The sequence below is a fragment of the Gordonibacter massiliensis (ex Traore et al. 2017) genome (assembly GCF_019731765.1).
Taxonomy (GTDB): domain Bacteria; phylum Actinomycetota; class Coriobacteriia; order Coriobacteriales; family Eggerthellaceae; genus Gordonibacter; species Gordonibacter massiliensis.
Genome location: NZ_JAASIO010000004.1, coordinates 1 through 55989 on the forward strand (window position 1 = coordinate 1; position 55989 = coordinate 55989).

At 67.6% G+C, this 55989-nt stretch carries 55 protein-coding genes and 1 tRNA gene (1 of these 56 only partly in view); 35 read left to right on the forward strand and 21 right to left on the reverse strand.

Features of this window, described 5'->3' with window-relative positions; translation table 11 throughout:
* Nucleotides 1-377: 377 nt before the first annotated feature.
* The 22 genes from HCH03_RS06075 to HCH03_RS06185 all read left to right on the forward strand — a co-directional run bounded on the left by HCH03_RS06075 (nucleotide 378) and on the right by HCH03_RS06185 (nucleotide 29812).
* Nucleotides 378-1217 (forward strand): J domain-containing protein, encoded by an 840-nt coding sequence (locus HCH03_RS06075; RefSeq protein WP_080143594.1) that lies wholly within the window; start codon nucleotides 378-380, stop codon nucleotides 1215-1217.
* 144 nt (nucleotides 1218-1361) lie between these two features.
* Nucleotides 1362-3095: a lysylphosphatidylglycerol synthase transmembrane domain-containing protein gene (locus HCH03_RS06080; protein ID WP_221688769.1), complete on the forward strand. Its 1734-nt coding sequence runs from the start codon at nucleotides 1362-1364 to the stop codon at nucleotides 3093-3095.
* On the forward strand, nucleotides 3092-4243 hold the full coding sequence (locus tag HCH03_RS06085) for an ATP-grasp domain-containing protein (RefSeq protein WP_221688770.1): 1152 nt from the start codon (nucleotides 3092-3094) through the stop codon (nucleotides 4241-4243). Before HCH03_RS06080 ends, HCH03_RS06085 begins: the two co-directional genes overlap by 4 nt.
* Nucleotides 4244-4290: 47 nt before the next feature.
* The gene (locus tag HCH03_RS06090; protein WP_368042425.1) at nucleotides 4291-5598 is read left to right on the forward strand and encodes a YbhN family protein; all 1308 of its coding nucleotides are present in this window, start codon (nucleotides 4291-4293) and stop codon (nucleotides 5596-5598) included.
* 147 nt (nucleotides 5599-5745) lie between these two features.
* Entirely contained in the window at nucleotides 5746-7224 is a 1479-nt protein-coding gene (locus tag HCH03_RS06095; protein WP_221688771.1) for an ABC transporter substrate-binding protein, read from the forward strand.
* A gap of 48 nt (nucleotides 7225-7272) precedes the next feature.
* Nucleotides 7273-10344: a bifunctional diguanylate cyclase/phosphodiesterase gene (locus HCH03_RS06100; protein ID WP_246599780.1), complete on the forward strand. Its 3072-nt coding sequence runs from the start codon at nucleotides 7273-7275 to the stop codon at nucleotides 10342-10344.
* A 252-nt stretch (nucleotides 10345-10596) separates the two neighbouring features.
* Nucleotides 10597-11034, forward strand: a complete 438-nt coding sequence (locus tag HCH03_RS06105) for a PaaI family thioesterase (RefSeq protein WP_080143590.1) — start codon at nucleotides 10597-10599, stop codon at nucleotides 11032-11034.
* A gap of 122 nt (nucleotides 11035-11156) precedes the next feature.
* Nucleotides 11157-11233, forward strand: a tRNA-Pro gene (locus HCH03_RS06110).
* Nucleotides 11234-11361: 128 nt separating this feature from the next.
* Complete coding sequence (gene tatA / locus HCH03_RS06115) at nucleotides 11362-11634, forward strand: twin-arginine translocase TatA/TatE family subunit (protein ID WP_080143589.1); 273 nt, start codon at nucleotides 11362-11364, stop codon at nucleotides 11632-11634.
* A 174-nt stretch (nucleotides 11635-11808) separates the two neighbouring features.
* Nucleotides 11809-12279 carry a transcription elongation factor GreA gene (greA, locus tag HCH03_RS06120; protein ID WP_080143588.1) on the forward strand — a complete coding sequence of 157 codons (471 nt, stop codon included), beginning with the start codon at nucleotides 11809-11811 and terminating at the stop codon, nucleotides 12277-12279.
* A gap of 366 nt (nucleotides 12280-12645) precedes the next feature.
* The gene (gene lysS, locus HCH03_RS06125) at nucleotides 12646-14628 is read left to right on the forward strand and encodes a lysine--tRNA ligase (RefSeq protein WP_221688772.1); all 1983 of its coding nucleotides are present in this window, start codon (nucleotides 12646-12648) and stop codon (nucleotides 14626-14628) included.
* Nucleotides 14629-14910: 282 nt separating this feature from the next.
* The gene (locus HCH03_RS06130; protein WP_221688773.1) at nucleotides 14911-17478 is read left to right on the forward strand and encodes an ATP-dependent Clp protease ATP-binding subunit; all 2568 of its coding nucleotides are present in this window, start codon (nucleotides 14911-14913) and stop codon (nucleotides 17476-17478) included.
* Nucleotides 17479-17704: 226 nt separating this feature from the next.
* Nucleotides 17705-18649 carry a serine O-acetyltransferase gene (locus HCH03_RS06135; RefSeq protein ID WP_185905836.1) on the forward strand — a complete coding sequence of 315 codons (945 nt, stop codon included), beginning with the start codon at nucleotides 17705-17707 and terminating at the stop codon, nucleotides 18647-18649.
* Nucleotides 18650-18718: 69 nt separating this feature from the next.
* Nucleotides 18719-19561 carry a 2-C-methyl-D-erythritol 4-phosphate cytidylyltransferase gene (gene ispD, locus HCH03_RS06140; RefSeq protein WP_080143584.1) on the forward strand — a complete coding sequence of 281 codons (843 nt, stop codon included), beginning with the start codon at nucleotides 18719-18721 and terminating at the stop codon, nucleotides 19559-19561.
* Between the two features lie 236 nt (nucleotides 19562-19797).
* Entirely contained in the window at nucleotides 19798-20280 is a 483-nt protein-coding gene (gene ispF / locus HCH03_RS06145; protein ID WP_221688980.1) for a 2-C-methyl-D-erythritol 2,4-cyclodiphosphate synthase, read from the forward strand.
* 395 nt (nucleotides 20281-20675) lie between these two features.
* Nucleotides 20676-22187: a cysteine--tRNA ligase gene (gene cysS / locus HCH03_RS06150; RefSeq protein WP_221688774.1), complete on the forward strand. Its 1512-nt coding sequence runs from the start codon at nucleotides 20676-20678 to the stop codon at nucleotides 22185-22187.
* A gap of 331 nt (nucleotides 22188-22518) precedes the next feature.
* Nucleotides 22519-23772, forward strand: coding sequence for a peptidase U32 family protein (locus HCH03_RS06155; RefSeq protein WP_221688775.1), 1254 nt, complete (start codon nucleotides 22519-22521; stop codon nucleotides 23770-23772).
* 236 nt (nucleotides 23773-24008) lie between these two features.
* Nucleotides 24009-24845 carry a tryptophan-rich sensory protein gene (locus HCH03_RS06160; RefSeq protein ID WP_221688776.1) on the forward strand — a complete coding sequence of 279 codons (837 nt, stop codon included), beginning with the start codon at nucleotides 24009-24011 and terminating at the stop codon, nucleotides 24843-24845.
* Nucleotides 24846-24946: 101 nt separating this feature from the next.
* Nucleotides 24947-26011, forward strand: a complete 1065-nt coding sequence (locus tag HCH03_RS06165) for a methylenetetrahydrofolate reductase (protein ID WP_221688777.1) — start codon at nucleotides 24947-24949, stop codon at nucleotides 26009-26011.
* Nucleotides 26008-26709: a vitamin B12 dependent methionine synthase gene (locus tag HCH03_RS06170; RefSeq protein WP_221688778.1), complete on the forward strand. Its 702-nt coding sequence runs from the start codon at nucleotides 26008-26010 to the stop codon at nucleotides 26707-26709. The genes HCH03_RS06165 and HCH03_RS06170 overlap by 4 nt, the downstream gene beginning before the upstream one ends.
* Entirely contained in the window at nucleotides 26702-29416 is a 2715-nt protein-coding gene (locus tag HCH03_RS06175) for a homocysteine S-methyltransferase family protein (RefSeq protein WP_246599786.1), read from the forward strand. Before HCH03_RS06170 ends, HCH03_RS06175 begins: the two co-directional genes overlap by 8 nt.
* A gap of 96 nt (nucleotides 29417-29512) precedes the next feature.
* Nucleotides 29513-29812: a CDP-alcohol phosphatidyltransferase gene (locus HCH03_RS06185; protein ID WP_221688779.1), complete on the forward strand. Its 300-nt coding sequence runs from the start codon at nucleotides 29513-29515 to the stop codon at nucleotides 29810-29812.
* A 108-nt stretch (nucleotides 29813-29920) separates the two neighbouring features.
* Here the strand turns inward: HCH03_RS06185 and HCH03_RS06190 are convergent, their stop codons facing one another.
* Both HCH03_RS06190 and HCH03_RS06195 read right to left on the reverse strand, forming a co-directional pair.
* Nucleotides 29921-30268: a hypothetical protein gene (locus HCH03_RS06190; RefSeq protein ID WP_185905829.1), complete on the reverse strand. Its 348-nt coding sequence runs from the start codon at nucleotides 30266-30268 to the stop codon at nucleotides 29921-29923.
* Nucleotides 30269-30278: 10 nt separating this feature from the next.
* Nucleotides 30279-31058, reverse strand: a complete 780-nt coding sequence (locus HCH03_RS06195) for an SDR family oxidoreductase (RefSeq protein ID WP_080143575.1) — start codon at nucleotides 31056-31058, stop codon at nucleotides 30279-30281.
* A 256-nt stretch (nucleotides 31059-31314) separates the two neighbouring features.
* Here HCH03_RS06195 and HCH03_RS06200 point away from each other — a divergent pair, with 256 nt between their 5' ends.
* The 5 genes from HCH03_RS06200 to HCH03_RS06220 all read left to right on the forward strand — a co-directional run bounded on the left by HCH03_RS06200 (nucleotide 31315) and on the right by HCH03_RS06220 (nucleotide 35893).
* Entirely contained in the window at nucleotides 31315-32058 is a 744-nt protein-coding gene (locus tag HCH03_RS06200; RefSeq protein WP_221688780.1) for a lantibiotic protection ABC transporter ATP-binding protein, read from the forward strand.
* Nucleotides 32055-32864, forward strand: a complete 810-nt coding sequence (locus HCH03_RS06205) for a hypothetical protein (RefSeq protein ID WP_221688781.1) — start codon at nucleotides 32055-32057, stop codon at nucleotides 32862-32864. The genes HCH03_RS06200 and HCH03_RS06205 overlap by 4 nt, the downstream gene beginning before the upstream one ends.
* A complete protein-coding gene (locus HCH03_RS06210) occupies nucleotides 32864-33685 on the forward strand; it encodes an ABC transporter permease (protein WP_221688782.1) in 822 nt (273 codons plus the stop codon). The genes HCH03_RS06205 and HCH03_RS06210 overlap by 1 nt, the downstream gene beginning before the upstream one ends.
* Nucleotides 33686-33755: 70 nt before the next feature.
* A complete protein-coding gene (locus HCH03_RS06215; RefSeq protein ID WP_185905825.1) occupies nucleotides 33756-34418 on the forward strand; it encodes a response regulator transcription factor in 663 nt (220 codons plus the stop codon).
* Nucleotides 34406-35893 carry a HAMP domain-containing sensor histidine kinase gene (locus tag HCH03_RS06220; RefSeq protein ID WP_221688783.1) on the forward strand — a complete coding sequence of 496 codons (1488 nt, stop codon included), beginning with the start codon at nucleotides 34406-34408 and terminating at the stop codon, nucleotides 35891-35893. The genes HCH03_RS06215 and HCH03_RS06220 overlap by 13 nt, the downstream gene beginning before the upstream one ends.
* Nucleotides 35894-35924: 31 nt before the next feature.
* Here the strand turns inward: HCH03_RS06220 and HCH03_RS06225 are convergent, their stop codons facing one another.
* The 9 genes from HCH03_RS06225 to rsxC form a co-directional block, all read right to left on the reverse strand.
* Entirely contained in the window at nucleotides 35925-36491 is a 567-nt protein-coding gene (locus HCH03_RS06225; protein ID WP_221688784.1) for a Gx transporter family protein, read from the reverse strand.
* Entirely contained in the window at nucleotides 36466-36909 is a 444-nt protein-coding gene (locus tag HCH03_RS06230; protein ID WP_221688785.1) for a NusG domain II-containing protein, read from the reverse strand. The genes HCH03_RS06225 and HCH03_RS06230 overlap by 26 nt, the downstream gene beginning before the upstream one ends.
* Nucleotides 36906-38015, reverse strand: a complete 1110-nt coding sequence (locus tag HCH03_RS06235) for an FAD:protein FMN transferase (protein WP_246599787.1) — start codon at nucleotides 38013-38015, stop codon at nucleotides 36906-36908. Before HCH03_RS06235 ends, HCH03_RS06230 begins: the two co-directional genes overlap by 4 nt.
* A 113-nt stretch (nucleotides 38016-38128) precedes the next feature.
* Nucleotides 38129-38932, reverse strand: coding sequence for an RnfABCDGE type electron transport complex subunit B (locus HCH03_RS06240; RefSeq protein ID WP_221688787.1), 804 nt, complete (start codon nucleotides 38930-38932; stop codon nucleotides 38129-38131).
* 18 nt (nucleotides 38933-38950) lie between these two features.
* Nucleotides 38951-39544 carry an electron transport complex protein RnfA gene (locus HCH03_RS06245; protein WP_080143565.1) on the reverse strand — a complete coding sequence of 198 codons (594 nt, stop codon included), beginning with the start codon at nucleotides 39542-39544 and terminating at the stop codon, nucleotides 38951-38953.
* The gene (gene rsxE, locus HCH03_RS06250; RefSeq protein WP_246599788.1) at nucleotides 39544-40254 is read right to left on the reverse strand and encodes an electron transport complex subunit RsxE; all 711 of its coding nucleotides are present in this window, start codon (nucleotides 40252-40254) and stop codon (nucleotides 39544-39546) included. Before rsxE ends, HCH03_RS06245 begins: the two co-directional genes overlap by 1 nt.
* Complete coding sequence (locus HCH03_RS06255) at nucleotides 40251-40862, reverse strand: FMN-binding protein (RefSeq protein WP_221688788.1); 612 nt, start codon at nucleotides 40860-40862, stop codon at nucleotides 40251-40253. Before HCH03_RS06255 ends, rsxE begins: the two co-directional genes overlap by 4 nt.
* A complete protein-coding gene (locus HCH03_RS06260) occupies nucleotides 40859-41863 on the reverse strand; it encodes an RnfABCDGE type electron transport complex subunit D (RefSeq protein WP_221688789.1) in 1005 nt (334 codons plus the stop codon). The genes HCH03_RS06255 and HCH03_RS06260 overlap by 4 nt, the downstream gene beginning before the upstream one ends.
* A complete protein-coding gene (rsxC, locus tag HCH03_RS06265) occupies nucleotides 41864-43186 on the reverse strand; it encodes an electron transport complex subunit RsxC (RefSeq protein WP_221688790.1) in 1323 nt (440 codons plus the stop codon).
* 373 nt (nucleotides 43187-43559) lie between these two features.
* Between rsxC and HCH03_RS06270 the strand changes: the two genes are divergently transcribed.
* The gene (locus HCH03_RS06270; RefSeq protein WP_221688791.1) at nucleotides 43560-43994 is read left to right on the forward strand and encodes a DUF3788 domain-containing protein; all 435 of its coding nucleotides are present in this window, start codon (nucleotides 43560-43562) and stop codon (nucleotides 43992-43994) included.
* Entirely contained in the window at nucleotides 43991-44443 is a 453-nt protein-coding gene (locus HCH03_RS06275) for a pyridoxamine 5'-phosphate oxidase family protein (RefSeq protein WP_221688792.1), read from the forward strand. Before HCH03_RS06270 ends, HCH03_RS06275 begins: the two co-directional genes overlap by 4 nt.
* On the opposite strand, the gene HCH03_RS06280 is transcribed toward HCH03_RS06275, so the two are convergent.
* The 3 genes from HCH03_RS06280 to HCH03_RS06290 are packed head-to-tail and all read right to left on the reverse strand — an operon-like array spanning nucleotide 44374 to nucleotide 45831.
* On the reverse strand, nucleotides 44374-44883 hold the full coding sequence (locus HCH03_RS06280; protein WP_221688793.1) for a hypothetical protein: 510 nt from the start codon (nucleotides 44881-44883) through the stop codon (nucleotides 44374-44376). The two genes, HCH03_RS06275 and HCH03_RS06280, sit on opposite strands and share 70 nt — an antisense overlap.
* A 20-nt stretch (nucleotides 44884-44903) precedes the next feature.
* Entirely contained in the window at nucleotides 44904-45335 is a 432-nt protein-coding gene (locus HCH03_RS06285) for a hypothetical protein (RefSeq protein ID WP_221688794.1), read from the reverse strand.
* A 58-nt stretch (nucleotides 45336-45393) separates the two neighbouring features.
* A complete protein-coding gene (locus HCH03_RS06290; RefSeq protein WP_221688795.1) occupies nucleotides 45394-45831 on the reverse strand; it encodes a LytTR family DNA-binding domain-containing protein in 438 nt (145 codons plus the stop codon).
* A gap of 629 nt (nucleotides 45832-46460) precedes the next feature.
* Here HCH03_RS06290 and HCH03_RS06295 point away from each other — a divergent pair.
* The 3 genes from HCH03_RS06295 to HCH03_RS06305 all read left to right on the forward strand — a co-directional run bounded on the left by HCH03_RS06295 (nucleotide 46461) and on the right by HCH03_RS06305 (nucleotide 48225).
* The gene (locus HCH03_RS06295; protein WP_221688796.1) at nucleotides 46461-47498 is read left to right on the forward strand and encodes a proline racemase family protein; all 1038 of its coding nucleotides are present in this window, start codon (nucleotides 46461-46463) and stop codon (nucleotides 47496-47498) included.
* Between the two features lie 122 nt (nucleotides 47499-47620).
* Complete coding sequence (locus tag HCH03_RS06300) at nucleotides 47621-47899, forward strand: type II toxin-antitoxin system RelE/ParE family toxin (RefSeq protein WP_114600422.1); 279 nt, start codon at nucleotides 47621-47623, stop codon at nucleotides 47897-47899.
* A 14-nt stretch (nucleotides 47900-47913) separates the two neighbouring features.
* Entirely contained in the window at nucleotides 47914-48225 is a 312-nt protein-coding gene (locus HCH03_RS06305) for a HigA family addiction module antitoxin (RefSeq protein ID WP_221688797.1), read from the forward strand.
* A 45-nt stretch (nucleotides 48226-48270) separates the two neighbouring features.
* On the opposite strand, the gene HCH03_RS06310 is transcribed toward HCH03_RS06305, so the two are convergent.
* The 7 genes from HCH03_RS06310 to HCH03_RS06340 all read right to left on the reverse strand — a co-directional run bounded on the left by HCH03_RS06310 (nucleotide 48271) and on the right by HCH03_RS06340 (nucleotide 53850).
* Nucleotides 48271-49185, reverse strand: coding sequence for an SPL family radical SAM protein (locus tag HCH03_RS06310; protein WP_221688798.1), 915 nt, complete (start codon nucleotides 49183-49185; stop codon nucleotides 48271-48273).
* Complete coding sequence (locus tag HCH03_RS06315; protein ID WP_221688799.1) at nucleotides 49182-49886, reverse strand: GyrI-like domain-containing protein; 705 nt, start codon at nucleotides 49884-49886, stop codon at nucleotides 49182-49184. The genes HCH03_RS06310 and HCH03_RS06315 overlap by 4 nt, the downstream gene beginning before the upstream one ends.
* A 247-nt stretch (nucleotides 49887-50133) precedes the next feature.
* Entirely contained in the window at nucleotides 50134-50607 is a 474-nt protein-coding gene (locus HCH03_RS06320) for a zinc ribbon domain-containing protein (protein WP_185905808.1), read from the reverse strand.
* A gap of 173 nt (nucleotides 50608-50780) precedes the next feature.
* Complete coding sequence (locus HCH03_RS06325; protein ID WP_221688800.1) at nucleotides 50781-51248, reverse strand: GyrI-like domain-containing protein; 468 nt, start codon at nucleotides 51246-51248, stop codon at nucleotides 50781-50783.
* A gap of 72 nt (nucleotides 51249-51320) precedes the next feature.
* Nucleotides 51321-52202, reverse strand: coding sequence for a hypothetical protein (locus HCH03_RS06330; RefSeq protein WP_221688801.1), 882 nt, complete (start codon nucleotides 52200-52202; stop codon nucleotides 51321-51323).
* Between the two features lie 91 nt (nucleotides 52203-52293).
* Nucleotides 52294-53214, reverse strand: coding sequence for a helix-turn-helix transcriptional regulator (locus HCH03_RS06335; protein WP_221688802.1), 921 nt, complete (start codon nucleotides 53212-53214; stop codon nucleotides 52294-52296).
* A 9-nt stretch (nucleotides 53215-53223) separates the two neighbouring features.
* Nucleotides 53224-53850 carry a GNAT family N-acetyltransferase gene (locus tag HCH03_RS06340; RefSeq protein ID WP_221688803.1) on the reverse strand — a complete coding sequence of 209 codons (627 nt, stop codon included), beginning with the start codon at nucleotides 53848-53850 and terminating at the stop codon, nucleotides 53224-53226.
* Between the two features lie 186 nt (nucleotides 53851-54036).
* Between HCH03_RS06340 and HCH03_RS06345 the strand changes: the two genes are divergently transcribed.
* The 3 genes from HCH03_RS06345 to HCH03_RS06355 all read left to right on the forward strand — a co-directional run.
* On the forward strand, nucleotides 54037-54315 hold the full coding sequence (locus HCH03_RS06345) for a hypothetical protein (protein ID WP_221688804.1): 279 nt from the start codon (nucleotides 54037-54039) through the stop codon (nucleotides 54313-54315).
* A 210-nt stretch (nucleotides 54316-54525) separates the two neighbouring features.
* Complete coding sequence (locus HCH03_RS16775) at nucleotides 54526-55647, forward strand: serine hydrolase (RefSeq protein ID WP_221688805.1); 1122 nt, start codon at nucleotides 54526-54528, stop codon at nucleotides 55645-55647.
* A gap of 10 nt (nucleotides 55648-55657) precedes the next feature.
* On the forward strand, nucleotides 55658-55989 hold the 5' end (the start) of the coding sequence (locus tag HCH03_RS06355) for a coiled-coil domain-containing protein (RefSeq protein ID WP_246599789.1). Its footprint extends 865 nt past the window's final position; only the first 332 of its 1197 coding nucleotides appear in the window; the start codon lies at nucleotides 55658-55660; its stop codon lies off the right edge, out of view.

Sequence of the window (55989 nt, forward strand, 5' to 3'; positions counted from 1 at the left end):
ATGGAAACGATTGTCGCCCAACCCACGATTTGCATAAAGGAGGCTTCACCGATTCTCATCGGTCATATTCTTTAACAGCGGACTCTTGGATTCGAGAGATTTCTCCATCTCGGCGAGTCCGACAAGGACTGCGCCCCAATGGAGCGATGTGCGGGAACCGTGTTCCCGATGGGCGGTTTGCGGGTGCCGCCTTTTGCGCACCTCCCGCAAAGCGCTTTCCGTTCCCGGTCTGCATCCGCTTCGGGCGTTCAACGCTCCAATCTCGCCATACGGCGGCTTGTTCGCCATACGACCGCTTGTGTTTGTTCCTTGACGGAGGTGCGACGGTGGTGTGGCGGAAGGCGTAGCTGCTGGTGGGCTTCGGTATAGTGGCAGACATGAAGAAATCCGAAGCGTTGAACATACTGGGGTTATCCGACGGAGCCACCGACGACGAGGTCAAGCGGGCCCATCGCAAGCTCGTGGTCGCCCATCACCCGGACAAGTTCGCCTTGGATTCGAAGGAGCGCGCCGAGGCCGAGGAGCTCACGAAGCGCATCAACGAAGCCCGCGACGTGCTGTTGAACCGATCGTGGACGCCCGAGTTCGATCCGCGTCGCGACCCGCGCCCCTATGCGAACAATCCCTACGCGCACCCCGGCTCGTACGGAACGCCCGCAGGTCGACCCGCCCCGGGCGGGGGAGGCGCGCAGGACCCGTTCGCGGGCTGGCCGTTCGGCGTAGGGCAGGAGCCGGGACGTACCACGTACGTGTGGACGTCGTGGGACGGAACCCGGACGGCCGGCGGGCAGGGTGCGCCGTTCGACCCCTTCGACGCGTTCGACCCCTTCGCCCCGTTCCGCGCGGCGGAACCGCGCAAAACGCCGCAGGAGGTGCTGGCCGAGGCGACGCGCGCCCTCAAGAACGAGGCGGTCGTCGTGGCCGTCAAGGCGGCGGTGCTTGCGGTGGCCGCGCTTTTGGGCACGGCGGCCACGGGGCTGTTCTTCTACGTGGTGGTCTCGCTCGTCTACGGCCTTTGGAAGCGGCTCGGCAGCTGCCTCATCGGCCTTATCGTTCCCATCGCGCTCGTGGGAGCGCCTTTCGTGTTCCTCATCGCGCCGAAGCAGGGGGCCGTGACCGTGGTGCTGGCCATCGCGTTCCTTGCGGCCGTGCTGTTCGACGTGACGAACCTGCGCGACCGCGCCCGCGCCTATCGCGCGGCGAAGCGGATCCAGTAAATCGTTGAAACGGGGTCGACTCCGCTCCGCGCATCTCGCGGCCTCCGCAAAGGCGCGCCCCGCCGGCCAAGCCGTCCCCTTCGGGCCTCCACAGGCTCGTGCTATACTAACTATTTTAGATACTGTTAAGCGGGAAGGGTTCGGTTGAAGAAAGCGCTGCTGCTCGTTCTCGGCATCGTCGCGGTGTGCTTTCTCATCGCGAACGCCGACTATCTGGCGAGCTTCCTCGCCACGCTCCAGACCGGCGCGCTCGTGCCGCTTGTCGTGGCTTGCGTGCTCATGCTGGCGCGCCACCTGGTGCAGGCGGCCTCCTACGACGCGGCCTTCGAGGCCGTGGGGCACAAGACCGGCTTCTGGCACAACGTCATCCTCATATTCTCCCTCGTGTTCATCAACACGTTCTGCCTGTTCTCGGGCGCCACGGGCGTGGCGTTCATCATCGACGACGCGCACCGCCGGGGCTGCGACGCCGGCCAGTCCACTTCGGGCGCCATCCTCTCGCAGATCGGCTACTTCGCGGCCATCCTCGTCATCTCGGTCATCGGGTTCCTCACCATGCTCGTTTCCGGCTCCATGAACACGCTCTTCCTCGTGGGCGGGCTGGCGCTGGCGGCCGTGCTGGCCGTGCTGTCCAGCCTGTTCGTGGCGGGCTATCGCAAGCCGCGCATCCTGTTCCGCGTGTTTCTGGGCGTGGAGGCGCTGGCGAACAAGCTGCTCGGCCTGCTGAAGAAGCACCTGAAGGCCGGCTGGGGGCGCAAGATGGCGGCCTCGTTCATCTCGTCGGCCGGCATCCTGGCGAAGAACCCGCAGGGCACGCTCGTCACGGTGGCCTACGCCTCTTTCTCGGCCATCCTCAACATGGCGTGCCTCGTGGCCATCGGCTACGCGTTCGGCTTCGATCACGTGACCGCGCTCGTGGCGGCGTTCGCCGTGGCGGCCATCTCGGTCATCTTGAGCCCCACGCCGCAGGGCGTGGGCGTGGTGGAGGCGGCCATCGCGGCCATCCTCACGGCGCACGGCTGCTCGCTCGCCACGGCCACGGCCATCGCGCTCGTGTACCGCGGCATCATGTTCTGGATCCCGTTCTGCATCGGCGCCGTGCTGCTCTCCCAGTCCGGCTTCTTCGCCGACAAGAAGAATCCTACCGAGGAGCAGCGCCACAAGGACATCGGCTGGATAGCAGGCACGCTCGTGCTCGTGGTGGGCCTGGTGAACTTGGGGCTGGCCCTCATTCCCAAGACGTTCGAGCCGTTCATGGCGCTCACCGAGTGGATCAACATAGGGGGTTTGCTCATAGGTCCGGCGCTCATCGTGGGCAGCGTCGCTTTAATCGTGTTGGCCGTGGGGCTCATCCTGCGCTTTCGCACGGCGTGGGCGCTCACCGTGTGCGCGCTCGTTCTGCTGGCCGGCGCGGAGTTTTTGTACGTGAACACGTGGCAGGTGGCCGTGGCCGCCGTGGTGCTCACGGTTTGGCTGTTCTGGAAGCGCGCGGCGTTCGATCGCCCCGTGGTGCTCAAGGGCGACGCCGCCCGCATCGCGCGCGAGTTCCGCGAGAACGTGGCGCGGTTCGACCGGTGGCGCTCCGCGCGCCGCGCCGCCCGTGACGCGCGGCCGGGCGAAGCCGACGCTGCGGATTCCAGCACCTCTGCGCCCGCGCACGGCGAGGAGCCGGGAGCGCGGGGCGCTTCGGCCAAGAGGCGCTTCGGTATCAGCCTGAGAACCGACCGCCCGCACCGCGTCGCCGCGAAACCGGCGGATCAACCGCGCAAAACAAGTTGGGAACAGCAGGCCGAAAAGGGCGCGCTGCTCATGCGGCAGGTTGAGCGGGAAGGTATACTGGTGGGCGAAACATCTGCTAAGGAGGATCAACCGTCATGATAGTGCTCGACGAGCCGTACGTATCCGAACCCCTGATCGACTGGCTCGAGCAGTCGCAGCATCCCGTGCTGGGCAACGCCGTCGGCCGCGCGCTGGCCGAGGGCGGCCGCCGCCTCAACCTCGTGGACGAGGACGAGGCCACCCGCCGCATCGACGAAGGCGAGCGCGTGTACACGAACTCCGAGAACGCGCTGGCGTGGATCGTGGACAACACGGCCAACGCGCCGCTCGCCCGCGCCATCGACCTGTTCAAGGACAAGGCGGCCATGCGCCGCGCGTTGGCAGGGCTCGATCCCGACCTGTTCTTCAAGACGTGCTCCATCGACGAGCTGTTTAAGCTCGATTTCGGTCGCTTGCCCGTGCCGTTCGTGCTCAAGCCCTCCGTGGGCTTCTGCAGCGTGGGCGTGTACGCCATCCAAGGCCGCGAGGACTGGGAGCGCGCCTTGGCCGACATCCAGAAGAACGCCTCCAGCTGGCACGAGATGTACCCGGAGAGCGTCATCGGCTCCGGCTCGTTCATCCTGGAAGGCTACGTGGACGGCACGGAGTACGCCCTCGACGCCTACTTCGACGAGCAGGGCCGGGCGCATATCCTGAACGTGCTGCGCCACGACTTCGCCTCGGCCGAGGACACGAGCGACCGCATGTACGTGACGAGCGCCGCCATCGTGCGCGACAACGCCCGCACGTTCGTCACCTGGCTCGACCGGGTGAACGCGCTCGTGGGCGCGCGGAACTTCCCCGTGCACGTGGAGGTGCGCGTCGACGACGGGCACGTGTGCCCCATCGAGTTCAACCCGCTGCGCTTCGCGGGCCTGGGCGGCACGGACGTGAGCTACTACGCCTACGGCTACCGCACCTACGAGGCGTTCCTCGAGGAAACCCAGCCCGATTTCGGCGCCGCGTTCTCCGGCAAGGAGGACAAGGTCTATACCATGTCGCTGCTCAACCCGCCGGCGGGCGTCACGGGCGACGAGCGCTTCGACTACGACGCGCTGCGCGCCCGCTTCTCCCATGTGCTCGAGCTGCGTCCCTTCGATGTGAAGCGCATCGGCAACTACGGCTTCCTGTTCTTGGAGACCGACGCCGAAACGGCTGACGAACTGCGCTTCTTGCAGGGCACCGACCTCTGGGAGTTCCTCCGCTAACGGCGGGGGACGCGGGCGCGACCGATGGAACGAAACGGGGTGGGCCGGTGAAGCTCAACGTGCGCAACCTGCTCATCGGGCTCGTCATCGTCATCGTGCTCGCCGTGGTGCTGCTGCGCGGCGACCAGCTGGTCGAGCTCGTGGAGACCATGAAGAAGGGCGCGGCCATCCCGCTCATCGCGGCTTTGTGCACGCAGCTGGGCAAGTACTTCTCGCAAAGCTTCGCCTACTCGTTCGCGTTCGAGGCCGTGGACGAGCGCATGGACCCGCGTTCCACGTTGCCGCTCGTGTTCGGCACGTTCTTCATGAACACCATCGCCCCCTCGCTGAACCTGGCCGGCACCACGCTCGTCGTGGACGACGCGCGGCGCCGGGGCATCGCGCCGGGGCGCGCCACGAGCGCGGCTTTGCTCATGCAGATCACCGTGGACTCGGGCTTCGCCACCATCATGCTCATCGGCTTCGCCATCCTCGCGCTCACCGTGGGGCTGTCGCCGCTGTGGTTCTTGCTGGGGCTGCTGGTCATCGCGCTGGTGAGCGTCATGGTGCTCATCCTGGTGCTGGGACGCAAGCGGCCCGCGCTCGTGCTGCGCGCCCTGCGCCCCATCGAGCGGCTGGTGGACCGCGTCCGCGCGCGCTTCAAGAAGGCCCCGCTCGACCCGTGGGTGGAGCGCGCGGTGGGCTCGTTCTCCGACGCGGCCGGCCTCATCGCGCACAACCCGAAGGCCACGGCCAAGACGTTCGGGTGCTCCATCGTGGCCTCCCTGTGCGAGCTCGCCTGCTTCTCGCTCGTGGGCCTGGGTTTCGGCGTCACGGTGCCCGAGTCCCTCATCTGCGGCTACGTGGTGGCAACCCTGTTCGCCATGATATCCATCACGCCGCAGGGCGTGGGCGTGGTCGAGGCGGCCGTCGTGGTGGCGTTCACGTCGTTCGGCGTGTCCGGCGCGGCGGGCCTGTCCATCGCGCTCGTGTACCGCGGCATCGTGTTCTGGATGCCGTTCCTCATAGGGGCCATCCTCATTCAAACGACGAAGACGTTCAAGCACGAGGCGAAGAAGACCGTGCGGGCCTCCGCCAAGCGCGACCGCATGCGCAACGTCGAGCAGCAGGCGAAGCGCCTGGACGAGGCCAAGGCCCGGGACGCACGGCCGATCGTCGCGGCGGATCTGCGCCCTGTGCCCGCCGGGGAGCCCGTGCACCCGCCCCGCCCCGAGGATGCGCCCGGGCGCGCCGGCGACGCGCAGGGCGGCCCTTCGGCCGAGCCCGTCGAGCCTGTCGCGGGCTCTTCCGCACGCACGTCCCAAGGATCGGTTCCCCGGTCGCCGCACGGTTCGGGAGGCCAGGGCGAGCGCTGAGGGCGCTGCGCCGCGCGGCCCTGCACGTCGGCCTCTAAAACAGCGTCAATCAAGGGTTTATGGCACGGGGAAGGTTATCATGCTATAGAATAGCTGGATGGTAACATCACAACCGGACGCAGGATCCGCTTGCAGAACGGGGGACGTATGAAACGTAGAGGGATGATCGGCGCCGCGATGGCGTTTGCGCTGGCGGGGGTTTTGGCTTGCGCCGGCTGCGCCAGCGGGCAAGGGGCTTCGTCCGGCACGGGCAAGGCTTCCGTGCTCGACCCGTCCGATCCCGTTCAGGTTGAGCTGTGGACCTACTACAACGGCACGCAGCAGCAGGCGTTCGAAGAGCTCGTCAAGGAGTTCAACGCGGGTCGCGGCAAGGACGTGGGCGTCGTGGTCACCAGCTCCAGCCAAGGCGGCGTGAACGACCTCGCCGCCGCCGTGACGGATTCCGCGCAGGAGCTCGTGGGCTCGGCGGCCATGCCCGACGCGTTCCTCTCCTATTCCGACACCGCGTCGGTCATCGACGGGTTCGGTCGCGTGGCCGACCTTTCGGGATACCTGACCGACGAGGAGAAGGCCCAGTACGTGGACGACTTCATGGCCGAGGGCGACATCAACGGCAACGGCGGCCTGAAGGTGTTCCCGGTGGGCAAGTCCACCGAGACGCTGCAGATCAACCTGACCGACTGGCAGAAGTTCGCCGACGCCACGGGCTCGTCGCTCGACGAGCTCTCCACCATCGAGGGCGTCACGGCCGTGGCCCAGCGCTATTACGAGTGGACCGACGCGCAGACGCCGGACGTGGAGGGCGACGGCAGCCCGTTCTTCGGCCGAGACGCCATGGCGAACTACTTCGTCTGCGGCTCGCGGCAGCTGGGGCACGACGTGTTCGACATCGAGAACGGCACGTGCAGCCTCAACCTCGACCGCGCTACCATGAAGACGCTCTGGGACAACTACTACGTGCCCATGGTGCAGGGCTGGTTCTCCGCCGAGGGCAAGTTCCGCTCCGACGCCGTGAAGACGGGCAACCTCGTCTGCTACGTGGGATCGTCCTCGTCGGTGGTGTACTTCCCGAAGACCGTCACGGTCGACGACGCCACGAGCTATCCCATCGAGCTGGCCGCCCTGTCCAACCCCACGTTCAAAAACGGCAAGCCGTGCTCGCCGCAGCAGGGCGCCGGCTTCGTGGTGACGAAGTCCGACGAGCGCAAGGAGACCGCCTGCGTCGAGTTCCTGAAGTGGTTCACCGACAAGGAGCAGAATACGGCCTTCTCCATCAGCGCCGGCTACGTGCCCGTGAAGAAGGACGCGCTCACGCTCGACAACCTGGAGACGGCGGCGAAGGCCGTGGAGGGAACGTCGGAGAACTACCTGGTCAACCTGCCGGCCACGCTCGACACCATCGAGGCGGGCGTGTACGCCAATCCGCCGTTCAAGGGCGGTGTCGAGGCGCGCGCCGTGCTGGAGAAGTCGCTTTCCGACAAGGCCGTGGCCGATCGCGCCGCCGTGGCGGCAGCCGTCGCGGCCGGTGCGAAGCCGGCCGACGCCGTGGCCCCGTACCTCGAGGACGCCGTGTTCGACGCGTGGCTCGCCGATTTCACCGCGCAGCTCGAGGCGGTCATCGCCTAGCGCGCATCGCCTTCGCAGGGAGGGCGGGGAAGGAAGAGCAACGAGGGAATGATTCCGGCGATCGGAAAAACGCGGGGCGTTCGGCGAGGACTGACGTTCAAGGTCCTGGTCGTGGTGCCCTTCTGCATCGCCCTTGCCATCCAGGGCCTGGTGTCGGTGGGCGTGCTGGCGCGCAGCCAGACGCTCGAGCAGATGGAGGTCGACGCCTACGATCTGTTCTCGGAGCGCGTGTCGAGCCGTGCCGGGTACCTGGAAAACGACATGATATTCCGCTGGTCCGATTTCGACGCGGTCGTCGACAGCGTGGGCTCTCGCGTGGCGAACGTGCTCGCGGCGAGCGGCTCCGCGGCGACCGACGCGACTCCCGGCTCCAGCCTGTCGCTGGACGTCCTCGACGCGTCGGCCGACGACCTTCTGTCGTTCACGCGTCGCGCCGAGGTGGACGGCGTGTACCTCGTGCTCGCCAACGCCGAGGGGGACGCAACCGAGGACGGCGGGCATTCGGCCCTTTACATCCGCGACTCGAACCCCAAGGTGGACGTGCCGAATGGGTCGGATTTGCTGCTCGCGGCCTGTCCCATCAGCGTGGCGCGGCGCCTGGGCATCGCGCTCGACAGCCAGTGGTCGGCCACGTTCCCGCTCGCCGCCGAGGGCGAGGACCAAAGCTCGTTCTACTACAAGCCGCTGCGCGCCGCCCAGCAGTATCCCGACGCCGACGTGAACGACCTGGGCTACTGGGGACGCCCCGTGGATCTCGGTTGGACGGGAACGCAGTCCGTCACGTACAGCAAGCCCATCAGGGACGCGGCGGGCGACGTCGTGGGCGTGCTGGGCGTGGAGGTGCGACTCGACCGTATAACCGCCTTCTTCCCCTACAGCGAGCTCAACACGTCGGGGGGCGGCTCCTACCTGCTCGCCATAACGGGCGAGGAAGGCGGTTTCGCACGCGATGAAGGCGCCTCGCCCCTGCCCGGACAGCCGCGCACCTACGACGTGCTCGCGACCACGGGGGCGTCGCAGAGCCTCTACGTGGAGGGAGGCTCGTTCACGGCGGCGCTCGACGACAAGGGCCGCATGACGGTGGACGCGGCCGCCGGCGCGTCCTCGGACGCCCGGGCCGGTGCCAGCGCCGCGGAGATCAAGCTCTACAACAGCACGTCGCCGTTCGCCTCGGAGCATTGGGCCCTCGTCGGGCTCGAGCGCGAGGACGACCTGTTCTCGGCGTCGCGCCTGCTTTCCGACAGCCTGGTGAAAGTGTTCGTCGCCTCCATCGTCATCGGCGTGATCATCGCCGTGTTCACGGCCTGGGTGTCGTCGTCGCGCCTGCGCCACCTTATGAAGGAGGTGCGCGCCGCCAGCCCCGACCAGCCCATATCGTTCACGCCCACCGGCATCGTGGAGGTCGACGAGCTTTCGGACGCCATCGAGCTCATGAACGCCGAGGTGGTTTCGGTGGCGTCGCGCCTGTCGCAGGTCCTCAAGCTGTCCGACCGCTCCATCGCCGCGTTCGAATGCAACTTGGAAACCCGCACGGCTTCGTACACCGACAGCTTCTTCGACACGATGGGCGTCGTGCTTCCGCCGAACGCTCCCGCCGCCCCCCTCGAGGGCGACGGCGGGGCGGGCGGCACCATGCCGCTCGCCGCGTTCAAGGACCTGCTCGAATCGCTCCGGCCCAACTACGAGCAGGAGTCCGAGAACCGCTGGATCGCGTCGGACCGGGACGGCCGCCGCTGGGTGCGCATCGTGTCGGTGTCGAGCTCCGACAGCACGCGGATCTACGGCTTGGTGGAGGACGTGACCGACGAGATAGCCACGCGCCGCCGCATCGAGCACGAGCGCGACCACGACGTGCTGACGGGCCTGCTGAACCGTCGCGCGTTCGAACAGTCCGTCACCGAGCGGCTGGCGTGCGACCCTCCGGCGTTCGGCGCCATGCTCATGCTGGACTTGGACAACCTGAAGTACATCAACGACACCTACGGCCACGACTGGGGCGACCACTACATCAAGGCCGCGGCTGACGTCGTCGAGCGCACGTTCGCGGGCGAGGGCTTCTGCGCCCGCATCTCGGGCGACGAGTTCCTCGTGTTCGTGGATCGCTGCGAGAGCGCCGAGGAGGCGAACCGCCTGTTCGACGCGTTCATGGGCGCGCTCGATTCGAGCATGCTCGAGGCGCCTGACGCCACGGTGCTCAAGGTGCGCGCGTCGGTGGGCGTGGCGTGCTACCCCGACGACGCCGTCGACTTCGCCCACCTGCGCGAATACGCCGACTTCGCCATGTACGAGGCCAAGAGCCACCGCAAGGGCGCGCTCCTGCGCTTCGACCCCAAGAGCCACGAGCAGGGCGCGTTCATCCTCAACAACAAGGAGGACCTCAACCACCTGCTGGACGAGAACCTGGTGGACTACCACTTCCAGCCCATCGTCGACGCGCGCATGGGCGAGGCGGCGGCCTACGAGGCGCTCATGCGGCCGCAGATGCCGTCCATCGCGACGCCGGACCGCGTGCTGCTGCTCGCGCGCTCCCAGTCGAAGCTCTACCGGGTGGAGCATCTCACGTTCTTCGGCGCCCTGGGCGCCTTCGCCCAGCACGATTGCGCCGGCGACGCCGTGCTGTTCGTGAACAGCATAGCCACGCAGCGCCTGTCCTCCGACGACGAGGTGGAGCTGCAGGAGCGGTTCGGCCCCCTGCTCAAGCGCCTGGTCATCGAGATCACGGAAAGCGAGTACAGCCGCGAGATGGCGCTGTACAAGGAGGGCCTCGCGCGGCGCTGGGGCGCGCGGCTCGCCATCGACGACTTCGGCAGCGGCTACAACGGGGAGACCTCGCTTTTGGACTACCACGTGGACTTCGTCAAGCTGGACATGGGCGTCGTGCGCAACATCGACAGTATCAAGGACCATCAAGACATCGCGCGGAACCTCGTGGGCTACGCGCACGACCGAGGCATCAGGGTCATCGCCGAGGGCGTCGAGACGGAAGAGGAGCTGCGCGCCGTCATCGAGCTCAAGGTGGACTACATCCAAGGCTACCTGGTGGGCAAGCCGGCCCCCGTGCCGCCCGTCGTGCCCGAATTCGTGAAGGAGCTCATCCGCACGCTGGCCGGCACGCGCTGACGCACCGAAACGCTCCCTGCCCCAAACGGCGTCAGGCGCCTTGTGGGGCACTTCGGGACGTGCGGGCTCGCTTGCGGACAGGTTCGAATCTCTGACCGTCGCCCGCTCGCGGCAACTGCGTCTATACTATGTAGGGGTCGGGCTGCCGCCCGCCCGGCGCGATAAACCATCCGAACGCTAGCCGTTCGACGCCGCGCGCCGGGCGCGCTGGAGCGCGAACCCCACGATGTTTTTGCAAAGGAGCGATGTGCTATGGCTTTGACGGACTTGCTGGGCATCGAGGTGGTGTCGGAGGGTGCCGAGCGCGCGGAGGCGGCCATGCCCGTCACGCCCGATCTGCACCAGCCCTTCGGCTTCCTGCACGGGGGAGCCACCATAGCGCTTTTGGAGACGGTCGCGAGCGTGGGCGCCGGGTGCCGTGCCGACTTCGACCGCGAGCGCCCCTTCGGCGTGGACGTGCACGTGCGCCATCGCAAAAGCGCCCAAGAGGGAACGCTTCATGCCGTGGCCGAGCTCGACCGCGAGGAGCCCTCGCGCGCGGGCGGACGCAAGCAGTTCTGGAACGTGGTTGCCACCGACGACGCGGGCGACGTGGTGTCCGAGGGCGTGGTGGTCACGAAGATCGTGTCGCTCGAGCGCCTGGCCGAGAAAGAGCGCGAGCGCGCCGCCGCACGGTCGGAACCCGCATAAAGCCTGCCCCGCCGGGCGCGGAAGGCGTCGGGCCGATACAAATCTTCACCATAAGTGGGCATATTTCCTGTTGCAAACGCCGCGGTTGTGCTATCATATCCGTCGCTGCAACAAGCAGCTTACGGGTTGTGGCTCAGCTTGGTAGAGCGCTGCGTTCGGGACGCAGAGGCCGCAGGTTCAAATCCTGTCAACCCGACCAGGAACCAAAGGGATGTAACTTTCAAGGAGCATCCCTTTTTTGCATAGTGTGTGCTACTCTGACGGGGTTAGAGTGGACGGAGCGTGCGTCCTGCGCGGACGCTCCGGACGACAAGCTTGGAGGAACGTATGAAAATCCTGGGTATGGGCATGCCGGAGCTGCTGATCATCCTGGCAGTCATCCTGCTGATCTTCGGGCCGAAGAACCTTCCGAAGCTCGGCGGCGCCATCGGCAAGACCGTCAAGAACCTGCGCGAGGGCATGGGCGGCGGCAAGGCCATCGAGGAAGCCGAGGACGAGGACGAGGAAGTCATCGAAGAGGTCGAGGAAGAGAAGCCGGCCCCCAAGAAGACCACCACGACCGCGAAGAAGACCACGGCGGCCAAGAAGAAGGCCGAATAGCGCGGCGCAAGCGAATCGGTTCGCGGTATGTGCCCACGGTTCGGCCGGGCGCATACCGCTTTTTTGTATATCGTCCGACGCTTCGTCGGAAGCACCCCACGACCCAACCTATGAAAACCGCACGCTTGGCAATCGAGCGTGCCTGTTGTATGTAATCGGACAGGTGAGACAGCAATGGCGAACGAAAACTTCATCCTCACGCAAGAGGGCAAGGAAAAGCTCGAGGAGGAACTGCACTACCTCGAGACGGAGAAGCGCGCCGAGATCGGCGAGCGCATCAAGGTGGCGCGCGAGTTCGGCGACATCTCCGAGAACTCCGAGTACGACGACGCGAAGAACGAGCAGGGCATGATGGAGGCGCGCATCGCCGAGATCAGCCGCATCCTCTCCGAGGCCACCGTGGTGAACACGCCGAAGCGTTCGAGCAAGGTGAACATCGGCTCCACCGTCACGGTCGACATGGGCGGCAAAGAGCGCGTGTTCACGATCGTCGGCGGCGCCGAAAGCGACGCGGCGGCCGGCAAGATCAGCAACGAGTCGCCGGTGGGCGCGGCGCTGCTGGGCCACAAGAAGGGCGACAAGGTGGAGACCACGGGCCCGACCGGCCGCGACATCTCCATGACCATCATCAAAATCGAACATTAAGGTTCCGCCGGCCTGCCGGCCAGCGGAACCTGCCGACGCTGCGGTTCGAGTTCCGCCGGCCTGCCGGCCAGCGGAACCTGCCGACGCTGCGGGCCTCTGTAGCACCCCGCCTTGGCGCGCTGACGAAAGCTCACGTACCCAAGGTACGCTTCGCTTTCGCCATCACGCCAATTCGGGGCACCACAGAGGCCCTCGCTGATTTACTACGCCAACCTGCGCGGCAGTTTTCGCGCTTCGCGCGAACGGGCGATCAGGAGATCGCCCCTACGGTCTACCTGGGCGGCGATTTTCGCGCAAGGCGCGAAGGGTTCGGCCCTGACGGGCGAACCCGAATATGCGGGCTGTACGAGATTGAGGGGCACTTACATGAGCGACACCACGAACACCAACCCTGACGCGAACCCCGAGGCGCAGGTCGTCGAAGACGACCCCATTGCGGTGCGTCTGGCCAAGCGCGAGGCGCTGATGGCGGCGGGCAAGGACCCGTACGGCCACGCTTATCGCTACTCGCACCATTTGGCCGACCTGGTCGAGCAGTACGCCCACCTCGAGGACGGCGCGTCCACCGAGGACGAGGTGCAGGTGGCCGGCCGCGTCATGGCGAAGCGCGACCAGGGCAAGCTCGCCTTCCTCGAGCTGCGCGACTCCACGGGCGACATGCAGCTGTTCTGCCGCATCAACGCGCTGGGCGAGGACGCGTTCGCTGAGCTCAAGGACCTCGACGTGGGCGACTGGATCGGCGTGCGCGGCACGATGATGCGCACGAAGCGCGGGCAGCTGTCCGTGGCCGTGGCGTCGTTCGAGCTGCTCAGCAAGTCGCTGCGCCCGCTTCCCGAGAAGTTCCACGGCCTGGCCGACAAGGAGACGCGCTACCGCCAGCGCTACGTGGATCTGGTCATGAATCCCGAGGTCAAGGGCACGTTCGAGAAGCGCTTCAAGGTCATCTCCGCCATCCGCCGCTACATGGAGGACCACGGCTACTACGAGGTGGAGACGCCCATCCTGCACCCCATCCTCGGCGGCGCGAACGCGCGTCCCTTCGTCACGCACCACAACGCGCTCGACAAGGACTTCTACCTGCGCATCGCCACTGAGCTGCACCTCAAGCGCCTGCTGGTGGGCGGCTTCGAGAAGGTGTTCGAGATCGGGCGCCAGTTCCGCAACGAGGGCATGGACCCGTACCATAACCCCGAGTTCACCACGATGGAGTTCTACCAGGCGTTCAGCGACCTGGAGGGCATGATGGAGCTCACGCAGGGCGTCATCCAGGCGGCGGCGCTCGCGGCGTGCGGCACGATGCAGGTGGAGTACCAAGGCGCGCAGGTCGACCTGGGCGGCACGTGGTGCCGCGCCACCATGATCGAGCTGGCCAGCGAGGGCGCGGGCGAGGACGTGAGCTTCGCGCGCACCCGCGACGAGCTCGTGGCCATCCTCGAGCGCAACGGCGGCCACGCCGAGGACGCATGGGGCAAGGGCAAGCTCATCGCCGAGATCTTCGAGGCCGTGGCCGAGGAGAAGCTCATCCAGCCCACGTTCGTGACGGAGCACCCCCTCGAGGTGTCGCCGCTGGCCAAGAAGAAGGCGGGCGACCCCAACCTCACCGAGCGCTTCGAGCTGTTCATCTGCGGCCACGAGTACGCCAACGCCTTCGGCGAGCTGAACGACCCGGTCGACCAGGCCGAGCGCTTCCGCAAGCAGGTGGAGGCGAAGGACCTGGGCGACGACGAGGCCATGGGCTACGACGACGACTACGTGCGCGCGCTGGAGTACGGCATGCCCCCGGCGGGCGGCTGCGGCATCGGCATCGACCGCCTGGTCATGCTGCTCACCGACGCCCCGTCCATCCGCGACGTGCTGCTGTTTCCCCACATGCGCGACGAGGCCCCGGCGGGCGGACGTCCGCGCGCTGCCGCGCCGGTCGCAGCCGAGGCGGCTCCCGCTTCGGCAGCCGCGCCCATCGATTTCTCGAAGGTGGTTATCGAGCCGCTGTTCGAGGACGAGGTGGACTTCGACACGTTCAGCAAGTCGGACTTCCGCGCCGTGAAGGTGAAGGAGTGCGTCGCCGTTCCCAAGAGCAAGAAGCTGCTGCAGTTCACGCTCGACGACGGCACGGGCGCCGACCGCGTCATCCTGTCCGGCATCCACGCGTACTACGAGCCGGAGGAGCTGACGGGCCGCACGCTCATCGCCATCACGAACCTGCCGCCCCGCAAGATGATGGGCGTCGACTCGTGCGGTATGCTGCTCTCGGCCATTCACGAGGAGCCGGGCGAGAACGGCGAGCCTGAGGAGCGTCTGAACCTGCTGATGGTGGACGACCGCATCCCCGCCGGCGCCAAGCTGTACTAAGGCATCTGCGACAAACGACTTCGAACAAGGCCGCCCGGGCGCAACGTCGCCCGGGCGGCCTTTTCCCGTACGTTTCAAACACGCGTCAAACGTGAGCACTTTTGGAGGCATCGAGCGGTACGGAGGCGCGCCGGCTGGGGTCGTGATAGGATGGAACGGTCGCCGGTCGCCTGCGCTTGTGGAGCGGACGTGTGCGGCTATATGCTGTATTGGCACTCTCATAAGAGGAGTGCTAAGATGGCACAGAACCATACGATAGACTCTGCGAGAATAGAGGCTAGCATGTCATTTGAGAAGTTTACGGACAAAGCGCGCAAGGTGCTCGTCCTGGCGCAGGACGAGGCCCGCTCGCTCCATCAGCCCTACGTGGGCACCGAGCACATCCTGCTCGGCCTCATACAGGAAAAAGACGGCCTGGCCGCCCAGGCCCTCGACCGCCTGAACGTGAAGTACGACGGCGTCGTGCAGGCCATCCGCCAGACGGTGGCCATCGACGAGGACACCGACGTGTCCGGGCACCTGTCCTTCACGCCCCGCGTGAAGCGCGTGCTGGAGAACTCCCTGCGCGAGGCCATGCAGATGGGCCAATCCTACATATCCACCGAGCACTTGCTGCTGGGCATCGTGCGCGAGGGCGACGGCACCGCGCTCGAGGTGCTCACGCGCCTGGGCGTGTCGGGCGACGACGTGCGCAGCGCGCTGAACGACCTGGTGGGGCAGAGCCCCGTGTACGCCGGCCGCAACGCGTTCGACCCGCAGGGCAACGCGTCGGACAGCGTGCTGAAGGAGTTCGGCACCGACCTCACCAAGAAGGCGCGCGACGGCAAGCTCGACCCGGTCATCGGCCGTGCGGGCGAGATCGAGCGCGTCATGCAGGTGCTCTCCCGCCGCCAGAAGAACAACCCGCTGCTCATCGGCGAGCCCGGCGTGGGCAAGACCGCCGTGGCCGAGGGCCTGGCCCAGCTTATCGTGTCGAACCAGGTGCCGGACATTCTGCGCGACAAGCGCCTGTTCACGCTCGACGTGTCCGCGCTCGTGGCGGGATCGAAGTACCGCGGCGAGTTCGAGGAGCGCCTGAAGAAGTGCATCAAGGAGGTCATGGACGCGGGCGACATCATCCTGTTCATCGACGAGATGCACACGCTCATCGGCGCGGGATCTGCCGAGGGCTCCATCGACGCCGCCGCCATCCTGAAGCCGCCGCTGTCCCGCGGCGAGATCCAGGTCATCGGCGCCACCACCATCGACGAGTACCGCAAGCACCTGGAGAAAGACTCCGCGCTCGAGCGGCGCTTCCAGCCCATCACCGTGGGCGAGCCGAACGAGGAGCAGGCGCTGCGCATCATGGAGGGCCTGCGCGACCGTTACGAGGCGCACCACCAGGTGCACTTCACCGACGAGGCGCTGCAGGCGGCCGTGACGCTGGCCGACCGCTACATCCAGGACCGCTTCCTGCCCGACAAGGCCATCGACGTGCTCGACGAGGCCGGCGCCCGCATGCGCATCCGCAACATGACGTTGCCGAAGGAGCTGCGCGAGCTGGACGAGGAGCTGCGGAAGCTCCGCGGCGAGAAGGACAGCGCCATCGCGGCGCAGGACTTCGAGCGCGCCGCCCAGCTGCGCGACGAGGAGGCCAAGCTCAAGGAGAAGCGCCAGCAGGCCGAGAAGGACTGGGAGGAGAACGCCCAGAAGACCATCCAGCAGGTCACGGTGGAGGACATCGCCGACGTGGTGTCCATGACCACCGGTGTGCCCGTGAGCAACCTCACCGAGGCCGAGACCGAGAAGCTGCTGCGCATGGAAAGCGTGCTGCACGAGCGCGTGGTCGGCCAGGAAGAGGCCGTCACGGCGCTGTCGAAGGCCATCCGTCGCTCGCGTTCGGGCCTCAAGGACCCGAAACGCCCCGCCGGCTCGTTCATCTTCCTGGGCCCCTCGGGCGTGGGCAAGACGGAGCTGTCGAAGGCGCTGGCCGAGTTCCTGTTCAACTCCGAGGACGCGCTTTTGTCCTTCGACATGTCGGAGTACATGGAGAAGCATAGCGTGTCGCGCCTCGTGGGCTCGCCTCCGGGCTACGTGGGCTTCGACGAGGGCGGCCAGCTCACGAAGGCCGTGCGCCAGCGCCCCTACTCGGTGGTGCTGTTCGACGAGATCGAGAAGGCGCACCCCGACGTGTTCAACATCCTGCTCCAGATTCTGGAGGAGGGCCGCTTGACGGACGCGCAGGGCCGCACGGTGGACTTCCGCAACACGGTCATCATCATGACGTCGAACGTGGGCGCGCGCGAGATCGCGCAACCCACCACGCTGGGCTTCTCGACCGAGGAGCATGCGGGCCTCTCCGACAAGGAGATCAAGAGCCGCGTCATGTCCGAGATGAAGAAGCTGTTCAGGCCCGAGTTCCTGAACCGCATCGACGAGATCATCGTGTTCAAGAGCCTGAACGACGAGCAGATCGCCGAGATCGTGAAGCTCATGGTGGCCGATCTGCGCGAGCGCCTGATCGCGCAGAACATGTCCATCAACCTGACCGATGCGGCGTGCAAGCTCATCGCGAAGGAGGGCACCGACGCCACGTTCGGCGCCCGCCCGCTGCGCCGCGCCATCCAGCGCTTGCTGGAGGACCCGCTGTCCGAGGAGATCCTCGAGGGCAAATGGACCAGCGGCTCCATCATCGACGTGGACGCGGTGGACGGCGAGCTGGTGTTCACCCAGGGTTCGGGCGTGATCCCGGAGCCTCGGAAACGCGACAGCATAGCGAAGGACGCGGAGCTGCTGCTGACGAACTTCGATCTGGGCCACGCCGGCGTGAGCAGCGGCGGCGGCTCGATGTCGGGCGGCGCGTCCGACTAAGCTTTACCTGCACCGGAGAGCCCCTGTTCCCAAGCGGATCAGGGGCTTTTTCACGCCTGCCGCCCCGCTCGGGATGACAATGGTTGGGGACGATGCGGGCAAGCGGTGGTTTACCAGCGGATCCCGTGCCCGCTGCGCTATACTAGGCTCGTCGCAAACCGACCGAGGAGCCGTCATGCTGGCGGTTGCGGGAGGCGCAGCGCATCAACCGATTTCAGGAGGTTCCATGTTCGGAGACAACCTCGATCGCATTGTGAAGGGCATCGAGAAGAACTACGAGGCCGACGAGATATTCTTCACGAAGCCCGGACGGCGGTTTCCCAGCCGCTCGGCCGTGAAGAGCGTTCTCAAGGACTTGCGCCGCGTGCTGTTTCCGGGCTACTTCGGCGAGGAGATGCTCACGCCGTCCACCAGTCCGGAGTACTTCATCGGAGAGACGCTCATCCAGATCGAGCGGGTGCTGCGCGAGCAGATCGTCCTCGCCCTGGCGTACACCTCCGACGATCGTGACGCCTCTGAGGCCGATCCGGCGCGCCACCTGTGCGGAGGCGATACGCCCGAGCACATCTGCGAGCGCGCTTCGGAAGTGTGCACGGTGTTCTTCGACGAGCTTCCCAGCATACAACGCGTGCTGCTCACCGACGTGCAGGCCCTGTACGACGGCGATCCGGCGGCCGGGTCGAAGGAGGAGGTCATCTTCTCGTACCCCGGCCTGTACGCCATCTACGTGTACCGCATCGCGCACGTGCTCTACCAGCAGAACGTGCCCATCATCCCGCGCATCATGACCGAGCTGGCGCACAGCGGCACGGGCATCGACATCGGCGCCGGCGCCCAGATCGGCGAGTACTTCTTCATCGACCACGGCACGGGCGTGGTCATCGGCGAGACCACCGTCATCGGCGACCACGTGAAGCTGTACCAGGGCGTCACGCTGGGCGCGCTGTCCACGCGCGGCGGGCAGCGGCTCGCCGGGGTGAGGCGCCATCCCACCATCGAAGACGACGTGACCATCTACTCCAACGCCTCGGTGCTGGGAGGGGAAACGGTGATCGGAGCCGGGTCGGTCATCGCCGGCTCCGCATTCGTCACCTCGTCGATCCCCCCTCATTCCCGCGTGTCGCTGAAGGCGCAGGAGATCACCGTGCGCCAGCCCGGCGAGCGGGACTAGATCCTTGGCGTCGGCAGGCGACAGGGGCGGGGCGGCAGAAGGAAAAGGCAAGGCGGAGAGGAAGACCTTATGACGCAGACAATCGACCCGGTGTTCTCGTCCGCGGTGCTCAGCGCCCCTGAGTTCACGCCGGACGACCTCGATTTCGACGCGCTTTCGCAGGCGATGGGCGGACTCAAGGGCGAGGTCGACAAGAATCCCCAGACGGCCGCCATCATCCTGGCGGGCGGCACGGGCGAGCGGTTCGGCAAGGAGGGTGGCAAGCAGCTGGTGGAGATAGCCGGCAAGCCCATCCTCACCTGGTCGGCCGAGGCGTTCGACGCCGTGGGCGACATCGGGCTCATCGTCATCGTGTGCCCCGAGGACCGTTGCGGCGAGTACCTCAAGCGCGCCGTCGACCCGTTCCCGTTCGTCACGCCCATCGTGGTGGCGCCCTCGGGCCCCAGCCGTCAGGAATCGGCGTTCTCGGGCCTCGAGTACGTGCCGGACGATTACGAGTACGTCATCCTGCACGACGGCGCCCGCCCGCTCATCAGCCCCGACCTCATCGCGCACACCATCGCCACGCTCAAGGGCAACATCGACTGCGACGGCGCCGTGGTGGCGCATCCGGCGGTGGACACCCTCAAGGTGGTGGAGAACGGCGTCATCGTGGGCACGCCCGACCGGCGCGTGTTCTGGAACGCGCAAACGCCGCAGGTGTTCCGCGCCGGCATCTACCGCCGCGCGCACGCCTCGGCGCTCTCTGACGGCTTCATGGGCACCGACGACTCCTCGCTCATCGAGCGTTTGGGCGGGCGCGTGCTCGTGGTGGAGGGCAAGCGCGACAACATCAAGCTCACCGTGCCCGAGGACTACCTCATGCTGGCCGCCGCCGTGCGCACGATGTACATGAAGGGGACGAAAGAATGAGCGCCGCCGACGCCGTCTCGAATGGAGCGTGCGAACCCGGACATGATGTCATCCTGAGCGGAGCGCCGCAGTCGGACGATGTCATCCTGAGCGGAGCGCGCAGCGCGGAGTCGAAGGATCCCGTGCGGAGCCAACCGGAAACCTCTCGGCCTGACGGCCGCACGGGATCCTTCGACTCCGCTCCCTCCGGTCGCTTCGCTCAGGATGACAACTCGCAGGCGTTCAATCCTGCCAACCTGCGCATCGGGCAGGGGTACGACGTGCATGCGTTCGCCGAGGGGCGCAAGCTCATCTTGGGCGGGGTGGACATCCCGCATACGCGCGGCCTTTTGGGGCATTCCGATGCCGACGTGCTGGCGCACGCCGTCGCCGACGCGCTGTTGGGGGGCATCCGCGGCGGGGACATCGGCAAGCTGTTTCCCGACACCGACCCCGCTTATCTGAACGCCGACTCGCTCAAGCTGCTGGCCGCCGTGGCCGACAAGGTGCGTGCGGAGGGCTACGCCATCCTCGACGTCGATTCCGTCATCGCCGCGCAGGCGCCGAAGCTCTCGCCGTACCGCGACGAGATGCGGGCGAACCTGGCCGCCGCCATGGGCGTTCCGACGGAGAACGTGGGCGTGAAGGCCACCACCACCGAGCACTTGGGCTTCGAAGGCCGCGAGGAGGGCATCTCCGCAACCGCCGTGTGCCTGTTGGTCCGCCGTTCAAGCTCCTAGCCGTCCCGAGCAGGCGTAAAGGCGCGCACCCTTTTGCCATCCCGGGCGCAGGGCGCGCGCCTTCCCTCCACCACTCCAAGCGCGGCGAACGCGCTTTCTGTCGTCCTGAGCGAGCCCAGCGCCCCTCTGTCATCCTGAGCGAGCGAAGCGAGTCGAAGGATCCCGTGCGGCGCCAGCCGTAACGCTTCCTGCTATCGCCGCACGGGATCCTTCGACTCCGCTCCCTGGGGTCGCTCGCTCAGGATGACATAAGGCGCATTCTCCCGCGCTTGGGATGGCGGAGGACTGACTTTGGCGGACAGGCGGGCTCCGTAACCTTCCTGTGCTACAATCTACGGTCGAAACGCTTCGTCGCGCGAACGCGGCGCAGGGGCTAGGCAGGATGCGAGGACGCCATGATCAGACTCTACAATACGAAAACGCGCGGCAAGGTGGACTTCGAGACGCGCGAGCGCGGCAAGGTGGGCATGTACGTATGCGGCCCCACCGTGTACAACTACATCCACATCGGCAACGCGCGCACGTTCATCTCGTTCGACGTGATCCGCCGCTACCTCATGTGGCGCGGCTTCGACGTGACGTTCGTGCAGAACGTCACCGACGTGGACGACAAGATCATCGGCAAGGCGAACGAGGAGGGCCGCAGCGCCGCCGAGGTGGCCGCCGAGTACACCGAGGCGTTCATCGAGGACATGCACGCGGCCGGCGTGCTCGACCCCGACATCCGCCCGAAGGCCACCGAGGAGATACCCTCCATGATCGAGCTCATCCAAGAGCTCGTCGACGGCGGGCACGCCTACGAGGTGGACGGCGACGTGTACTTCAGCGTGCGCTCGTTCCCCGCGTACGGCGAGCTGTCGGGGCGCAACATCGACGAGATGGAATGCGGCCACCGCGAGCTGCGGGCCGACGGCAAGGGCATCGAGGACCGCAAGCGCGACCCGCTCGACTTCGCCCTGTGGAAGGCCGCCAAGCCCGGCGAGCCCGCATGGGACTCGCCCTGGGGGCAGGGCCGCCCCGGCTGGCACATCGAGTGCTCGGCCATGTCGCGCAAGTACTTGGGGCTGCCCTTCGACATCCACGGCGGCGGCGGCGACTTGGTGTTCCCGCACCACGAGAACGAGCGCGCCCAGAGCGAGGCCGCCTGCGGCTGCACGTTCGCGAACTACTGGATGCACGGCGGCATGCTGCAGATCAACTCCGAGAAGATGAGCAAGTCGCTGGGCAACTTCAAGCTGCTGCGCGACGTGCTGAAGACCACCGACGCGGCCGTGCTGCGCTTCCTCATGCTGCAGACGCACTACCGCAGCCCGCTCGACTTCTCCGAGGATCGCCTGGCCGAGGCGGGCGCCGCGCTCGGACGCATCAAGAACGCCGTGAAGAACCTGGACTGGCTGCTGGAGAACGCCCAGGATATCCCCTCGCCGCTCGATCTGCGCGCGTTCATGGAGCGCACGCGCGCGGCCAAGATGGCGTTCATCCTGGCCATGGACGACGATTTCAACACGTGCAAGGCGCTGGGCGAGGTGTTCGACTTCATCGCCGACGTGAACGCCCAGACGGCGGGCAAGACGCTGTCGCTCGCCGACGTGCCGCCCGTGCGCGAAGCGCGCGATTTGGTGGTGGACTTGCTGGGCGTGCTCGGCGTCGACGTGGTCGCGGACGATGCGGCTGCGGAGGGCGAGGGCGAAGCGTACCCGCCGGAGGTCGTGGCGCTGGCCGCCGAGGTTGCCGGCTACGACGGGGCGTGCGCGTCCGAGGCCGTGGACGCCCTGCTGGCCGCCCGCACCGAGGCCCGCGCCGCCAAGGACTGGGCCCGCGCCGACGCCGTGCGCGACGGCCTCACCGGCCTGGGCTTCGTGATCGAGGACACTCCGCAGGGCGCCCGCGTCAGTTACGAGGGATGAAGGCTTTTCGAGTGGAAGCAGGCGGGGTTTGGCGCGTCCTGCCGGAGCGGACGGGGCTCGGCGCGTCCCGCGCACTCGCCGGCCACGTCATATTAATATAACTGTGAAGATCATGGACAAAAAGTCGAGATATGGCAACGAGTCGAGATGCGATTCTTTTCGCGATGGCAAGCCATCAGGCCTTTCCCGCGTGAGGTGCGGAAGGGTCTGCTCGAACGCGTCGCTTTTCTTACCATATCGGCCGTTTTTGTCCATGACGGTTCTTGACGGGTTGATTTTCCTCGGCGGATCGCCCTTCCGGTCCATTGCTTTCGAAGCGGGGCGATAGTCGATGTGCCGACGGTCTTCGTCCCAGCCCGAACTCCTCGCTCCTGCGGGCGGGCGGCCGCAGTTGGAGGCGGCGGTGCGCTACGGGGCGGACGCCGTGTACTTGGCGGCCGATCGGTTTGGCATGCGGCAGCGGGCCTCCAACTTCGCATTGGCGGACATTCCCGGCGCCGTCGCGTTCGCGCACGCGGCCGGGGTGCGGGTGTACGCGGCCCTCAACACGCTCATGGACGCCGACGACCTTGCGGCGCTCCCCGCGTATTTGGAGGCGCTTGCCGCCGCGGGCGTCGACGCGTTCATCGTGAGCGATTTGGGCGCGCTCTCGCTCGCCCGCCGGCACGCGCCCAGCGTGGCGCTGCACGTAAGCACGCAGGCCGGCGTGTGCAACGCCGAGGCGGCGCGCGTGTGGCACGATTTGGGAGCGAGCCGCGTGGTGTGCGCCCGCGAGATGAGCGTGGCCGATATCGCGCGCCTGCGTGCCGACGCGCCGCGCGAGCTGGAGATCGAGGCGTTCGTGCACGGCGCCATGTGCATGGCCGTGTCGGGCCGCTGCCTTTTGAGCGCGGCCATGGCGGACCGCTCGGGCAACAAGGGGCACTGCGCCCAGCCGTGCCGCTGGAGCTACGCGCTGGTGGAGGAGCAGCGTCCCGGCGAGTTCTATCCGATTGAGGAGGACGTGCGTGGCACGTACGTCATGAACGCCCGCGACCTGTGCATGGCGGAGCATCTGGACGACCTGGCCGCCGCCGGCGTGTCCTCGTTCAAGATCGAGGGGCGCAACAAGAAGGCGTTCTACGTGGCCACGGTGGTGCACGCGTACCGCCGCGCGCTCGACGGGGCCGAATCGGCCGAGGTCGTGGCCGAGCTCGCGTGCGCGTCGCACCGGCCGTACTCCACCGGCTTCTACTACGGTCGCGCCGATCAGTCGCCCGAGCGCGACGGCTACACCAGCACCTGCCTGCACGCCGCCGACGTGCGCGCCTGCGAGCCGACGGGGGAGGGCGCCTGGCGCGTCGAGGCCGTGTGCCGCAACCGCTTTTGCGAGGGCGACGAGTTGGAGGCGCTCGCGCCCGGCCGCGCCGCCTTCCACGTGCGGGTGCGCGATCTGGCGTGGCTGCCCGCGCCCGACGCGGGCGATCCGCATCCCGCGCCCGTTCCCGTCGCTGTGGCGAACCGCTCGGCCGAGGCGTACGCGTTCACCGTCGATGAGCCGCTCGAACCGGGCGACTACCTGCGCATAAGACGGGATGTTTCATAGGGGCGGCCAGCAGGCCGTCCTTATGAGGGGTGCCTTCCGTCAAAACTCCACTGCAACTCTGGCCCTGACCAACAAGGCGCTCTCGTCATCGTTGAGCGTTGTGCCTCTCATCTGCGCCGAAGCGATGAGCAGCTGCCACGCGCCCGTAACGGCTTCTCGTTGCGGCGCGCGCTACACTGGGCTGCACCAATCGAATCGAGGGCGTTGTCGCGCCCCCAGAGAAAGCGAGGTGCATCATGCCCAACCATGCCTATCATGCAACGGCCGCTCCGGGCGTCGTGCAGCGCGCCCGCAGCACGAAAGCCGGCCGCAAGCTGGAGCGCGGCGGCTACCTGACGGCCGAGACCGTGACCCTGTGGATCGTCTACGCGCTCATGATCCTGGGCAACGCCATCATCGAGGGCGGGCAGCTGGGCGGCGTGACGTCGGCCGACATCGCCTACGGCGTGTTCACCTGGTTCACGCCGGCGGGATACGTGTTCTCCATCTGGTCGGTCATCTACGTGGCGCTCATCTTCTGGCTCGTGGCGTACACGCGCAGCGCGCCGTCGCGGCCGCGCCGCTTCAGCACCGCATCGGTCCTGTTCATTGCTTCGAGCGCGCTCAACGTGCTGTGGCTGACTTTGTGGCACTTGGACGCGGTGGCGGTGTCGTTCATCGTCATCCTGGCCGAATGGGCCGTGCTGGCCGCCTTCTACCTGAACGTGCGCCGCACGGCGACCTCTGCTTCGGGCTGGGTGCCCATCTCCCTTTACACGGCATGGGTGACGGTTGCCACGCTGGCGAACATGGCCATCCTCATCACGCGCGCGCTGGACGGCGGCATCGCGTTCTTCAACGGGCTGTCGGCCATCGTGCTCACGGCCGGGGTGCTGGCGCTCGGCTACGTTATGCGCACGACGTACGATGACGTGGCGTTTCCGCTCGTGTTCCTGTGGGCCCTCATCGGCGTGGGCGTGCACGTGTCGGAGGTGTCGCTGTTCACGGCGTCGATCGTGTTCATCCTGACCATCGTGGGCGCCGTGCTCACGTTCGTGCCTACGGGGCGGTTGCGGGCGGCGGTGCGCCGGTAGGCGGTTCGCGGGACGCCCGAGCGGGCCTTTGAGGATAGCGCAGCGCCCGCCCGGGCCGCGGCCGTTTGCCGCGGCCCGGGCGCTTCCGTATAATGGCCCTCATGAGAAGCGTGTCCTATCTATACGAGATCGCCAAAGCCGCGGGCCGTCAACCCGTGTCGTTCGAGATATTCCCGCCGAAGGGCGACCTCACGCTCGAGGCGGCTCACGAGGTGGCGGCCCAGCTGGCCGACCTGGTGCCCGACTTCGTGAGCGTGACGTACTCGGCCGGCGGCAGCGGCAACAAGCAGGCCACGGCCGACGTGGCCGCCATGATCCATGACGACTTCGATATCCCCACGGTGGCGCACCTCACGTGCCTGGGGGCCACGGAGGAGTCCATCTCGCACGCCATCGACGATCTGAAGCGCAAGGGCATCGCGAGCGTGCTCGCCTTGCGCGGCGATAGCGTGCCGGGCGCGGCCCCGGCGGAGGACGCGCCGTTCCGCTTTGCGAAGGACTTGATCATGCGGCTGGCGGACGAGGGGTTCTGCGTGGGCGCGGCGGCGTATCCCGAAGGGCACATCGAATGCACGGATTTCAAGGCGTCCGTGGCGCACCTCAAGCAGAAGCAGGACGCGGGCGCGTGCTTCTTCGTCACACAGCTGTTTTTCGACAACGCGTACTACTACCGCTTCCGCGACGCGGCCGATGCGGCCGGCATCGACGTGCCCATCGCGTGCGGCGTCATGCCGTTTCTGGGGAAAGCGCAGATCCAGCGCATGGTGTTCATGTGCGGCGCCTCGCTGCCGTCGCCCATCATCAAGCTGCTCGCCAAATACGAGGACGACCCCGCATCGCTGCGCGCGGCGGGAATCGAGTACGCGTGCGCCCAGCTGGTGGACCTGCAGGAGAGGGGTGCGGACGGGCTGCACGTCTACACCATGAATCAGCCCGACATCGCTCGCGCGTGCACGTCGGCGCTGCGGGCCTCGTGGAGCTCGGCGGCATCGGGGGAGCGGACGGGGAAGGCGGCCGACCGCGCGGACGACGGCGCGGTCGTCGAATCGGCTGCGTGCGGCGCTGCGGCGGGGGAGCGGACGTCGAAGGCGGCCGATCCCTCGAAGGCGGATCGGTCGCCAAGAGGCGCATCGGCCGACGCTTGGGCATCCGGCGGACGCGCATGATGGACGCCGAAGGTTTGCGCGTCGACCGCGCCGAGGCCCTGCGCTACCTGGGCTACGAGGGCCAGGAGCTGGACGCCGACCTCGAACGGCGCTTCGACGAGGCCGTCGCCGCGTGCGAGCGCGACCTGCGAGCGCGCTGCGTCCACGCCGTGTTCCCCGTCGATGCCGCGCGCTCCGGCGCGGACCGCGTGGCGTTGGCCGGGTGCGAGCTCGTGCTGGAGGGACGCGATATCGCGCACCATCTGGACGGGGCGTGCGAGGTGGCGCTCATGGCCTGCACGCTGGGTGCCGAGAGCGAGCGCGCGCTGCGCCTGCGCGCGGCGACGAGTCCCACCGACGCCCTGCTGTACGACGCCGCCGCGTCGGCCCTCGTGGAGGCGGCCACCGACGCCGAGGAGGCGCGCATCGTCTCGGACGCCGCCGCGCGCGGCCTGCGCACGAACTTCCGCTTCAGCCCCGGTTTCGGCGACTTGCCGCTCGCCGTGCAGCCCGCGTTCCTCGCGGCGCTCGACGCGTCGCGCCGCATCGGGCTTTCCGTCACCTCCGCCAACCTGCTCGTGCCCGCGAAAAGCGTCACGGCCGTCGTGGGCCTGTTCGCAGGCGAGCCGCCCGTCGGCTCGGCGCGCTCGACGTGCGCCTCGTGCGGGCTGGCCGAAAGTTGTCCGCTCAGATCACAGGGAAGGACCTGCCATGGATGAGACTCTCGATTTCGCGAACGACGCTCCTGCGACCGGGCACGCTGGCGCCGCAGAGGGCTTGCCCGACCCGCTGGCCGGCCTGCGCATCGCCGATGCGCATCTCGAGCGCGTGCTGCGCGGGCAGGACTTCCTCGTGCAGGACGGGGCCATGGGCACGCTGCTGCAGGAGCGGGGCCTCACGGCGCACGGCGAGCTGCCCGACCTGCTGAACTTCAGCGACCCCGACGCCATCGCGGACATCCATGCCGGCTACGTGCGCGCGGGCGCCGAGATGATCACCACGAACACGTTCAGCGCCAACTCCCACAAGCTCGAGGGGCGCGCGAGCGTCGCCGACGTGTACCGTGCGGCGGCGGCCAACGCCCGCGCGGCCGGCGCCCGCTACGTGGCGGGCGGCCTGGGGCCCATCGGCGTGCTGCTGGAGCCGCTGGGCACGCTGTCGTTCGAGGACGCGTACGAGGTGTTCGCCGAGCAGGTGCGCGCGGTGGTCGACGCGGGGTGCGACATCGTGCTCATCGAGACCATGACCGACCTGCGCGAGGCCAAGGCGGCCGTGCTCGCGGCGAAGGACTGCTCCGACCTGCCCATCTTCGCCTCCATGACGTTCGGCGAGGACGGCCGCACGTTCCTCGGCACGCCGCCCGCCGTGGCCGCGGCCACGCTTTCGGCCCTGGGCGCGCACGTGGTGGGCGTGAACTGCTCGCTGGGGCCCGCCGAGCTGGAGCCGGTGACGCACGAGCTTTTGCGCTTCGCCCGCTGCCCCGTGGTCGTGCGCCCCAACGCCGGTCTGCCGCACATCGTGGACGGCCGCACCCGTTACGACGTGGAGCCGGCGGAGTTCGCCGCCGTCATGGCGCGCATCGTGGACGCGGGCGCGAGCGTGGTGGGCGGCTGCTGCGGTACGACGCCTGCGTTCACCCGGGAGCTGGCCGCGCTCGTGGCGGGCCGCACTCCGGCGCCGCGCGAGCCCGTGCGCGCGTTCACGGTGACGAGCGCGCAGGAGGCGGTGGTGCTGGAAGAAGGCACGGCCGACGTGGCGGTGATCGGCGAGCGCATCAACCCCACGGGCAAGCCGAAGCTGAAGGCGGCGCTCGTCGCCGGCGACTACGACTACCTGGTGGGCGAGGCCGTGGCCCAGCAGGAAGCCGGCGCGCGCGTTCTCGACGTGAACGTGGGGCTGCCGGAGCTGGACGAGCCCGTCGTGCTCGCGGCCGCGGTGGAGCGTCTGCAGGCCACGGTGACGCTGCCGCTGCAGGTCGATTCCAGCGACCCGGCCGCCGTCGAGGCGGCCGTGCGCGGCTATGCCGGCAAGCCGCTCGTGAACTCCGTGAACGGCAAGCGCGAGAACCTGGATGCCGTGCTGCCCATCGTGAAAAGGTACGGCTGCGCGGTGGTGGGCCTCACGCTCGACGAGGACGGCATCCCGCCCACGGCGGAGGGCCGGCTGGCCGTGGCCGAGCGCATCGTGGCGGCTGCGGAGGCTCACGGCATCCCCCGCGCCGACGTTGCCATCGACTGCCTGGTCATGGCGGCGGCCACGAACCAGGATGAGGCGCGCGAGATCCTGCGCGCCGTGAGCCTGGTGAAGGAGCGCCTGGGCGTGCGCACGGTGCTGGGCGTGTCGAACGTGAGCTTCGGCCTGCCCCAGCGCGGCCTCATGAACGCGACGTTTCTGGCGGCCGCGCTCGGGGCGGGGCTCGACCTGCCCATCTTGAACCCGCTCTCCGGCCGCTATCGCGACACCCTGGCCGCCTGGCAGGTGCTGAACGGCAGCGACCGCGGGGCCGCCGCATACGTCGAGCGGTATGCGGATGCGCTCGACCCGTACGCGGCGCGCGCGGGCGTGGCCGGGAGCGCTCAAGCTGGCGCCGCGGGGGATCCTTCGACTCCGGCGCTGCGCGCCTGCGCTCAGGATGACAAAGGGGCCGCACTGCCCGCCTGCGCTCAGGATGACAGCAAGACCGTGTCGCTCGCTCCCGCCACCGCCGGCGATTCCGTGGCTACGGCCCCCGCAGGAGCCGCCCCCGCGGACGCCATTCCCATCCCGCCCGCGCTCGCCGACGTCGCCGACGAGGTGCGCGCCATGGAGCGCCTCATCCTCTCGGGCCGCAAAGGCCCCATGGTCGCCGCGACCGAGCGTTTGCTCGAGGGCCACGACGCGCTCGCCGTGATCGACGGCGTGTTCATCCCCGCGCTCGACGTCGTGGGTGCCCGTTTCGAGCGCGGCGCGTTCTTCCTGCCCCAGCTCATGGCGTCGGCCGAGGCCGTCAAGGCCGGCTTCGACGTGGTGCGCGCGAGCATGGGGGAGGGTGCCGCCGCCGACGACGGCAAGGCCATCGTGCTGGCCACCGTGCAGGGCGACATACACGACATCGGCAAGAACATCGTGAAGATGCTCTTGGAGAACTACGGCTACCGCGTGGTCGACCTCGGCCGCGACGTGGCACCGGAACGGGTGGTGGACGCGGTGCGGGAACAGGGTGTGCGCCTGGTGGGCCTCTCGGCGCTCATGACCACTACGGTGAAGGCCATGGAGCGCACCATCGAGCTTCTGCACGAGCAGGTGCCCGGCGTGGCCGTGTTCGTGGGCGGAGCCGTGCTCACGGCCGACTACGCGCGCGAGATCGGCGCGGACTACTACGGCAAGGACGCCGCCGAGGCCGCGCGCATCGCGGAGCGGTTCTTCGCCGCGCACCCGGCAATCTGAAACCGAATCGGAAACCGGGCGCTTTTGCAGGTGCAACCTGCGGAAGTTCTTGCTATGATGTGTGCCAAGGCTTATTCCCGAGGAAAGGGGTCCGCTATGGGAGTCAAATCAGCGGAGGCGCTCGACGTGTCATTCGACGAGCTGCCGAACTACCTGCACGCCAATCATTCGGTGTACATGGAAGTCGGCGGCGCAACGTACTACCTTACCGACGTGAACGACCGCTACTGGCGCGCGCAGGACACGGCCCAGTTCAACGACAAGGGCCACTACGTGGACGCAAGCGAGCTGGTGCCCACGTTGAGCGAGTTCATGGGGCTTCCCTTCATGGACGGCAAGTCGATCGAGGACGTGTTCGAAGAAGCCATCTTCTACGCCTCGGAGAAAACCGAATAACGAAATACCGGACGGCCGCGCAAGCGGCCGTCCTCCGTTTCCACCGAGCTTTTCGACAAGGTTCGCCGACCGTCCTTGCGGTTCGTCGCGGCCTGCGACGGGCCTTCGCTACGCCGGGCGGATCACCAGCTCTTGGATGAGGCTGTCGTCCAGGCTGCACGCGCCGTCGTTGCAGTTCTCGATCTGCGCGAGGGCGTGGATGATGGTGCCGTTGTAGTCGGCGTAGAAGTTCACGGTGCGCTCGTTCGTCACGCGCGGGTCGCGCATGGCGTAGCCCCCGAACGTGAACTTGTTGTGGAAGAACATCTCGATGGCGTTGCGACCGAACAGAAACGAGTTCTCGCGCTTCACGACCGACGGGCAGTAGTCGAAGAACCGGCATTCCTCGGTGAAGCACGCCGCAAGCGCCTTGTGGTCCTTGTTCTGCATCGCGGTGACGAAATCGTTGATGACCATGGGGCGCCTCCTAGTATACTTTCTCGGAATTGAGCAGGGCGTCGGTGCCGCCGTCCACGAACAGCACCACGCCGTTCAGGCCGCTGGCTTCGGGGGAGGCGACGAACGCCATGGCGTTCGCGATTTCCTCGGGATCCATGAGCGGTTCCTCGCCGAAGTGGGTGGGCACGGGGATGGCCTCCATGGCGGCGCGCTGCTCGGGCAGCATGTTGGACGTCATGGCCGTGCGCACGTTGCCGGGCGCGATGGCGTTCAGACGCACGCCGCGCGAACCCCAGTCGGGGCTCATGCGCCGCACCCAGCGGGCGAGCGCGTACTTCGTCGACGCGTAGTACACGTGCCCCACGGCGGGGTCCACGTCCTTCACCAGCTCGACGATGCGGTCCTCGTCGGCTTGGTTGTTCAACATGCCGGCCACGTCCATGCGGGCCGCGCCCTGGGCGATGGAGTTCGACGACGTGACCACGCAGCTGCCGCCCTTCTTCTCCAACAGGTCGAACACGCCGCGCGCCATCTCGGTGGCGCCGAAGTAGTTGAGCGAGATGATGAGCGAGATGGGCACCTTGCCGCCCGACACGCCCGCGTTGCAGATCATGGCGTCGATGCCCTCGGGGTAGCGCTCGTGCAGCTCGGCCAGGGCTCCGGCGCGGCCCTCCTTCGTGGCGAGGTTGGCTTCGATGTCGCCGTCCTTGAGGTCGATGTTGACCACCTCGTGGCCGCGTTCGCGCAGGATCTCGGCCGTCTTCGCGCCGATGCCGCTCGACGCGCCGGTGATGACGTAAATGCCCATGCGTCCTTCCTTCCGTGCAGGTTGCCGGCCCGGTTCCGCAGCCGACAGGCTTATTGATACACGTTATTATTACCAGTTAAATCATAGCATGAGCAGCCTTTGCTGCGTGCGCGGTAAGGTCAGCGGTGGGGGAACCGTCATGCGCGGCGGGACGGTTTCGGCAAGCGGTCGGGCTTTCTTTCCCCGCCTTGAGGAATCCTTGAGAATCGCCTTCTATCGTGGGAGGGGAGACGGAAGGCGAGCGAAAGGAAAACGCATGAGCTACCTGCTCGAAACGAGAAACCTTGTCAAGCGCTTCGGACGCGGCGCGGGCGCGCAGGCCGCGGTCGATCACGTGTCGCTGCGCGTGCCCGAAGGCGCGGTGTACGGTCTGCTCGGCCCTAACGGGGCCGGCAAGTCCACCATGCTCAAGATGGTGGCGGGGATGCTGCGGCCGACGGAGGGGGACATCCTGTTCGCGGGCCGCCCGTGGCGGCGCGACGATTTGTACCGCATCGGCTCGCTCATCGAGAACCCGCCGCTCTACCCCAACCTCACTGCGCGCGAGAACCTGCGCGTGCGCACGACGTTGCTGGGCATCCCCGAGGCCCGCATCGACCAGGTGCTCGAAACGGTCGACCTGACGGGAACCGGAAAGAAGCGCGCCGGGCAGTTCTCCTTGGGCATGAAGCAGCGCCTGGGCATCGCGCTGGCGCTGCTGGACAGCCCGCGCCTGCTCATTCTGGACGAGCCGGCCAACGGGCTCGATCCCATCGGCATCGAAGAGCTGCGCGGGCTCATTCGCTCGCTGCCCGGCCAGGGCATCACGGTGATCGTGTCGAGCCATATCTTGGCGGAGGTGTCGCACACGGCCGACCACGTGGGCATCATCGTCGAAGGCCGGCTGGCCCACGAGGGTCCGCTGTGCGCCGGCACCGACCTCGAGCGGCTGTTCATGGACGTGTGCCGCGACGTGGCTCGCCAGCGTCGAGGCGCGGCGACGGAAGGGGTGCTGCGATGACGGCGGAACTCGTGCAGGGCGCCGCCGCATGCGGCGGCGAGCAGCGGAAGGCGGGCTTCGCCTCCGCGTTCAAGGCGGAGGCTTTGAAGGGCCGCCATGCCGCGCCTCGCAAGATCGCGCTCATCGCCCCGCTGCCGTTCTGCCTCATGGGCATGCTGGCCGGGGGCGTAGGCGGCGGAGGCGCGATCGGCGCGTTCTCGACGTACGGTTGGAACTACTGGTACGCGCTCATGATGCCCATCGCCCTTGCGCTCGTCACCGCGTCCGTAGCCAACATCGACGCGCGCCAGAAGCTGCGGCCGGTGCTCGGCCTGCCCCTGCCTCCTGCGGAAACCTGGTGGGCGAAGGTCGCCTACGCGCTCGCCCTCGCCCTCGGCGCGAACCTGGTCGTGCTGGCCGCGAGCGTCGTCACGGGGCTGCTGGGCGGTGCCGTGCCCTCGGCCGCGGCGGGCTTGGCCACGTCGGTGCTGCTCGTGGCGGCGAGCGCCTGGATGGTGCCGGCGGGCCTCGCGCTCACCGTCCGGTTCGGCACGCTGGCGGGCATCGCGGTGCCCGCCGTGATCCAGCTGGGAGCGGGCGTGGCCCTGTGGACGAGCTCCGCATGGTTCCTCTTCCCGCCGGCCACGACGCTCTGCGCGGTGGCGCCGCTGGTGGGCGTGGCGCCTTCGGGCGTGCCGCTCGAGGCGGGGGACCCGTTGGGGGCTCTCGGTTGGGAGGCGGCCTTGGGGCTCGCCATCGCCGTCGCCCTGTTCGGCGCGCTCAGCGTGCTCGGCGCGCGGTGGTTCGCGAAGAGGGAGGCACGGTGATGGCGAAGATGACGTTCGTTCGGGCGCTGCGCTCGGAGGCTGTGCGCCTGCGCCGTTCGCCCCTCGTTGCGATGCACCTGGTGCTCGCGGTCGCCCTGGGCGGATGTGCGGGGCTGTACTTCTCGGGCGCTGCGTGGGACAGCCTGCTGGGAGCCGACGCGTTCTTCCAGCTGCTGGGGGCCGGCGCGCCTCTGATCGTGGGGATATCCTGCGGACTCGCGGTGGACGTTGAGCGCGAGGCGGGCGACGGGGCCAACCTGCTGGGGGTGCCCTCGCGCCGCAGGGCGCTCGCGGCCAAGGGCACGGTGCTGCTGGCGCTGGGTTTCGCGGCGGCGCTGGTCGCGACGTTGCTGTTCGTCGCGCTGCTCGCGGTTGCGGGCCGGGAGGTTCCGCCCCTTGCCGCCTGCGTCGTCGCGGCGGCGGGCGTCGCGGCGGGGAGCGTGGTTCTGTACGCGGTGTCGCTTTGGATCGCGCTGCGGTTCGGCCGCAACGCCTCCATCGGCGTGGGCGCGCTCGGGTTGGTCGTGGCTCTGGCTTCGATGGGCGGGTTGGCGAACGGGCTGGTCACCGGGTCGCTCAGCGGGGCCTTCGGCCTTGATGCCGCCGTCTTCGTGCCGTTCGCGTGGCCTTCGCGCTTGGCGTCGCTGGCGGTGGAGGCGGCCGTTGCCGTGCCGCTCGGGTTCGGGCCGCAGGCGGTCGCGGCGCTCGCGGGGTCGCTCGCGCGCATCGGCGCGGTGTGCGCCGTCGCCACGGCTGTCTTGGTTGCGGTGCTGTTGGCGCGTGCGAACCGCTTCGAGGACAAGCGCCGCGCGGCGGAATGACGGACGAAGGGTACAATAGGGGCGTCGCGTGAGCGAAAACAGACTTGACCTTCGAGAAGGGAGAAGCGCCATGGCGCGTCTGCTGATCGTCGACGACGAGCGGGCCATCGTCGACACGCTGGTCCGCGTGCTCGAGCGCGACGGACACACGGTTGCGGGCATGACCGATGCCGCGCGCGTGCTCGATGTGGACCTTTCCCGCTTCGATCTCATCGTCACCGACGTGATGATGCCCGGCATGGACGGGTTCGAGCTCGTGCGGCGCATCCGCGAGCGGGCGGACTGCCCCATCCTGTTCCTCACGGCCAAGACCGAGGAGGGCGACGCCGTGATGGGCTTGGGCCTGGGTGCGGACGACTACATCCGCAAGCCCTGCGGGGCGGCGGAGCTGCGCGCGAAGGTGACGGCCCACCTGCGGCGCGAAGGGCGCGAGCGCCACAGCTCGCTCGAATTCGGGCGGGTGCGCATCGACCTGACGGCGAAACGGGCCGAGGTGGACGGCGCTCCCGTGCGCCTCACGCCCACCGAGTACGCCCTCTGCGAGCACCTGGCGCGCCGCCGCGGCCAGGTGTTCTCCAAAGAAGCGCTGCTGGAGGAGGCGTCGGGTTGGGACTCGACGGCCAGTGCGGAGACCATAACCGCCCATGTGAGCAGCATACGCTCCAAGTTCAAAGCGCACGGGGTCAACCCCATCGGCACCGTGTGGGGCATGGGGTACCGATGGGAGCTATGAGCCGGGTGCGCGCGACCTCCGAAGACGGCGGCGGGAGCCCGTCCGCGAAGGAGGACTCCTCGCGCGCGGGCTTCCCGGGCGGGGCGGTGCGCAAGGGCGGCCTGCCGCTGGCGCTCGTCATCGCACGCTACTTCGCCTACGCGTTCGCGTCGGTGGGGCTGCTGGCCGTGGTGGTGTTCGCGCTGTTCTCGGTGCTCGCGGGCAGCGGCGCCGTTTACCTTGCCAGTTATGCCGACGAGAACGTCGCGGGTGCGGTGGAGGCGCTGGAGTCGGGCGAGCTGGAGCCCGCGGACCTTCCCTCGTGCTATCGCTGGGCCGTGTTCGACGGCGCGGGCGCGGTGCTGGCCGCCGATATGGACGAAGCGAACCGGGACGAGGCCTGGGCGGCGGTGCGCGAGGGCTCGTCCGTCGTGGGGTCGTCCGGCTTGCTGGGCGACGTCCGCAAGCAGGCGACGGCCGTGCTGCCGAGCGGCGACGTGTGCGCGCTCCAGTTCGACTACGTTCCCGACTTCACGTCCAAGGCGCTGCGCGACGCGCTGCCCGACCCGCAAGCGTTGCTTTTGGGCCTGTTCGCGGGCATGTTCGTGGTTGCGATGGCGCTCATCGCCACGCGTGCGGCGCGGGTGATCTCGGCCAAGATGCGCCCGCTGACCGAGGCCGCCGCCCATATAGAGCGGCAGGATCTGGACTTCGCCGTGGATTCCACGAACGTTCGCGAGATGAACGAGGTGCTCGCGGCCATGGAGCGCATGCGCGGCGCGCTGGAGGAGTCCCTGCACGCGCGCTGGGCCGCCGACGAGGCGCGCAGGAGGCAGGTGGCCGCGCTGGCCCACGACCTGAAGACGCCGTTGGCCATCGCCCGCTGGAACGCCGACCTTCTGTCCGAGGGCCCGCTCGACGCCGACCAGGAGGCGTGCGCCAGGGAGCTGTCCGACGGCATCGCGCGTATGGACGACTACGTGAGGCTGCTGGTGGAGGCGTCCCAGACGGGCGCGGCGGGTGCCGCCATGGCCGATGTGGACGTTGCGGAGCTGGCTGCGGAAGTTGAGCGGCAGGCGCGTCAACTGTGCGAGGCGCGCGGGCTGGCGCTCGACTTCTCGTGCCCGCTCGACGGAACGCTGCGGGTCGATCGCGTGCAGCTGGCGCGCGCGGTGGCGAACCTGGTGGACAACGCCGCCGAGCATGCGCCGATGGGGACGCGGGTTGCCGTGCGCTTCTCGGAGGTCGGCGGCGCGGTGCGCATCGCGGTGGAGGACGAGGGGCCCGGCTTCTCGGCGGGTGCTCTCGAGCACGGCAAGGAGCGCTTCTACACCGGCTCGACGGACCGCAACGCGGCGAGCGGCCACTTCGGGCTGGGCCTCTCCATCGTGGACGACGTGGCCGCCGCGCACGGCGGCACCTTCGAGCTGTCGAACGGGGAAGCGGGCGGCGCGCGCTGCGTTATCGAGGTGCCTCGCAAGCATTTGCCGTCCTGAGCGGGAGCGGCGAAGACCCGCTCCATTCCGTTCAGGATGACGAGGGGGCCTTCGGCCTGCGTTCGAGGCGATACGCCGCTGGAACGCGCTCGAGCAGCGCGGCGGCCACCGTGCCCGTGAGGAAGCCGGTGACCAGGCCCACCACGAGCAGCACCGGCAGGTACAGGGCGATCTGGGGCGTGGCGGTTAGGGCCACGGCCACGCCCACCTGGCCGACGTTGTGCGCCACCGCAGCCGCCATGGAGCAGAGCCTTGCCCGGTCGGTCGAGGCAAGGCGGACGAACGCAATGGTGACGACCAGTGCAAGACCGCCTCCCACCAGGCTGAACGGCAGTGTGGAAAGCTGGCCGGTGAGAAACGCGGCCAAGATCGCGCGCACGAGGAAAACCGCGGCGGCGCAGGCGGGCCCCAGCCAGTACGCCGCAACCACCGTCACCACGTTGGCGATGCCCAGTTTCATGCCGGGCACCGGCATGGGCAGCGGCAGCAGCGACTCGAGGGCGGCGAGCGCGAGCGCCAGCGCGGCCAAGAGCGCGCAGCGGCACACCCGCTCGGTGGAGCCGCGCGCCCCGCTATCGCGCAAGGGCGTCGATGCCATCGGCGTCACCCCCTTCGCGCTCGACGACGATGGTGAGCCCATGGGGCACGCAGGCGATGGGCCTGCCCGGGGCGTCGATCCAGCCCGCGTTCACGCACACCTCGTCGGGGCAGTCGGCTTCGACCACGCGGATGCGTCCCGGCTCGACCGCCACCACGTTCGCGCCGCTCTCGTCCTCGAACCGCATCGTGTACGGCTCGTCCACGGCGGAGAGGTCGATGGTTTCCAGGACGGTGCCGTTGCGGGCGATGGTCGCCACGGCGTGCGCTCCGTCCGGCGCGGCACCCGCCGCCTGCGCGACGGCGAACAGCACGAGCGCCGTCGCGGCCACGGCGACCGCGAACAGGATCTCGACCCGCCGCCCGCGATCTCGTCTCGCGGCGGTTTCCGAAGCGGCCGCGGCCGCGTGCGGCCTCATCGCCGCACCTCCGTCACCCGGTCGGCGAAGTCCGCGCTCGGCGAGAATGCGGAGGCTATTCCCTCCGTCACCAGCACGTTGCCGCCTTCACCCACGAACACGGCCTCGAACGAGCCGCTTCCGCCCTCTGTCTGCGCGCGCCAAACGTCGAGCGCGCGGTCCGAGCCCATCACGAAGAGCGCCGTCGAAAGCGCGTCGCAGCGGGCGCCGCACGTGCCCACCACCGTCACGGAGGCGAGGTCGGATTCGGCGGGGTAGCCGGTGGCGGGGTCTATCAGGTGATGGCGCTTCACCCCGTTGCCGTCGACGAAGAAGCGTTGGTAGGTGCCCGAGGTCGAGGCCGTGGCATCGACCAGCTCGAGCGTGCCCGCCAGCCGGTCGGGCGCTGCGGGGTCCGCGACGCCCACCCTCCACGCCGAGCCGTCCGGCTTCGTTCCCAGCGCCGTCACGTTGCCGCCCAGGTCGAGCAGCGCCGACGCCACGTCGCGCTTGGCCAAGAGCGCCCGCAGCTCGTCGGCTGCGAAGCCCTTCGCCACGCCGCCCACGTCCACCTGGGCGTTGTCTTCGAGCACGACGGTGCCGGCGGACGCGTCCGCGCGCAGGCGCTCGAAGCCCACGCGGGGCAGCAGCGCCGCCAACTCGTCGTCGGACGGCACGCGATGGTTGCCGTCGGTGAAGCCCCAGGCGCTTGTCAGGGGGTAGATCGTGGGGTCGAACGCGCCGCCTGTCTCCTGCGCCACGGAGCAAGCCGCCTCGAAGAGGGGCTGGAGGTCGTCGGATACGAAGGTGACGGTGCCGCCCGCGTTGTTCAGGAGGGCGATCTGGCTCTCGTCGCCGTTTGCGGCAAGCAGCCTGTCGAGCTGTTCCACGCGGTCTTCGCACGCCTCGGCCGCGTCGTCTGCCGCCTGCTGGTTGGAAGCGTGGACGGTCAGGGTCATGCCGGTGGCCATGGACGTGAACGAACGGGTCGACGTCGCGGAGGTCGAGGAGGCCGCGCTGCCGGCTCCGTCCGCGCATCCGGCGCACGCGAGAACGAGCAGGGCCGCCGCGCACGCGAGCGCGGCGGCCCGCCATCTTGTAGGCGCTTTGCCGGTTTTGCAGGGCAAGGGCTCTGCCCTTGTCACCCGACCGGCAACGTTTTCGCAGGTTGGCGGCAAGGGCAGAGCCCTTGCCCTGCGGAAGGGCCTACGGCGGGCCCGCTTCTGTCGCCCGGGTGCGATCATCTGAACACCAGTTGGCCGATCGCCCCCGTAGGGCACGCCTCGGCGCAGGCGTTGCATCCGGTGCATTTCGCCGGGTCCACGCGCGCGCACCCGTTCTCCACGGCCACGGCCTCGAACGCGCAGGCCTTCACGCATTTCATGCAGCCGATGCAGCCGGCGCCGCACACCTCGCGCGTGCGCTTGCCGCCCATGGTGTTCCGGCACGTGACCACGGCCGTGGTGGGCGCCTCGCCCTGGCTCACCAGCTTGATGATGTGGCGCGGGCACAGCTCGGCGCAGGCGCCGCAACCCGTGCAGGCGGTCGTGTCGATGCGCGCCACGCCGTTCTCCACGCGGATGGCGTCGAACGCGCACGCCTCGGCGCAGTCGCCGAAGCCCAGGCAACCGAACGGGCACGACAGGCTCGTGAAGAACAGCGTGTTGAACACGCGGCAGCTGGGCACTCCCTGGAACTCCAGGTGCGGGTCGATGAAGTCGTCGGTGCCCTTGCACGCCACGAAGGCCTCGCGCTGCACGACGCCCGTGGACTCGACGCCCAGGAACGCCGCCAGCTCCTCGGCGACGCGGTCGCCGCCGGCTGTGCAGGCGTTGGGCGGCGTGCCGTCGAGCAGGGCCTTGGCGTACTGCTCGCAGCCGGCGAACCCGCACGAGCCGCAGTTGACGCCGGGCAGGATGCTCACCAGGTACGCGAGCCGCTCGTCCTCGCCGATGGCGAGCTTCTTCGAGACGATCGACAACAGCACCGAGCCCACGAGGCCCACGGCCGCCATGAGCAGAACGGTCCAGACGATGGTGTCCATGATTCAGCGCCCCCTTTCCTACAGAACGCCGAACAGGTTGTCGGCGACGCCTGCGAAGCACATGAAGCTGAGCGACACGAGCGCGGCCGACACGAGCGTGATGGGCATGCCCTTGAACGCCTTGGGCGGATCGGCTTCCTCCACGCGGCGGCGCACGCCGCTGAACAGCACCATGGCCAGCAGGAAGCCCAGGCCCGCGCCGAGCGCGCACACGAGCGCCTCGGGGTAGTTGTACCCCTCGTCCACGGACAGGATGGTCACGCCCAGCACGGCGCAGTTCGTGGTGATGAGCGGCAGGTACACGCCCAGCGCCTCGTGCAGCGGCGGCAGGAAGCGCTTCACCACGATCTCGAGCATCTGCACGAGCACGGCGATGACGAGGATGAACGCGATGGTCTGCAAATAGCCCAGCCCCAGCGCGTTCAGCAGCTGCTGCAGGGGCCAGGTCACGGCCGTGGCCAGCAGCATGACCACCGTCACGGCGCAGCCCATGCCCGCCGCCGAGTCGAGCTTCTTCGACACGCCCAGAAACGGGCAGATGCCCAAAAACTTCACCAGCACGTAGTTGTTCACGAGGATCATGCTGAACAGGATCGCTGCGTACTCGGCCATCACGCCTCACGCTCCTTCGCATCGCAGATCTGGCACGCGGCGCAGATGTCCTCCTGGGTCGCCGCGGCGTCGTCCTCCGGCTCGCCCGCGCGTTTGCGGCGGCGCATCTCCAGCGCCACGGACGCGGCGATGAGCACGCCGAGCACGGCGAAGCCGCCCGGGGGCATGACGAACACGTTCATGGGCGTGATGAAGTCGGGAAGCACCTGAAAGCCCGCGAGCGTGCCCGCGCCCAGCACCTCGCGGATGGCCGACATGAGCACGAGCGTGATCGTGAAGCCCACGCCCATGCCCAGGCCGTCGAGGGCGGCGTCGCGCGCGGGGTGCTTCGAGGCGAACACCTCGGCGCGCCCGAGCACGATGCAGTTCACCACGATGAGCGGCAGGTAGATGCCGAGCGCCGCGTTCAAGTCGGGGAAGTAGGCCTCCACCAGCATCATGACGATGGTCACGAACCCGGCGATGACGGTGATGAAGGCGGGCAGGCGCATGTTCGACGGTATGGCGTTGCGCAAAAGCGACACGACGATGCCGGAGCACACGAGCACGAACGTGGTGGCCACGCCCATGCCGATGCCGTTCGTGACCGCCGTGGTAACGGCGAGGGTGGGGCACAGGCCCAGCATCTGGCGCAGCGTGGGATTTTCGACGAGCAGTCCCTTGCTGAACACCGAGAGCGCCGAGGGCTTGTTCGAGGTGGCTGCCATCATGCGGCTCCCTTCTCCGTCGAGGTGGCGCTCGGGGTGCCGTCCGCCGTGGCCCGGTAGGCCTCGATGGCCTCGTTGACGGCGGCGAGCGCCGCCTTCGACGAGATGGTGGCGCCCGTGATGGCGTCGATGTCGTCGAGGGCCATCGGCTCGGCCGCGCGCCCCACGAACTGGTCGGTGAACGAGGGCAGCGCGACCTTCGTGCCCAGGCCGGGCGTTTCGCCGTTATCCATGCCGATGACGTTGGTGATGGTGCCCTCGGCGTCGAAGGCGAGCGCCATGGGAACCTGGCTCGAGTAGCCCTTCGACTGGGCCGTCACGGCGAAACCCCGGTTGTCGTCGGCTTCCATGAGCGCCGTGACGCCGGGCGTGTCGCAGGGCAGCTCGGTGAAGTCGTCCGCCTCGGGGATGAGGGCGGAGTACGTGGCCCAGGCCTTCGCCTCGCGGTTGGCCGTGATGGTGGGCAGCGTGAGGTCGTCCACGGCCCCCAGCAGAAAGCCCACGATGGCGCAGATGACCACGATGACCACGACGGGCTTGACGGCGCTCTGCCACAGGCCGGGGTTTCCGCCGCGCTCTTGCGCGCGGGTGCTTCCGTTCGCTTCCGTCATTCGTTGCCCCCTTCCGCCTTCTTCTTGCCGAACAGCTTCTTCTTCTGGCCGCCCAGGGGCGTGGCCCCGGTGAGCGCCTCGATGTAGGGCACGACCAGGTTCATGAGCAGGATGGAGTAGGCCACGCCCTCGTTCATGTTGCCCCAGAAGCGTATGAGGCACGTGATGAGGCCGAGCCCGACGCCGAAGGTCACCTGGCCCTTGAACGTGGTGGGCGAGCCCACGTAGTCGGTCGCCATGAACACGGCGCCCAAGAGCAAACCGCCCGAGAACACCTGCGCAACCGCGTCGTGGCCGGTGATCAGGCTCATGACCACGACGGTGCCCACGTAGACGCCCGGGATGGTGAACGTGATGGTGCGCGTGGCCAAAAGCCACAAGAGCCCCAGCAGGATGGCCAGGCCGCACGTCTCGCCCAGCACGCCGCCGTGCACGCCCAGCAGCAAATCGAGGAAGGGCAGCGCGGGCGCCGAGGGCGCGAGCGGCGTGGCCGAGGTGACGGCGTCGACGCCGGCCGTTCCGGGCGCGAAGCTGGCGATCTGCGGCGCGGCGTAGTTCGTCATGGCGGCTGTGAACGACACGGACAGCACGATGCGGGCCACGATGGCCGGGTTCGCGAAGTTGCGCCCGATGCCGCCGAACAGTTCCTTCACCACCACGATGGCCACGAACGCGCCGATCACTGCCATGTACAGCGGTATGGTGGACGGCAGGTTGAACGCCAGCAGCAGGCCCGTGACCACGGCCGACAGGTCGCCGACGGTCTGGGCGGTCTTGCGCAGCCGGCACCACAGGTACTCGAACAGCACGCAGGCGATGGTGGTCACGGCCGTCACGAGCAGGGCGCGCCAACCGAAGATGACGGCCGAGGCCACGAGCGTGGGCACGAGTGCTATGAGCACGTTCAGCATGACCTTTTGCGTCGATATCCCGTCGAACACGTGCGGCGCCGTCGAGAGGACGAGCGGGCGGACGCGGGAGACGTTGTCCTCATGCTCCATCTAGTTCCTCCTTTTCGCCATCTCGGCGCGCATGAAGTCGCGTGCGAGCTTGCTTGTCTGGGCGAGCGGCTGCTTGGCGGGGCACACGAACGAGCAGGTGCCGCACCCCATGCACAGATCGGCCATGAGCTCGTCGAGCCGCTTGACGTCCTGCGTGGCGTAGGCCTTCCTGATGGCCACGGGCGACAGGCGCATGGGGCACGAGTTCGTGCAGCGGCCGCAGCGTATGCAGGGCGTGGTCTTGGGCTGCTCCATGCCCTCCTTGCTGAACACGAGCACGCCGTTGTTCTGGCGGATCACCGGGTAGTCCAGGTCGATCTGGGCGTTGCCCATCATGGGTCCGCCCAAAACCACCTTGCGCGGCTCCTTCGCCAGCCCCACGAAGTCCATGACGTCGCGCAGGCGCGTGCCGATGACGATCTGCACGTTGCAGGGGCGCTCCACGGCGTCGCCCGACACGGTGAAGCGGCGCTTGACCAGCGGCATGCCCGTTTTCAGGAACCGGCCGATGGAGGCCATGGTGGTGACGTTGTTCAGCATGACGCCCACGTCGGTCTGACGCTGCCCGCGCGGCACCACGCGACCGGTGGCGTTGTACACGAGCACGTTCTCGGCGCCTTGCGGGTAGCGGCTCGGCAGCGACTTCACCTCGATGGCGGGGTCGTCTTTCGTGAGCGCGCGCAAATGCTCGATGGCCCGGGGTTTGTTGTCCTCGATGCAGACCATCGCGTTCGGGATGTCCAGGTACTTGCACGTCTCGCGGATGCCGAACAGCACGTCGTCGGCGCTCTCCATCATCTCGCGGTAGTCGGTGGACAGGTACGGCTCGCATTCCGTGCCGTTCACCACGTACAGGTCGATCTCCTCGAGGTTCGGCGGGGCCAGCTTGATGTCGGTGGGGAAGCCCGCGCCGCCCAGGCCCACCAGGCCGCTCTTCTTGATGGCGGCGAGGAACGACGCGCGGTCGGACACCTCGGGCGGGACCACCGTGTCGGCCACGGTCTGGGCGCCGTCGGACTCGATGACCACCGTGGTGTCGGTCTTGCCCGACGAGTAGTACACGGGCTTGATGGCCGTGACCGTGCCGGACACGCCGGAGAAGATGTCGGCCGACAGCCCGCGCGGCGCGTGGCCCACGAGGCTGCCCACGTCCACGTGGTCGCCCTTCTTCACCACGGGCTCGCAGAGCGCGCCGATGTGCTGCTGCATGGGAAGCACGATCTCGCGGGGAACGGGCATGTCGATGGTGGCGAGCTCCGCCGTGTTCTTGCGGTGGGGCACGGCGGCGCCGCGCGCGCGACGGAACCGCGAGGCTATGGTCATGGCTATCACTCCCCCGAAGTGCTCGTGCTGACAGGTTGCTCCGCAGTCCGAGACGCGGCCGGCGGGCGAAGCGCGCAGGCGGGCGTGACGTTGGAGCTCGCGGATTGCCCTTATCCTAAAGACGGGGGTTCCGCCGCGCCAGCGGCGTTCGGCAAGTGGGTTGGACGCCTGACGCCAAAGGCGCACTTCAGAGGCGTTTGTGCCAAAACCGCCGGTGGGCGGCAAGGGGTCGAGAGCGGGCGGGAGCCCGCGATCTTGGCGTAGCCGCGCTTGTGCCAAGAAAAGGAACATTAGTTCTTAAAATACTGTTCGCAAAGGTTGCTGTATGGTATACTCCCCGCAGCGACCCCGCAACCGAAAGGCGGTAGTCCCCATGCCGTGGAACGAGCTCTATCCGATCGATCGCGAGCCTTCGATGGCCGACGTCACGCAGTACGTCGCGAGCCCCTTGTGGGATGCGTTCACGGCGTTCGTAGCCGAGACGTGGAACGCGGCCCCGCGCATCGAGCACAGCCGCTGCGGCGGCGCGCCGGGCTGGAACGTGAAGTACAAGGCGCGCGGCAGGGCGCTGTGCACCGTCTACCCGCGCGACGGGTTCTTCACCTGCATGGTGTCGGTGGGCTCGAAGGAGAAGCCGGAGGCCGAAGCGTTGCTGTCCGCGTGCGACCCGTATGTGCGCGAGCTGTACGAGCGCAGCGCCGAGGGCAGCTTCGGTCGCTGGCTCATGATCGACGTGACGAGCGAGGATATCCTGCGCGATGCCGAGGCGCTCATGATGCTGCGGGCGAAACCGAAGGAGGTGCGATGATACGCGATGTCGAGCAAACGATCGGCAACCTGATCGACCACCAGAACACGTCGTTCGTCGGGTCGGTGGACGAGGACGGCTGCCCCGAGATCAAGGCCATGCTTCCGCCGCGACGGCGCGAGGGCCTGCGCACGTTCTACTTCACCACGAACACGTCGTCCATGCGGGTGCGCCACTACCGCGCGCACCCGCAGGCGTGCATCTACTTCGCGGACCGGCGCTTCTTCCGGGGCGTCATGCTCAAGGGCACGATGGAGGTGCTCGAGGACGCGTGGGCCAAGGAGCTCATCTGGCAGGAGGGCGACACGACGTACTATCCGCTAGGCGTGACCGACCCCGACTACTGCGTGCTGCGCTTCACGGCCGACACGGGGCGCTACTACCGCAACTTCGGGTCGGAGGATTTCGCCGTGCCGGAGCCTTCGGGCGAGGAGCCTGCCGAGGCGTGACGCGCCGGGCGCTTGACCCACCAGGTGGCCGCCGCGCTGAACAGCAGCGTCTGCGCAAGGATCTCCACCGTGCCGCCGACGCTCGTGTTCAACGGCTCGCCGGCGGGCTCGAGGTAGATGAGCGCCTCGATGGAGCCGGGGGAGGTGGCCGGCGTGTTGAAGACGCCCACGATGGCGACGGTCGCCCACACGACGAGCCATCCGTACTTGCGGTGCTCGAACGCGGGTCGCAGAAGCCACAGCACGAGGGCGAACAGCGCGCCGCGCGCGATCTGGAACAACGGCGCCATCCCGACGACGGGATCGTCCAGAGGGCGCATGCCGATGGCTTCCACCGAGCTTTGGTAGTCGAACAACGTCATGGCCAGCATGCCGCACAGCGTGTAGGTGAGGACGTGCGCGACCGTGACCTTCGCGCCGAAGGCGAGCTTCTCTTTCATGGGGATGTTCCTTTCGGGGGCTAGCGGCGATTCTGCTCGCGGTAGCGGGCGAGGGCCTGGTCGTAGCCGCCGGCCGTCTTCTTGAAGTACACGGTGTAACCGGCGGTCATACCCGCGAGGATGACCAGGTAGATGATGACGAAGCAAGCCCACGCCTCGGGCATGTCCGCGGGGATCCACGGGCCCAGCCAAGCGCACAAGGCAAGCACCGGCAGCAGGCACGCGCCGAAGCCGGCGATGCGCGCAGGGTAGGCCAGCTTCTTGAACACGGCCCCCGTGAACCAGAAAGCCTGGAGCGCGGCCATGCCGATCGCCGCGCCGTACAGGCTGGCGGTGAGGTTGAGGCCGTAGCTGGGGCCGGCGAACAGGTAGCCCATCCCCAGGAACCACGCCATCATCACGGTGAACATGATGCAGGCGGCGATGGCGGTGTGGGCGAGGATCTTCTTCATGGCGAACTCCTTGGCGAGCGTTGATCGGGGCGGCAACAGGCGGTGCGGACCGCGGCGCCTACAGCCCCAGCTTGCGTTTGATGGCGGGCGCGTACTGGCGTGACACGATCACGGCCTCGCCGTTGTCCAGCATGAGCTGCAACCGCGCGTTCAGGGCCGGGCGGATGGAGGCCACGTGGTCGAAGTTCACGATCATCTGCTTCGACGCGCGCACGAACTCCGTTCCGGCCAGCCGATCTTCCAGCTCGTAGAGCCGCATCGGCGTTTCGAACACCGCGTCTTTCGTGTAGAGGAACGTCTTGCCGTCCACGGTTTCCGCGTAGCACACCGCGTCGGGGTCGATGCGGTGCACGGCTCCGTCGCGCGATCCGGCGAGCTTGCGGTCGAAGGCGCCCAGCGAGGCCACGATGCGTTGCACGCGGTCGTCGATGCGCGGGCACGCGACGGAAACCTCGATGTCGTCAAGCGCGGGGTTTTCGGTGATGGTCACGTTCATGATGCGCCTTCTGGTCGGTGGTGTGCGGTTGGCTAACGCCGTCAGTATGCCGAAAGCGCGTTGCCCGTACAAGGCCGCTTGAGCCCAGTTGCACCCAGCGACGCGCAAGTTGCATCGGGTCGCGCTCTTTGGCAGGATCGCGGGGTTTGGCGACGGGAGTTCGACCGTGTGGCACGAAATTCCCGTTATGAACGATTTTTGCATCTCTTTTTCACATGCTCCTTCCTATAATCGCAGGTCGGGATTTATCGGTGTGCAAAAAAATCGTTCATAGCGATGATTTCGTGCCAAGGTTCCTTGTCGGAACCAACGTAGATGCGCTTTCCGTTCGGCCTTTCCGGCCGCAAGGCGTTGCGCTTCGTTCGGGACGTCATGCTCGGACAGGGGAGGGAAGCGCGGCTGGCGCATCCGGCCCTGTGCGGGCGGCTTGGCGCGAAGGGGGGGCAGCGGCGGTGTCTGCCTGCCGGCGGGTGCCTCATGCGGCGCGGGCGTCCGGCATGGATGAGCGTGGGTTATGGCGTGCTTGGAGAGGAGGACGGGCTTTCGGGGCGTCGGCGGTGCATCAGCCGCGCCTTCCTCGTCGTTGTGCTATGCTCGGAGCGTCAGGGCAAACGACGGAAGGTGCGGGCATGGATCTGACGGCGAAGGTGGACTTCGATCGCTTCGAGGCAGCGGTGCAGGTGGTGGACGTGCATGCGGCCGGCGAGCCGTGCCGCGTGGCCGTGAGCGGTTTTCCCGAGCCGCAAGGCGCCACGATGATCGAGAAGCGCCGTTGGATGGAGGAGCGCTGCGACGACCTCCGGCGAGCCCTCATGCTCGAGCCGCGCGGGCATCACGACATGTTCGGCGCGTTCCTCTGCGAGCCGGTCGACCCCAGAGCCCAGGTCGGCGTCGTGTTCATGGACACGGGCGGCTACTTGAACATGTGCGGGCACGGCACGATGGCCGTAGCGGCGGCCGTGCTCGAAACCGGGATCGTGGCGGCTCGCGACGGCGATAACGAGGTCGTGCTCGAGGCGCCCGCCGGGCTCGTGCGCACCGCGGCGCGCGTGCGCGACGGGAAGGTGGAGTCCGTCTCGTTCGAGAACGTGCCCTCGTTCGTCTTCTGCGATGAAGCGACGGTGGACGTGGACGGCCGCGCCGTTTCGCTGGCCATCGCCTTCGGCGGCAGCTTCTTCGCGCTCGTGGACGCCGCGCCGCTGGGCCTTGGCGAGATCGGGCCGGCGACGGCGTCCGCCTACGCGCAGCTCGGGTCGCGTGTGCGGGAGGCCGTGAACCGCTCGATCCGCGTGGAGCATCCGACGCTCGACATCGACACCGTCGATCTGGTGGAGTTCTACGGCCCTGCGCCCGACCCCGCCGTCGCGGCGCTGCGCCATGTGGTGGTGTTCGGCGCCGGGCAGGTCGACCGCTCGCCGTGCGGCACGGGCTTGAGCGCCAAGCTGGCCGCGCTGTACCGACGCGGTGCCATTGGGCGCGGCGAGCCTGTGGTCTGCGAGAGCTTCATGGGCACGCGCTTCACGGGCGTCGTGGAGCGGGAAACGACCGTGGGCGGCGTGCCCGCCGTGGTCCCGCGCATCACGGGATCGGCGTTCCTCACGGGAGTGGGAACCTGCCTCGTGGATGCCGCCGACCCGCTCGGCCACGGCTTCCTGCTGGAGCGGTAGCGGCACTCCAGCATCTCCCGTTCTCTTTTCGCCTGCGCCCGGCACACCTGGCGAGTCAACACTTCGGTTCCGAAGAAATAGTAACGCTTGACGTTATTAACGTAGAGCGTTACTATTTCTTCATGATCGTTTCCTTTAAAGACCAAGATGCTGAAAAGCTTGCGAAGGGAATTCGCGTCAAACGGTTCGTGTCGTTCGAGCGCGTGGCGCGCCGCAAGCTACGCCAGTTAGAAATCGCGCTGACGCTGGATGATTTGCGCGTCCCTCCTGGCAATAGGCTTGAGGCGTTGAAGGGGGATCGTGACGGCTGTTACAGTATTCGTATAAACGACCAGTTCAGACTATGCTTTCGCTGGACGACGGCAGGCGCCCAAGACGTTGAGATTGTCGATTACCATTAAGGAGGTTTTGCATAATGGGAAGAATAGAGTACGCGGTTGTCCCCATCTCGCCGGGGGAGCTGTTGAAGGAAGAGTTTCTGGAGCCGATGAACATCACCCAATATCGGTTGGCTAAGGAGGTTGGTGTTCCTGCGGGACGCATCGGCCAGATTGTGGCCGGAAAGCGCTCGATAACGGCCGATACCGATCTTCGGCTGTGCAAGTTCTTCGGCCTCTCGAACGGGTATTGGTTGCGCGCGCAAGTCGCATACGATACCGAGATGGCCCTCCGGGAGCTGTCGGACGAGTTGGAGAAGATAAAGCCTTGGAGCGGCACGGCCGCGTGAGACGGGCGCGGCGCGCGCAAGGCGGGCATCGTTCGCCCCTTTCGCTCAGAACAGGCTGCCCTGCGAGCCTACGGGCTGGGCGGGCTTGTAGGCGGCGATGATGTCGGGCATGCGCCAGAGCAGGCCGTGCTCCTTGCAGAGGGCGCGGAACAGGGCGCGGTTCTCGGCCGCGCGCGGGCTGTTGCAGAAGTAGCGGTCGCTGAACGCGCGCCGATAACGGTCGGGCAGGGCGGGGTCGACCGCGGCGATGCGCTCGAGGAAGTGGTCGCGCTGGCGGTCGCGCATGGTCACGCCCGTCATATGGTAGACGAACCGCGCGCCCGCCGCGGCCGCGCCCTCCACCACGCCGCGCACGGTTGTCTCGTCATCGGTCACCCACGGCAGGGTGGGCGTGAACAGCACGCCGCAGAACACGCCGGCCTCGGCGAGCTCGGCCAGCGCCGTGAAGCGCTCGGAAGGCGCTGGCGCATGCGGCTCGATGAGGCGCGCCAGGCGATCGTCGGCGGTGGTGATGGTGAGCTTGGCTATGGCGCCGCCCGCGCCGCCGATGGCTCGCAACAGGTCGATGTCGCGTGTGACCAGCGTGCTCTTCGTGTCCACCGACACGCCGAAGCCGTGCTCTGCCAGCAGCTCCAGCGCGCCGCGCGTCACGTTCAGGTTGCGCTCGAAGGGATTGTACGTGTCGGACATGGCGCCCACGCCCACCACGCCGCGCACGCGGCGGCTTCGCAGCTCGCGACGCAGAATGGCCAGCGCGTCGAACTTCACGCGCACGCGGTCGAAGTCGTCCACGCGGTAGCACTCGCTTCGGCTGTCGCAGTAGATGCAGCCGTGGCAGCAGCCGCGGTACAGGTTCATGTTGTAGTCGATGCCGAACCACTCGTCGCCGTGGCGGCGCACCTTCTGCAGGATGGAGCGCGCCCGCACGGTGGGGCAGGGTGCGGGCGCGCTCCCGCTCACGCGGGCCTCACCGGATGGCGGATGACGGTTCTCAGGTTCTCCGGCTTCGTGCGGCGCGGATCGCCCAGGTAGATTTCATGGTGCAGCCGCACCGGCGGCACGCCGCCGTCTGCGTCGAGCGCGTCCAGCAGGGCTGCGGCGCTCTTCGGGTCGGCGATGTCGTCGGCCAGCCCGTTGGCGGCGATGAACGCCTCCAACTCGGCCACGGTGGCGGGCTCGTCGTCGTACGGGCCCTTGTGCAGGATCTGCGCGCACGGCCCTTCGGCGAACGTCAGGAAGCGCGCTCTCCCCGCGTCGAGTTCGGGCTTCTTGGCCGTCACCTGCTCGAGCGCCCAAGCGAATACGTCGGGCTTGACGAACTCCGGCAGGCGAATCAGGGACACCCAGTTCAGCTTGTCTTTGTCGAGGACGTTTCGCCCGTCGAACCCGCCCGCGGCGGTCCACCACAAGCTCTCCAGCGGCGGCACGACGTAGTCGAAGTAGCCCTCCGGCTGCCATGGTCCCATCTTCGCCATCTTGATGGTGTACGAGACGGCGTACTGGAGCGCAAGCGCCTCGGCGTAGGCGCCGTTCTCCTCGTCCGGGTTGCCTTCTCCGGCCACGGCGACGAAGCTCATGGCCGACACGTCGACGAGCGCCGGCTTGGCTTTCGGCAGGTAGAGATCCCGGTACTCTTTCTTGAAGTCGAACGCTCCGGCCATGGTTTGCTCCTGTTCTCGTTGCGGGGGTTGCGCCGCAGAGGTGCGCCTTTTGCGGTCGCCCCGTCCGCATCTGCGGTCGTCTCCGTAGGGGCGCTCTCCAGAGCGCCCGTTCCGGCGAAGCCGGAAAAGCAACCGAGGGCGCGTTTACGCGCTGGCCCGCGAACGGACGGCGCAAGCACCGTCCCTACGAAGGGCGCTCCGGCCGCACGCGCGACGCGATCCTTCCCAGGGCTCCGCGCGCCTCGGACTACCGCGCCTCGGTCGGCGCCGCGTCCTTCCAGCGGTCGAGCCGGGGCAGCAGCGCTTCCATGTAGGAGCGCGCCTCGGCTTCTGTGAACGGCGCCTCGGTCTTCGTCATGTTCTCCACGCATATGTTCACCATGTCCTCCATGGTGCAGTCGCCCAGGTACCCGCCGTCCGCATAGCACCACTTGCAGTGGTGCTCGCTCGGAGAGCCGTCGGCCTCGGTGCCCAGCAGGCTGGGGTCCGAAAGCGGCATGCCGCAGCTTTGGCACACGCTTTGCATCGGCAGCTCCAGCAGCGCCTCGATGGGCACGTGGAACGTGGTGGCGATGAGCTTGAGCGTGTCGATGCCCGGCTGCGTATCGCCGCACTCCCAGCGCGACACCGCTTGCCGCGTGACGAACAGGCGCTCGGCCATCTCGCTTTGCGTGAGGCCGTTCTGCTCCCTGATTTCGATGAGCGTGTCTTTGATCGCCATGCTGGCTCCTTTTCCGGGGTTGTTCGAAACCTCCCACCATGGAACCATGCGCTCCGGATTCCGTCAAGCAACCGTCGGTTGCCTCGTCCGGAGCTTGCCGAAGAGCGAGCGGCGAGGCGCGCTTCGGGCTTGCCGAAACGTGCCTCGCCGCTTCGGCAAGCAACCGCGGCGAGCTATTTCAGCGCCACGAACACGTCGATGTCGGCGCAGGACATGTCCTCGCCCGGCAGGTAGGCTTCGAAGTCCACGGTGAACGCGCGCTGCGCCGTGAGCTCCTCGTCGGCCCAGATGTCCTCCCATGCTTTCTGGACGCTGGCAACGCAGTCGCCACCGCGGATGGCGATCTTCGCATAGCGGCCGGCGGCGATGGCCTGCGCCTCCATGCCCTCGGGCGCGTCGGCGTCGGACTCGCAGCCCACGAGCATCTTATAGCTCATGTCGTCCATGTCGTAGTCGTAATACAGACCGAAGCAGCCGTAGGGCTCCACGCGCGTCTCGGGGATAGAGCGGTCCATGCCCTCGCCCATGAAGCGCTGCCAGAGCTGGCCGATGACGGCGCCTTCCTCCGGCGAGTTGTTGGAGGCGCGCACGGTGGGCCCGACGACGGTGCGCGCGGGAAGCTCGACGATTTCGTAGTTCATGGCAGTGTCCTCTCGTTAGGTTGCGTTGACGAAAGACACGATACCGAACGCTACCGGACAGGGCGTGTCCGGTTACGTCAAAGACTTTGGAATTGAACGGATGAATTCTAGCTCGAAGGCTAGACGCTTCGCGAGTACGAGCGTGCTTGCGACTCCTCCGAGATCGAATGCTCTGAAATACCCATTTTTGCGGAGCATGGACACGATTAGGTGGCTCTCGACTCCGTATTCCGAGAGGACGAAGACGGGCTCATCCTTACTTGATATGGCAGCTTGGATGTCGTTTGCGTCCGAGGCGGCTTCTATGGATCCTTCTGCGACTCGCTGGTTACTTGATAAGCGGAAGGCTCCGTGCAAAGGCTTTTTGTCGGATACGCTTTCGGGCCGCGCGTCAACGAAGAGAAACGAGTTGTTTTCTCGAGCCATGTTGGCGGCTTGTTCGAATGTCGCGTAATAGCCAGACTTGCGTGACTCTTTTGTTTTTCGTCTCCCGTGCAACGTTTCCCTCATTGCCCAGACGGGAAGATTGGCTGCCATCAAGACGTAGAAAAAAATCCAGCCGATTCCGGAGACGGTTGCGATTCCTAACCAAAGAGCCTGTGGAATCGAGCTACTCTGCGTCGCTGCAACAAATAGAAAAGTGACTGATAAGTACAAGAAAAGTAGCATAAATACGGTATTGATAGTGGAAAGCGAAATGTACCGTCCGCTGTGCTCCTTTCCAAGTTTCTTTGCAAACCGATCATATTGAAGGAGTTCGTAATGCGAGACGAGGAATTCGTAACTTGGGGATGTGACGTTTTGAGGAATGTCGGCAAACTGTCTTTTCAAGAAGCTGGCTTTTTGGCTGAACAACCCCGCGCGTCCGTCTTTTAAAAAGGTTAAAACCGCGCCGACGACGCTGATAATGCCTGCAATGATGCTGAGCATCGATGGCGCAATATTGGAGTCCATGGGTAGTTCCTCCGTGAGGGTCGGATTACCGATATGCTAGGCTATTAATATTATGACTAAGAAGCAAAAGAATTAAGATATCATCAAGAATTCAATTTTCGCGAGATTCGTATACGCCTACCACGGCCGTCGCTTGCTCGCGCAGCCAGGCGCGGACGTCGGGCGGTTCGAGCACTTCCAGCAGGGGGCCGAACGACAGCAGGTAGTAGTGCGTGCGCTCGGTGATGTCGCATGCGAGGGTCACGCGCCAGCTGCCGTCGGCCTCGCGCGTGATCGTCTCGGGCGCGAACTCCTCGCGGACGCGGGACTCCGCTTGCGCGGCGAAGCGCATGACCAGCCGATCGGTGCCCCTCATATGACCGCCCTCGTCCAGCGCGGGCAGCTCGCGAGCCTGAAACGTCTCCGGCAGCGCACGCAACGTCTCCCAGTCGATGCGGAACAGCTTGAACAGGCGCCACGCATCCCGCTCGCGGCACCATGCGCGCAGGTACCACGACGATTCCTTGAACATGAGCTGGGCGGGTTCCACCGTGCGCTCGGTGCGGTTGCCCGCGGCGTCGAAGTAGGCGAACGACAGCGGATGCCGCCCGATGGTGGCGTCGCGGATGGTGTCGAACGCGGCGCGGTAGTTCGGCGGCGCGCCCCAGAACGAGAAGTCCATGTCCAGCCAGTCCACGTTCTCGCGCTGGAACAGGCGCCCCAGGCGCGCGGCCGTCTCGTCGCTCGCCTCGTCGGCGGCTCCCGTGCGGTTGAGCGCCGAGAGCGCGGCCATGATGTCGTCCTGCTCGCGCTCGCTCAGCACCGAGCGGTCCAGCACGTAGCCGTCCATGAGGTGCACGCCGCCGCCCTTGCCGCGCGTCATGTACACCGGAACGCCCGCGGCCGAGAGCGCGTCCACGTCGCGGCGCACCGTGCGCTCGGACACCTCGAGGCGCGCCGCCAGCTCGCCTGCGGGGCGCGGCGAGCGTTCCATCAGCAGATACACGATCTCGAACAGGCGCTGGGGCTGCATGGCCGACCCCTACGCGCGGTGGGCGAGCGCGGCGCCCGCGTTCGCGAGGACCTGCCGCACGAAGTCGAGGCGCGTGCGGGCCAGCTCGTCGAACGGCACGGGATCCGCCGGATCGTCGTCGAAGGGGGCGAGCTCCTTCACGTACCAGGCCACGTCGTGCCATGCGCCCGCCTTCCAGCCGGCGTGTGGCTGCACCCAGCAACGCTTGAACCCGAAGGCCTCATGCAGGCGCTCGCTTGCCGCGTTCGGCAGCGTCACCAAGCCGTACGCGCTTTTCATGCCCTGCGCGCGCAGCAGCTCCAGCAGCGCGTCGTACAACGCGCGTCCCCGACCGCAGCCGGTCGCGCTTTGCTCGAGGTACACCGACAGCTCTGCGTTCCACCGGTAGGCCGCCCGGCTGGCCTGGGCGTGCGCGTACGCGAACCCGACGATGCGTCCGCTCTGCTCGAGGGCGAGGCACGGGTAGGCGCGCATCGCGTCGGCCATGCGCGCGGAGAACTCCGCAGGGGAGGGCGCCGCGGTGTCGAAGGTGACGGGCGCCTCGACGTACGGCGCGTACACCGCGCGCATGGATTCCGCATCGTCGAGTGTCGCGAGTCGCACGCTCATGCAGGTCTCGCGTGGGGAGGGGTCCATCGGTTCGATCCTTTCAGGCCGGAGCGGGAAGGCGGGTCGCGTAGGTCGCGCGCGCTGCGTCGATCCACGCAGCCCCATACTACCACGAGCGGGTTCGCGCCGATCCTTGGCAAGGAGCTGCAACATGCACGCGAACGGTGCTCGAAGACACGAAAATCACCGCTGTGAAGCTCAGAGATACGATAATTGCCGCACCCGTTCTTCGCGACCTGGGATAACGTGTATAGAACACGCGAAGATGGCGGCTGCGGAATCGGCGAAGGCTTTCCAAGGCGCCGAAATCGCTTCACAGCGGTGATTTTCGCGACTTCGGGCGCGCGCTTGCGACAGGTAGCCTCTGCGAACGTGGTCGGCGTTGTCATGGGGCTGCAAGCCGGACTTCTGGTGTTCTTGGCGCTGTTTGCCTATTACCACCTGGCGAAACGCCGTATCGCGAAACTGGAAGAGGACCTCGACGACGAGTGACGGTTCCTTTCCGCCGCGTGCGGAAACGTTGCGGTCAGACCGTGGCGCTGTTGTGTTGTTCGCGCGCGTCGTCTTGCCGTTGTCGGGCCGTTACGGAATACTCGAAACAGAAAAACTTCGAACGCGCCGCCGTCAAGGCGGCGTGTTGCGCTCGGGGCATGCGCTCGGGGCGCGAGGCGGAAGCGATGCGACGGAAAGGGGTGAGGCGACGTGGCGATCGACGTGAGCGCGGGATTGCGCCGGCTTCGCCGGCGGGTGCGGCACCTGCCCGGCTGGTCGAAGGTCGCCGTTCCCGTCCTGTGCGGCGTCGTGGCGTTCTTCGGGATCGCCACCGCGCTGGGCGCCACCGCCGACCGTCTCGAGGAGCCGACCCCGTCGTTGGGCACGGCGGTCGACGATGCGGCGCCCGCCGCAGACGCCGAGGCTTCTGCCGCTCCGACTCCCAGCGCCGAGGCGGCCGTGGTGGCCCCCTCGGCGCTCGACGCCGCTTCCGGCTCGGGCGACGTGAACCTGTTCGACGCGTCGGGTTCCCAGCGCACGGTGGACGCGTCCGAGGTGCCCGGCGTCGCCGCGGCGCTCGACGCCTTCCGCGAGGCGGGATACGAGGCCGGTTTCGTCGTGTACGATTTCGCCACGCAGCGGGGTTTGGGCTGCAACGCCGATTTCGAGTGCTTCTCGGCCAGCACCATCAAGGCCCCGTTCGTCACCTACGTGGCGCAGGCGCTCGTCGACGAGGGCCGGGCGGCTTTGACCGACGAGGTGTTCGAGGACATCGTCATGGACGGCACCGGCATCATGGCCACCGACGATGCGAGCACCTACGATCTGCAGACCGTGCTCACCAACACCATCGTGTATTCCGACAACACGGGCTATGCGCTTCTGCGCGACGACTACGGCGCCGGTTTCGACGAGTGGGCGGCTGCCACCGGGGTCGACGCCGCAGCCTGGGGCGGCGAGTGGTACCCGTACTACACGCCGCGCGACCTGGCCAAGCTTTGGCTGGGCGTGGGCAAGTACCTGAGGAGCGGCAGCGGGCAGGCTGCCCTGTGCGAGGAGCTGTTCGCGCAAACGGGCACCTCGTTCATCCGCCGGACGCTCGGGGCCGACCATCAGGTGCTCGCGAAGGCGGGCTACGAGATCGACACCCCGTGGTACGCTATGGGCGCGCTCAACGACGCGGGCATCGTGAAGCCCGCGTCCGGCGACTACCTCTTGGCCGTCATGTCCGATGCCGATTACGACGACGAGTACTTCACCGACAACGAACCGCTCATCACGAACCTGATCGCAGCGCTCGACGAGGCGCACGACCGGCTGCTTGCAGCTTAAGGACCCACCTATGGAACCGAACACGCACACGATCGCACGGGACCTCGAACCCTCCGGCGCGACGAGCCGTGCACGAGGGGCCGGGCGGACGGCCGCCCGCGCCGTGCTGAGCTGCGTTCTCGCCGCGGCACTCGTCAGCGGGCTGGGCCCGCAAGCGTCTTGGGCCGAAGACGCGCCCGACGACGCCGCGGCGGCCGAGGCCCAAAAGGCCGTCGAAGAGGCGCAGGGCGCACTTGACGGTGCCGAGTCGCAGATGCAGGGCATCTCGGCCGACCATGCGGCGCTCGCGCAGGAGGTCGCCGATTTGCAGCAACGCATCGACGAGACCACCGCCCAGGCCAT

Coding starts and splice junctions, on each gene's coding strand:
- HCH03_RS06320 (WP_185905808.1), bottom strand. CDS start 50,607: ATGGCGATCAAAGACACGCTCATCGAAATCAGGGAGCAGAACGGCCTC.
- HCH03_RS06170 (WP_221688778.1), top strand. CDS start 26,008: ATGATGGACGCCGAAGGTTTGCGCGTCGACCGCGCCGAGGCCCTGCGC.
- HCH03_RS06225 (WP_221688784.1), bottom strand. CDS start 36,491: ATGGCATCGACGCCCTTGCGCGATAGCGGGGCGCGCGGCTCCACCGAG.
- HCH03_RS06280 (WP_221688793.1), bottom strand. CDS start 44,883: ATGAAAGAGAAGCTCGCCTTCGGCGCGAAGGTCACGGTCGCGCACGTC.
- tatA (WP_080143589.1), top strand. CDS start 11,362: ATGAAAATCCTGGGTATGGGCATGCCGGAGCTGCTGATCATCCTGGCA.
- HCH03_RS06300 (WP_114600422.1), top strand. CDS start 47,621: ATGATCGTTTCCTTTAAAGACCAAGATGCTGAAAAGCTTGCGAAGGGA.
- HCH03_RS06295 (WP_221688796.1), top strand. CDS start 46,461: ATGGATCTGACGGCGAAGGTGGACTTCGATCGCTTCGAGGCAGCGGTG.
- HCH03_RS06155 (WP_221688775.1), top strand. CDS start 22,519: ATGTGCCGACGGTCTTCGTCCCAGCCCGAACTCCTCGCTCCTGCGGGC.
- HCH03_RS06185 (WP_221688779.1), top strand. CDS start 29,513: ATGGGAGTCAAATCAGCGGAGGCGCTCGACGTGTCATTCGACGAGCTG.
- HCH03_RS06105 (WP_080143590.1), top strand. CDS start 10,597: ATGGCTTTGACGGACTTGCTGGGCATCGAGGTGGTGTCGGAGGGTGCC.
- HCH03_RS06085 (WP_221688770.1), top strand. CDS start 3,092: ATGATAGTGCTCGACGAGCCGTACGTATCCGAACCCCTGATCGACTGG.
- HCH03_RS06260 (WP_221688789.1), bottom strand. CDS start 41,863: ATGGAGCATGAGGACAACGTCTCCCGCGTCCGCCCGCTCGTCCTCTCG.
- rsxC (WP_221688790.1), bottom strand. CDS start 43,186: ATGACCATAGCCTCGCGGTTCCGTCGCGCGCGCGGCGCCGCCGTGCCC.
- HCH03_RS06200 (WP_221688780.1), top strand. CDS start 31,315: ATGAGCTACCTGCTCGAAACGAGAAACCTTGTCAAGCGCTTCGGACGC.
- HCH03_RS06190 (WP_185905829.1), bottom strand. CDS start 30,268: ATGGTCATCAACGATTTCGTCACCGCGATGCAGAACAAGGACCACAAG.
- HCH03_RS06275 (WP_221688792.1), top strand. CDS start 43,991: ATGATACGCGATGTCGAGCAAACGATCGGCAACCTGATCGACCACCAG.
- HCH03_RS06075 (WP_080143594.1), top strand. CDS start 378: ATGAAGAAATCCGAAGCGTTGAACATACTGGGGTTATCCGACGGAGCC.
- HCH03_RS06165 (WP_221688777.1), top strand. CDS start 24,947: ATGAGAAGCGTGTCCTATCTATACGAGATCGCCAAAGCCGCGGGCCGT.
- HCH03_RS06335 (WP_221688802.1), bottom strand. CDS start 53,214: ATGCAGCCCCAGCGCCTGTTCGAGATCGTGTATCTGCTGATGGAACGC.
- HCH03_RS06095 (WP_221688771.1), top strand. CDS start 5,746: ATGAAACGTAGAGGGATGATCGGCGCCGCGATGGCGTTTGCGCTGGCG.
- HCH03_RS06245 (WP_080143565.1), bottom strand. CDS start 39,544: ATGGCCGAGTACGCAGCGATCCTGTTCAGCATGATCCTCGTGAACAAC.
- HCH03_RS06240 (WP_221688787.1), bottom strand. CDS start 38,932: ATGGACACCATCGTCTGGACCGTTCTGCTCATGGCGGCCGTGGGCCTC.
- lysS (WP_221688772.1), top strand. CDS start 12,646: ATGAGCGACACCACGAACACCAACCCTGACGCGAACCCCGAGGCGCAG.
- rsxE (WP_246599788.1), bottom strand. CDS start 40,254: ATGATGGCAGCCACCTCGAACAAGCCCTCGGCGCTCTCGGTGTTCAGC.
- greA (WP_080143588.1), top strand. CDS start 11,809: ATGGCGAACGAAAACTTCATCCTCACGCAAGAGGGCAAGGAAAAGCTC.
- HCH03_RS06285 (WP_221688794.1), bottom strand. CDS start 45,335: ATGAAGAAGATCCTCGCCCACACCGCCATCGCCGCCTGCATCATGTTC.
- HCH03_RS06230 (WP_221688785.1), bottom strand. CDS start 36,909: ATGAGGCCGCACGCGGCCGCGGCCGCTTCGGAAACCGCCGCGAGACGA.
- HCH03_RS06315 (WP_221688799.1), bottom strand. CDS start 49,886: ATGGCCGGAGCGTTCGACTTCAAGAAAGAGTACCGGGATCTCTACCTG.
- HCH03_RS06325 (WP_221688800.1), bottom strand. CDS start 51,248: ATGAACTACGAAATCGTCGAGCTTCCCGCGCGCACCGTCGTCGGGCCC.
- HCH03_RS06100 (WP_246599780.1), top strand. CDS start 7,273: ATGATTCCGGCGATCGGAAAAACGCGGGGCGTTCGGCGAGGACTGACG.
- HCH03_RS06160 (WP_221688776.1), top strand. CDS start 24,009: ATGCCCAACCATGCCTATCATGCAACGGCCGCTCCGGGCGTCGTGCAG.
- cysS (WP_221688774.1), top strand. CDS start 20,676: ATGATCAGACTCTACAATACGAAAACGCGCGGCAAGGTGGACTTCGAG.
- HCH03_RS06175 (WP_246599786.1), top strand. CDS start 26,702: ATGGATGAGACTCTCGATTTCGCGAACGACGCTCCTGCGACCGGGCAC.
- HCH03_RS06195 (WP_080143575.1), bottom strand. CDS start 31,058: ATGGGCATTTACGTCATCACCGGCGCGTCGAGCGGCATCGGCGCGAAG.
- HCH03_RS06255 (WP_221688788.1), bottom strand. CDS start 40,862: ATGACGGAAGCGAACGGAAGCACCCGCGCGCAAGAGCGCGGCGGAAAC.
- HCH03_RS06210 (WP_221688782.1), top strand. CDS start 32,864: ATGGCGAAGATGACGTTCGTTCGGGCGCTGCGCTCGGAGGCTGTGCGC.
- HCH03_RS06135 (WP_185905836.1), top strand. CDS start 17,705: ATGTTCGGAGACAACCTCGATCGCATTGTGAAGGGCATCGAGAAGAAC.
- HCH03_RS06305 (WP_221688797.1), top strand. CDS start 47,914: ATGGGAAGAATAGAGTACGCGGTTGTCCCCATCTCGCCGGGGGAGCTG.
- HCH03_RS06215 (WP_185905825.1), top strand. CDS start 33,756: ATGGCGCGTCTGCTGATCGTCGACGACGAGCGGGCCATCGTCGACACG.
- HCH03_RS06340 (WP_221688803.1), bottom strand. CDS start 53,850: ATGGACCCCTCCCCACGCGAGACCTGCATGAGCGTGCGACTCGCGACA.
- HCH03_RS06270 (WP_221688791.1), top strand. CDS start 43,560: ATGCCGTGGAACGAGCTCTATCCGATCGATCGCGAGCCTTCGATGGCC.
- ispD (WP_080143584.1), top strand. CDS start 18,719: ATGACGCAGACAATCGACCCGGTGTTCTCGTCCGCGGTGCTCAGCGCC.
- HCH03_RS06330 (WP_221688801.1), bottom strand. CDS start 52,202: ATGGACTCCAATATTGCGCCATCGATGCTCAGCATCATTGCAGGCATT.
- HCH03_RS06220 (WP_221688783.1), top strand. CDS start 34,406: ATGGGAGCTATGAGCCGGGTGCGCGCGACCTCCGAAGACGGCGGCGGG.
- HCH03_RS06290 (WP_221688795.1), bottom strand. CDS start 45,831: ATGAACGTGACCATCACCGAAAACCCCGCGCTTGACGACATCGAGGTT.
- HCH03_RS06130 (WP_221688773.1), top strand. CDS start 14,911: ATGTCATTTGAGAAGTTTACGGACAAAGCGCGCAAGGTGCTCGTCCTG.
- HCH03_RS06205 (WP_221688781.1), top strand. CDS start 32,055: ATGACGGCGGAACTCGTGCAGGGCGCCGCCGCATGCGGCGGCGAGCAG.